The following is a 56597-nucleotide window of genomic DNA, read 5'->3' on the forward strand; positions in this document are numbered from 1 at the left end:
CTCGGCCTCAACGACGAAGGACTCTGCATCCCGCCCTCTCGGGCCGGAGGCAGAGTCCTTCGTCGTTGAGGAGTCAGCTGGTGGGCGGTCCGACGACGAGGGCGGCGCCGGTCAGCACCGCCACCGCGACGAGCCCGACGGCCACGCCCTGCACCGGCTTGCGGACGAGCCACGCGACGAGTCGGTCCAAGGGGCTGACGGGATCGGAGGTCGCCAGGCGCCACCGCTCGGGGAGGGCGCCCTGGCGCTCGCTGGCCAGGTCGAACCAGATCGTGAAGAACGGCGGGACGGCGGCGAGCAGGCCGAGCGCGGTGCGCCTGAGGCTCCACCGGGCGTCGATCGCGACGACGACCGTGGTGACGACGTACGCCACGAAGACGACGCCGTGCAGCATCCCGCCGATGCGGACGCCGAGCTCCGTGGTGTCGGTGACGTACTTGAGGAACATGCCCGTCAGCAACAGCGCCCAGGTGATGGCCTCGGCGACGGCGACGGTGCGGAACAGGCGACGGGGGGACATGCGTCCATTGTCCCCGGCCGCCTCAAGCAGCCGTGGAGCGGCGTCGGTTCAGCGCTCGGCGGGACCGAAGACGAGGTGGAACCGCCGGATCACCACGTGCGCCAGGGGGCGCAGGTGCCGCAGGTGAGCCAGCGGCCCGTCGGTGTCGAACGTCCAGGTGACACGTGCGGGCGACACCGATGCCGCGCCGCGGACCGGCGTGACGAGCGTGCGCTCGTCCCGCTCCTGGGCGACCCGGAACCGAGCGGGTGCCTTCAGGGTGCCGCGGATGCGCCGCAGGGACGCGGCGGCGATGCCGACGGCGGTGAGTCCCTGGTCCTCGAACTCGGCCAGTTCCTTCGGGATGGCCCACAGCGAGCGGCCGCCGGCGCGCGACGCCGGGCTGTCGACCCAGATGTCGGGGATGTGCACGAAGAACCGCAGGCCGCGCCGGACCACGACGGCCGCCATGATCTCGTGGTACGTCAGAGGGCTGGGCGCGGTGTACCGCAGCAGGACGGCGCCGACGACGGCTCGACCCCGCAGGGTCACCAGTCGGGTGCCGGGCGGAGCGGTCAGGCCGGCCGCCGGCAGCAGGCCGACGGTGACGAGGCCGTGGCCGTGGAGGTCCCACGGCTCGCTGGGGAAGCTGCTCAGGTCCACAGGAACTCCTCGTCGTGGACGTCCGCCACGACCTGCTCGTAGGCCCAGGTCCCGCCGGGCCAGTTCGACGTGATGCGACCCGTCTCCGGGTGGCGGTACCAGCTGGTGCACGAGGCCCACGCCGAGTGCGCGAGCTCGTGCTGCACCCGGTCGTCCCAGCGCTGCTCGGCCGCCGGCGTGGCCTCGACGCGGCGTAGGCGGCGGTGACGCATCCGGTCGAGGGTGGCGCGGATGTGCCGGGCCTGCGCCTCGAGCATCGTGATGATCGAGCCGCCACCGAGATTGGTGTTGGGCCCGTAGGCCAGGAACAGGTTGGGGAAGCCGGGCACGTGGATGCCCAGGTGCGCCCGAGCCCCGGCGCTCCAGGTGTCGTGGAGGTCGCCGCCGGGCCCGACGATCTCGATGCCGTGCAGGAAGTCCTGGGTGTCGAAGCCGGTGGCGAAGCAGATCGCGTCGACCGCGTGCCAGACGCCGTCGGTGGTGCGGATCGCGTCGGAGCGCACCTCGGTCAGCGCGTGCGGCACGAGGTGGACGTCGTCGCGGGTCAGGGTGGGGTAGTAGTCGTTCGAGAACAGGATGCGCTTGCAGCCCACCTGGTGCCGAGGTCGGAGGTGTCGGCGGAGGTCGGCGTCGCGGACGCGCACCCGCAGGTGGGTCGCGGCCAGCCTCTCGATCGTGGTCGCGACGGCGGAGTCGGGATCCAGCCCGCGGGAGAACTGTTGCGTGATCCAGTCGATGGGACGCCGCTCGCCCGGCGCGAAGTCCCGGTACCAGTGCGCGTAGCCCCCATCGGGCTTCGGCAGGATGTGGTTCGCGGAGCGCTGCAGCACCACGAGCTCGGCGGCGACGTCGGCCAGTCGCGGCACGATCTGCACGGCCGAGGCGCCGGTGCCCACGACGGCGACGCGTCGGCCGGCGAGGTCGGCCGAGTCGTCCCACGCACCCGCGTGCAGCACGGTGCCGTCGAAGGTCTCCCAGCCGTCGACGTCGGGCGCGCTCGGCTCGGACAGCTGGCCCACCGCGCTGATGAGGACGTCGACCGTCTCGACCGTGCCGTCGTCGAAGGTCACCCGCCAGGTCTCGTCGACCCAGCGGGCGGACACGACGCGGGCCCCGAAGCGGGTGCGACGCGTGACGCCGTACTGGTCGGCGACCCGGCGCAGGTACCCGAGGATCTCGGCCTGGCCGGGGTAGCGGCGCGACCAGTCGTCGTTCGGCGCGAACGAGAACGAGTACAGGGGAGCGGGGACGTCGCACGCGGCCCCGGGGTAGGTGTTGTCGCGCCAGACGCCGCCGACGGTGTCGGCCCGCTCCCAGAGCCGGACGTCGTCGTAGCCGTGCGTCAGCAGTTCGGCCGCGGTGCCGATGCCGCCGAAGCCGGTGCCGATGATCCCGATCGACGTCATGGCGTCTCCTGTCCGGTGACCGTGAGGACCGCGGCGCAGACGTCGGCGTGCACCGTCTCGCGATCGAGGGTGCCCTGCACCAGCCATTCGCGGCACAGCGCCTTGACGTACGCGGCGACCGGCCGCAGGCGGGCCCGCAGCCGGGCGTCGTCGGGGAGCGCGAGGGCGTCGAGCACGAGGCGGGCGGCCCGGTCGTCGGCCTCGTCGACCACGACCTGCACGTCGGAGTCGCCGTGCAGGTTGGCCGCCCCGGAGGCGGCGACCCACGCCTGGCCGTACGTGGTGGCGGCGTCGAGGATCCAGTCGATCGTGCGGCTCACCCGCTCGGGCAGGGGCAGGGCCGAGAGGTCGGGGAGGGCGGCATCGGGCATCATCACCGACTCGCGCATGACCGCCAGGAACAGCTCGCGCTTGCTGCCGAAGTAGTGGTGGATCAGCCCGCGGGTGACCCCGGCGGCCCCGGCCAGCTCGGCGGTCGACACCTGGTCGTACGGCCGGGTCGCGTAGAGCACCCCCGCGGCGTCGAGGATCGACCGCCGACGGGAGTCGGGGGCGAGTCGCGTGCGGGCCGGAGGCATGGGGTCAGTCTCTTGACCCTATTGGCAGATTGTCAATAGAGCCCTACTGTGAGGTCGCGTGAGGGACTTCGACTACGACGTGGCCATCGTGGGCTCTGGGTTCGGCGGCAGCGTCACGGCGCTGCGCCTGGTCGAGAAGGGCTACCGGGTGGTGGTGCTGGAGGCCGGGCGCAGGTTCGCCGACGAGGACTTCGCGAAGACTTCCTGGGACGTGCGGAACTACCTCTGGGCCCCGTGGGCACGCTGCTTCGGCCTCCTGAGGATCACCCCCTTGCGCGACGTCCTGATCGCCAGCGGCGCGGGAGTCGGTGGCGGATCCCTCGTCTACGCCAACACGCTCTACCAGCCCGGCGACGAGTACTTCGACGACCCGCGCTGGTCGCACATCACCGACTGGCGCGACGAGCTGGCACCGCACTACGACCAGGCGCGCCGGATGCTCGGCGTGGTCACGTACCCCGGCTCGACGGATCCCGACCGCTGGATGGCCGAGATGGCCGAGGAGCTCGGCGTCGCCGACACCGTGCGCAAGGCCGACGTCGGCGTGCTGTTCGGCGACCGTCCCGGCCTGCCGCTGGCCGACCCGTTCTTCGGCGGCCGCGGGCCCGACCGCACGACCTGCACCGAGTGCGGGGCGTGCATGACGGGCTGCCGGGTGGGCGCGAAGAACACCCTTGTGAAGAACTACCTGTACCTGGCCGAGCAGGCCGGCGTCGAGGTGCGCCCCCTGACGACGGTGGTGGACGTCAGGCCGCACCGGGGCGGGTACCGCGTGTCCACGCGGGGATCGGGGGCGGCGTGGAAGCGCGGGCGCCTGACCGCCGGGCAGGTGGTCTTCGCGGGCAACTCGCTCAACACCCAGAACCTGCTGCACCGGCTCAGGCGGCGCTCGCTGCCGCGCATCTCGCCGATGCTCGGGAAGCTGGCGCGCACGAACTCCGAGTCCGTCCTCACGGCCAGGGACAGTGACCGTGCGGCCGACCACACCCGCGGCCTGGCCATCACGTCGTCGTTCCATCCCGACCCGCACACGCACGTGGAGCCGGTCCGGTACGGGCCGGGGTCGGGCGTCATCGGCCTGCTCAACGCGCACCTCGTGGACCCCGTCGAGGGGCTGCCGCGCTGGCGGGCCGCCGTGCGGACCTACCGCAAGCTCGGGTGGCGGGCGGCCTGGCGGTTGCACGACCCGCGGCGCTGGTCGGAGCAGTCGCTGGTCATCCTCACGATGCAGACGCTCGACAACTCCGTCACGACGTTCCTCAAGCGGCGTCCGTGGGGGCTGCGGATGACCACGCGCCAGGGCGAGGGCGAGCCCAACCCCGAATGGATCCCCGTGTCGCACCGGATCGCGCGACGCCTCGCCGACCGATTCGGTGGCGTGGCCGGAGGATCGGTCGCCGACCTCGTCGGCGTGCCGCTGACGGCCCACTTCATCGGCGGCTGCGTCATCGGCGACTCCCCGGAGCGTGGGGTGATCGACCCGTACCACCGGATGTTCGGCCACCCGGGACTGCACGTGATCGACGGGTCGACCATCAGCGCCAACCTCGGCGTGAACCCCTCACTGACGATCACCGCCCAGGCCGAGCGGGCCCTGTCGTTCTGGCCCAACCGCGGCGAGGTCGACGAGCGACCTGCCCTCGGCGAGCCCTACCGGCGCCTCGCTCCCGTGCCGCCGATGAACCCGCAGGTTCCCGGCGGCGCCCCGGCCGAGCTGCGCTGGGCCCGCTGAGGAAGCGCTGGGCGTGACGTTTCGGGGGTCGCCCACGGCGTGTCGACCCCCGAAACGTCACTGCCAGCGCTCCCGTCAGTCGAGCGTGAGGCCCGCCGCGGGCATGATGCGGGCGGCGCGACGGGCGGGCAGGACGCAGGAGGCCAGGCCGGCGAGCGCGGCGACCACCAGCACGGCGGCCAGTTGGGCCCACGGCACCACGAGGGCCGCGGCCGGGAACGCCGACTGGACCACCGTGACCACGCCGAACCACGCGTAGAGGGTGCCCAGGGCGGTGCCCAGCACGGCCGCGACCAGCGCCAGCAGCATCCCCTCCGCCGCCAGCGTGTGCCGCAGGCCCTTCCGTGTCAGGCCGAGCGCCCGCAGCAGCGCGTGCTCCCGCGACCGTTCGAGGATCGACAGGCCGACCGTGTTGGCGATGCCGACCAGCGCGATCGCCACGCCGACGCCCAGGAGGCCCAGGACCGACCACACCAGGACGTCCAGCTGGAGCGACACCCACTGCTGGTCCTCGAGGTTGTCGGTGACCTCGAGATCCGCACCGCCGGCGACCGCTCCGAGCGTGCCGGCGAGGTCCTGGGCGTCGGCACCGTCGTCGGCCATCACCCACAGCACTCGCGTCGTGCCGGCCGGCGTGAGCCGGTCGAGGGTCTCCGGCGAGACGACCGCGGCCGATCCCCAGGACGCGAAGACGGTGCGCACGGTGAGGGTCAGCGGACCGGCGGCGGTGCGGACGGTGACGCGGTCGGGGACCCCCTCCTCCTCGAAGCTCGCCACGTACGAGGCGGGAAAGACGATCTCGTCGTCGCCCACGCGGGTGACGCTCGCGTCGAGGGTGCGCTCGCGCTCGGCGTCGCTCGGGGCCACGACCGTCAGCGTGGGGCCGTCGGTCTCCACCCGGGTGCCGGGAGGCGTCAGCACCGCGGCCACCCCGTCGAGCCCGCGCACCTTCGCGACGGTCGTCGGGCTGACCTGGCTCGTGCCGCTGAGGGCCAGGTCGACGGGGTACTCGGCGTTCATCTCGGCCTCGACCGACTGGCGGCCGCTGGCCATGCCCGTGAGCACCGCGGTGGCCAGGGTGACGCCGACGAGGAGCGAGGCCGTCGTGGCGGCGCTGCGCCGCGGATTGCGGACGGCGTTCGCCGAGGCGACGCGGACCGGTCCGGAGAACCGGCCCGCCGTGGCTCCGACGAGGCGCAGCAGGGCCGGCACGATCACCGGACCGAGCAGCAGCACCCCGACGAACGACACCATGCCGCCGGCGAGCATCAGCGGGACCGTCTCGGTCCGGTGGGCCAGGACGAGCGCGGCCAGCCCGGCGGCCGCGCCGAGGAGTCCGAGGGCGAGGCGCACGCGTCCCGCCGTCGTGCGGGCGCTGGGCTCCTGCGCAGGACGCAGGGCGGCGAGCGGGCTGACCCTGACCACGGCCCGGGTCGGGAGCCACGCCGCGACGACGGTGGTCACCACGCCGCCGACGAAGGCCGCACCCAGCCACCCGGGGGAGTGGTCGATGTCGCCGAAGCTGTCCGAGCCGGCGAGCGCCCGGGCGAGCACCCCGAGTGCCCGGCTGGCGAGCAGTCCGCCGACGACGCCCGTCGTCGCGGCCACGAGCGCCAACGCCACGGACTCGACGCGCACCGAGCGCAGCACCTGGCGCCTGGTCGCTCCGACGCAGCGCAGCAGTGCGAAGTCGCGAGTGCGCTGGGCGAACAGGATGGTGAAGGTGTTGGCGATGACCAGGACGGCGACGAAGCCGGCGATCGCGGCGAACAGCAGCAGCAGGTAGCCCAGGACGTCGACCCCCTTGTTCATGCTCACGATGCGGGCGCTCACGTAGTCGTCCCGCAGCTGGACCTGCGACTCCACGACCTCCGTCAGCGCTTCCCGGGCCTCCGCCACGCTGCCCTCGCGGACGGCGTAGGCGACGGAGTCCACGATCTCGGAGTCGAGGGCCGAGAGGGCCGGCCACGTCAGGTGGACGTCCGGTGAGAGGTAGGAGGAGCGCTCGGTCAACCCGACCACGGTGACGGTCCGGGTGGCCTGTCCGGTCCCGACGGTCAGGCGGTCCCCGAGCTCGATGCCGGCGCTGGCCGCGGTCTCGCGGGACACCAGCGCCTGGTCGTCCGCGATCGGGCCGCGACCGGTCACGACGTTCGTCGACCTCAGGCCCGGGTCGGTGGCGACCGTGCCGACCTCGACGTCGTCGCCGAGGGTGCCGTCGGGTCCGTCGACGCGGGTCCACGCCGTGGCGATGACGCTCGCCTCGTCCCCGCGCTGCGCGGCCACCTCCAGCACGCGCACCGGGTCGGACTCGGCCAGGCCGAACTCCTCGCCGACGATGAGGTCGGCCTCGGGGTACGCGGACTCGACGCTGGCCGCGATGGCGTTGCGCGCTCCGGAGCCCAGGGCGTCAATCACGACGACGAAGGCCACGGCGATCGTCACCGCCACGAGGGCCGCGACGTAGCGGCGGGTGTGCGTCCGCAGGGAGGCGAACAGGACGGTCCTCATCGGGCACCGCCTTCGAGGGCCTGGGCGACCCGGGCGCGCGACGGCGCGACGAGGTGCTCGCGGATGCCACCGTCGGCCAGCACCACGACGTCGTCGGCGTAGGCGGCGGCGTCCATCTCGTGGGTGACCATGACGACGGTGTGGCCGAACTCCGCGACGCTGCGTCGCAGGAAGGCGAGCACCTCGGCGGAGGCGGTGCTGTCGAGGTTGCCGGTCGGCTCGTCGGCGAAGACGACGTCCGCGTCGGCGGCGAGCGCCCGCGCGATCGCGACGCGCTGCTGCTGGCCGCCCGAGAGCTCGCCCGGACGGTGGTCGAGGCGGTCGCGCAGCCCGAGCACGTCGATGACCTGCTCGATCCGCTCGGCCGTGCCGTCCTCCATCCGGCGTCCGGTGAGCTCGAACGGCAGCAGGATGTTCTGCCGCGCCGTGAGCATCGGCAGCAGGTTGAAGGCCTGGAACACGAAGCCCAGGTGGTCGCGCCGGAAGTGGGTGAGGCGGTCGTCGTCGAGCGTCGTCAGGTCGACGCCGGCGATCGTCACGGAGCCCTCGGTCGGGCGGTCGAGGCCGGCCATGCAGTGCATCAGCGTGGACTTGCCCGAGCCGGACGGACCCATGACGGCCGTGAACCGCCCGGGGGCCAGGTCGAGGTCAACCGATCGCAGCGCGTGCACGGCGGTGTCGCCGTCGCCGTACGTCTTGGACAGTCCGCGCACGCTGGCGGCGAGGGTCCGGGAGGTGCCCGGGAGGAGGCTCGGGGTCGAGGTCGAAGTCATGCCTCGACGCTAGGTTCGCGGCCGGGTCCGTCACATCGCCGCAGGGGCGGATCCTCGGGTCAGACCACGGTATGACGACGGGTGATCGGCCCGGGCGGGAAGACCCGCACGGTCAGCCGGCGATCCCGGCCTCGAAGGCCAGCAGCACGAGGTGCACGCGGTCGCGGGAGTCGGTCTTGGCCAGCAGTCGGCCGACGTGCGTCTTGACGGTGGCCTCCGAGAGGAACAGCTCCGCGGCGATCTCGGGGTTGCTGCGCCCGCGCGCGATGAGCGTCAGCACCTCGCGCTCGCGATCGGTCACCGTCGCCAGGCGCCGCTCGGCCCCGCCGTCGAGGGAGCGTCCGCGCGACGGCTCGGCCAGGAAGTGGTCGAGCAGCCGGCGCGTCGTCGACGGCGCCACCACCGCGTCGCCGGCATGCACCGCGCGGATGGCGGCCAGCAGGTCGGGCGGGGTGGCGTCCTTGAGCAGGAAGGCCGAGGCGCCCGCGCGCAGGGCCGCGAACGCGTACTCGTCGAGGTCGAACGTGGTCAGCACGATGACCTTCGGGCCGCCTGCGCCGGGCGCGAGCCGCCGAGTGGTCTCGACGCCGTCGAGGTGGGGCATGCGCACGTCCATGAGCACGACGTCGGCCGCCACGTCGGCGAGCAGCCGCAGGGCCTCCTCGCCGTCGCCGGCCTCGCCGACCACCACGAGGTCGTCCTGGCTCTCGACCAGCATGCGGAAGCCGGCGCGCACCATCTGCTGGTCGTCGACGAGGACGACCCGGATCAGATCGGTCACGTGGGAATCCTCGCGCGCACGGCCCAGCCGCCTCCGGGCGCGGGTCCGACGTCGAGCGTCCCGTCGTGCACCTCGACCCGCTCGCGCATGCCGAGCAGGCCCAGGCCGGACGTGCCCGCCGCGGCCGCGCCGTGGCCGTCGTCGACGACCTCGACCTCGAGCGCACCGGCCGCCGAGCGCAGGCCCACGGTCGCGCGGGCGCTCGGCCCGGCGTGCTTGCGGACGTTGGTCAGGGACTCCTGCACGAGCCGGAAGACGGTGAGCGCGACGCCGTCGGGCACCTCGGGCAGGGGGTCGGGCAGGTCGAGCTCGACCCGGTCGTGCTCGGTGACCAGGGACGGCAGGTCGGTGAGCCCGGGCTGGGGCGCCAGGGCGGGGTCGTCGCTGCCGCGCAGCAGTCCCAGCAGGCGCCGCATCTCCGTGAGGGCGTCCCGGCCGACCGCCGCCACGGTCTCGAGCGTGCGGACGGCGACGGCGGGGTCCTTCTCGGCGGCATAGCGCGCGCCGTCGGCCTGCACGATCACGACCGACAGGCCATGGGCCACGACGTCGTGCATCTCGCGGGCGATCCGGGTGCGCTCCTGCGCGGCCGCCAGGACCGCGCGCTGCTCGGCCTCGACCGCGAGCCGCCGGCCGCGCTCGACCAGGCTCGCCTCGTACGCGCGCCGGATCCGGCCCTGGGTGCCCAGCGCCCAGGCGGCCAGGACGATGGCTGCGATGCTGAAGAAGTAGGGCGACAGGTCGTCCAGACCCAGGTCGTAGTCGATGTACTCCAGGCCGGGCGGGTACTGCGCGAACTGCGCCGACGTCCACACCCACGAGGCGGTGGCCGCGCCGCAGAGGCCGACGAACAGCCCCACCCAGCCGGCGCGCGCCGAGCCGAAGCGGGCCAGGGCGTAGAGCGCGGCCGGGAAGCCGACCTGGCCCCACGTGGGCATGTCGTACGTGGCGGCCTGCAGCACGCTCGCACCGGCCACGAACGCGAACACCGCCACCGGGTGCCCGCGGCGCCAGAACAGCGGCACCGTCTGCAGGAGGCTGAAGGCCAGCGGCTCGACGGTGGTCCCGATGAGCACGACCAGCGGGAACGCCGGGAGGACGAGCGCGGCGGCGAACACGAGGTCGAACACGCGGGTCGCGCGCGGACCCAGTCGCCACGGGCGCCCGGGCACGACCGCCTCGGCGTCCTCCATAGCAACGAGCCTAGGGGGCGGTCGGAGCCGCGTCGTCAGACCGTGGTCGGAGATCGGGGGCCCGGGGGAATGAAATCGGCTTGATCGAAGTTGATAACGTATGACTCAAGTCTTCTGACCCACAGTTTTCAAGGCAACACAGCCGCCAGCGAAGCACCACAGGAGGAACCCATGGCCCGTGCAGTCGGCATCGACCTCGGCACGACGAACTCCGTCGTCGCCGTACTCGAAGGTGGAGAGCCCACCGTCATCGCGAACGCCGAAGGCGCTCGCACCACCCCGTCCGTCGTCGCGTTCGCGAAGGACGGTGAGGTCCTGACCGGCGAGGTCGCCAAGCGTCAGGGCGTCACCAACGTCGACCGCACGATCCGTTCGGTCAAGCGCCACATGGGCACCGACTGGTCGACGAAGATCGACGACAAGTCGTTCAACCCCCAGCAGATCAGCGCCTTCGTGCTGCAGAAGCTCAAGCGCGACGCCGAGGCCTACCTGGGCGAGCCGGTCACCGACGCGGTCATCACCGTGCCGGCGTACTTCAACGACCACCAGCGCCAGGCCACCAAGGAGGCCGGTGAGATCGCGGGCCTGAACGTCAGCCGCATCATCAACGAGCCCACCGCGGCCGCGCTGGCCTACGGCCTCGACAAGGGCGACGACCAGACGATCCTGGTGTTCGACCTCGGCGGCGGCACGTTCGACGTGTCCCTGCTCGAGATCGGCGACGGCGTCATCGAGGTCAAGGCCACCAGCGGTGACAACCACCTCGGCGGCGACGACTGGGACAACGCGGTCGTCGACTGGCTGGTCAACAAGTTCAAGGCGTCGACCGGCGTCGACCTGACCAAGGACAAGATGGCGATGCCGCGCATCCGCGAGGCCGCCGAGCGCGCCAAGATCGAGCTCTCCAGCTCGTCCTCGACGTCGATCAACCTGCCCTACATCACGGTCGTCGACGGCAACCCCGTCTTCCTCGACGAGACGCTGACGCGCGCCGAGTTCGAGAAGATCACGGCCGACCTGCTCGAGCGCACCAAGAAGCCGTTCCAGAACGTCATCAAGGACGCGGGCGTCACGGTCAAGGACATCGACCACGTGGTCATGGTCGGCGGCTCGACCCGCATGCCCGCGGTGTCGGAGCTGGTCAAGAGCCTCACCGGCGGCCAGGAGCCCAACAAGGGTGTCAACCCCGACGAGGTCGTCGCGATCGGCGCCAGCCTGCAGGCCGGCGTGCTCAAGGGCGAGGTCAAGGACGTCCTGCTGCTCGACGTCACGCCGCTGTCGCTGGGCATCGAGACCAAGGGCGGCGTCATGACGAAGCTCATCGAGCGGAACACGACGATCCCGACCAAGCGGTCCGAGGTCTTCACCACCGCCGACGACAACCAGCCGTCCGTGGCGATCCAGGTCTACCAGGGCGAGCGCGAGATGGCCGCCGGCAACCAGCTGCTGGCCACCTTCGAGCTCACCGGCCTGCCGCCGGCGCCGCGTGGCGTGCCGCAGATCGAGGTCACCTTCGACATCGACGCCAACGGCATCGTCAACGTCTCCGCCAAGGACCGGGGCACCGGCAAGGAGCAGTCGATGACGATCACCGGCGGGTCCGCCCTGTCGAAGGACGACATCGACAAGATGGTCAAGGACGCCGAGGAGTACGCCGAGGAGGACCGCAAGCGCCGCGAGGCCGTCGAGGTCCGCAACCAGGCCGAGACCCTGGTCCACTCGACCGAGAAGTTCCTGGCCGAGAACGGCGACAAGGTCGGCGACGACGTCAAGACCGAGGTCCAGGGCGACGTCGACGCGCTGAAGTCGGCCCTCGAGGGCGACGACACCGACGCCGTCCAGGAGGCCGTCACCAAGCTGGGCGCCTCCAGCTCGAAGATGGGCGAGGCGATGTACGCCGCAGCGGCGGCCGAGGCGGGCGCCGAGGGCGAGGCCCCGACCGGTGACGCGCCGTCGGACGACGAGGACGTCGTCGAGGCCGAGATCGTCGATGACGAGGGTGAGCAGAAGTGACCGAGCAGCCGTTCGACGAGGCGACCTCCCCCCAGGGGGAGGCGCCCGCCGGCGGCGTCGAGGCCGAGGCTCCCGCAGCGGAGGTCGTCCCTGGTCCCGTCGCCGAGCTCGAGGCCAAGGTCGCCGAGCTGACGAACGACCTCCAGCGCAAGCAGGCGGAGTTCATCAACTACAAGCGCCGGGTCGAGGACGACCGTCCTCGGGCGGTCGAGACCGGCAAGCAGAAGGTCCTGACCGAGCTGCTCACCGTGCTCGACGACCTGCGTCGCGCCGAGGAGCACGGCGAGCTGACCGGTGGCTTCAAGGCCGTCGCCGACCAACTGCGCACGACGCTGGGCAAGTTCGACCTCGTGTCGTTCGGGGAGGTCGGCGAGCCGTTCGACCCGAACCTGCACGAGGCCGTGTTCCACGCCGGTGAGGACCCGAACGTCGAGGTCCAGAGCATCGCCCAGGTGATGCGCACCGGCTACCGCGTCGGTGACCGCGTCCTGCGGCCCGCCGTCGTCGGCGTGGTCGACCCCGGCGTGGCTGCCGGCGCCACCGAGCAGCCGACCACCGCGGACGAATGACGCCATGATCTCGCGGTGTCGCCCGCTTCCGGGCGGGCGGCACCGCGAGAATCAGCAGGGAACGAACGAGAGGAGGGGTGAAGCGTGAGCGCACCGACCGACTGGGCGACCAAGGACTTCTACAAGGTCCTGGGCGTCAAGAAGGACGCATCCGCCGACGAGATCAAGAAGGCCTATCGCAAGCTGGCGCGTGAGAACCACCCCGACTCCAACCCCGGCAACCAGCAGGCCGAGGAGCGGTTCAAGGCGATCTCCGAGGCCTACGGAGTCGTCGGCAACGCCGACAAGCGCAAGCAGTACGACGAGCAGCGCTCGCTCTTCGGCCAGTTCAAGGGCGGCTTCCCGCCGCCCGGTGGCGGGGGCGGGACGTACGGCGGGGGCAACGTCGACTTCGACCTGAGCGACCTGCTGGGCGGCATCTTCGGCGGCGGAGGTGCGCGCGGCGGCGCCGGTCGCCGTCGCCAGGCCCAGCCGCGCCGCGGCGACGACCTCGAGACCGAGACGTCGATCAGCTTCCGCCAGGCGGTCGAGGGTGCCACGATCCCGCTGCGCCTGACCAGCGACGAGCCCTGCACGATGTGCCACGGCACGGGCGCCAAGCCCGGCTCTGTCCCAAAGGTCTGCGGCAACTGCCAGGGCAGCGGCATGCAGACCAGCGCGTCGGGCGGCGTGTTCGCGATGACCGAGCCGTGCTCGCAGTGCCGCGGTCGCGGCCTCATCGTCGAGCACCCGTGCGAAGTCTGCACCGGCTCCGGCCGCGCCCCGTCCGCCCGCACGATCAACGTCAAGATCCCGGCCGGCGTCAAGGACGGCCAGCGGATCAAGCTGCGAGGCAAGGGCGCCAAGGGCGATGCCGGCGCTCCGGCGGGCGACCTCTTCCTCGTGATCCACGTCGAGGGCGACGACCGCTTCGGCCGCAAGGGCGACGACCTCACCGTCACCGTCCCGCTGCCGTTCGACGACGCGGTGCTCGGGGGCGAGGTGAAGGCCCCGACCATCGACGGTCCCACGGTCACGATCAAGGTCCCGCCGGGCACGCCCAACGGCCGGACGTTCCGCGCCCGGGGCAAGGGCGGCACGCGGCGTGACGGAGGCCGGGGCGACCTGCTGGTCACCGTCGAGGTGAAGGTGCCCGCGGCCCCGTCCGAGGGCGAGCGAGCGGCGGTGGAGGCCTACCGCGCGGCCCGGCAGGGGGCTGCGTCATGAGCAACTTCGTGCCGCCGGGCCCGGAGGCCAAGGTCTTCGTCATCAGCATCGCGGCCGAGCTGTCGGGCCTGCACCCGCAGACCCTGCGCACGTACGACCGCATCGGGCTGGTCGAGGCGGGCCGCACGTCCGGTGGTGGCCGGCGCTACTCGCTGCGCGACATCGAGCTGTTGCGCATGGTGGCCCAACTGACGGCCGAGGGTCTCGGCCTCGAGGGCGTCAAGCGCGTGATCGCGCTCGAGAACCAGGTGGCGGCCCTGCAGGCCAAGGTGGCTGAGCTGCAGGCCCAGCTGGCCCAGAGCCGCACCCCGCAGAACCTGCCGGCGCTCTACGGCGGCCGCCAGGTCACCGTCTGGCACCGCCAGCGCTGACCTCGCCCGCCCCACTCCCACCGAGTGGCGCAGAACCGCCCGCCCCACTCCCGCCGAGTGGCGCAGAACCGCCCGCCACTCGCCGAGTGGCGGGCATTTCTGCGCCACTCGCGAGAAGAAGGTGGTGGGTCTCAGTCGGACGCCTGGCGGTCCGGAGTCTTCCGTTCGCCGTACGCCGCCGCCACGGTGCCGACCGCCGGGACGGCCAGGGCGAGCGCGGGGACCCAGGTCCCCGGCACGAGCGAACCCCAGAGCTCGGAGACGAAGAGACCTGCGATCAGCAGGACTGTCGCCACGCCGACGGCGAGGCCTCCCGCGGCCGCCAGTCGACCGGCGTCCGCGGCGGCTTGCGCCGCCCTGATCCGACGGACCAGTCCCACCGCGACCGCCAGCGTCACGAGGCCCGCGCCTGCGGCGAGCGTGCCGACGACTGCCGCGACCCCGTCCCAGCGTTCGGCGTGGTCATGCGCGTCCTTCCAGATGAGCGCGGCGCCGAACACCACGAGCCCGAGAGCTCCGATCCCCACCAGCACGAGCACGGTCAGCAGGGCCCGGGACCAGGCGGTCAGCGACGGTGACATGACGGGAGCCTTGCACGCCCGACGGCGGGCGGGAAGCACTCGCCTAGGGTCGCCCCATGAGCCGCGATCCCGGACCCGAGTTCCTGAGGGGCGACTTCGCCTTCCGCACGGTCGGCGAGCGGCGTGAGCCCGCACCGTGGCGCCGGCTGTTCTTCCCGGTCCTGCCGTGGGTCCTCGTGCCGGTGATGATCGCGGTGCAGTACGCGCTCGTCGACGACGTGGCTGCCGACGGGGGAGGGGACACCCCCTGGGGGCTGGTGCTGATGTTCGCCGCCTGCGTGCCGGTGTCGTTCGCCATCCTCGAGACGATCTGGGGAAGGTTCGAGAGCCCGGGGATCATCGTCGCGTTCGCGCGCACGATCGCGCTGCCGCTGATGATGGGGCTGGTGCTCGGCGTGACGGCGAGCCTGGTGCGGCTGCGGCCCGGCGTGGAGGACACGATCCGGGGCAACCGGCGGCCCGACGGCTGGCACTACTGGTACGACGCCTCCCGCGGGGGCGGCGACATCGCCTCCGAGCTGCCGCTGACGGTGCTGGCGAACATGTTCATGCCGATGCTGGTCGCGCTCGGACTGGTCGTGCTCGTGGTCCTGCCGTGGTTCGCCTTCTTCCGCCCGGAGCAGTTCATCCGGGCGAACATGATGGACACGAGTCCCGAGGCGGCGGCGGGCAACGCCGCCGGTGCGCGCGCCCTGTCGATCCTGATCATCCTGATCTTCGCCGTGCCGACGGCCACGGTCTGGTTGAGCAACGAGGGCGAGACCGGGTGGGCCTGGGTGGTCGGCGTCGCGATGACGGTGGTCGGACTCGGGCTGACCGCCTACGTCCTGGTGTGCCAGACCCCCGACCACGCCGCGCGAGCCTCCCTGCCGCCCGCGTTCCGCGGCGTCCAGACGCGGCGGCACGAGCTGGATCAGGAGTCGGGCGACGGCGGGCGCTGAGCCTCGCGTCGCGCCTTCTGCTTCTTGCGGCGCTCGATCTCGCTGGCGGTCAGGCTGATCGCCAGCAGCACGCCCAGGACGATCTTGAGCCAGCCCAGGTCCCAGTCGGGCCACCAGGCGAAGAGGTCGGGCACCCAGGCGAAGAGGTCGGGCACCCAGCCGAACAGGTTCCAGTCCGGCAGGTCGATGTCGGGATTCGGCAGCCACGACCAGTCGATGTCGGGCGCGAACCGGGCGAGGAACGCCGAGACCAGGGCGCCGAGGCCCAGCAGGCCCGCGCCGGACGTGGCGATGTGCCGTGCGGCGTAGGCGTAGGGGTGGGCCTCACGCAGGTCGTACAGGCGGCGAGCGCGCGAGCCCGCCGGAGGGACGAAGGGGACGGCGAGGGGCAGCTCGCCGTGGCCGGACTCGACGAGCTCGACCTTCGCCAGCCGCCCGCGAGCCGACATCGAGACCTTCACCTTCTGGTGACGGCCGCCGACGCGGTCGAGCTCGAACGTGTGGTCGCCGAGGCGGCCCAGCGTCGTCTGGTCGACATCGACACCGTCGAGGCTCAGGCGCACGGAACCGCCGTCCTGGAGCACCGCGAGATCGCGGCCCTGGTCACGCAACGTCCATTCGAGCACCTCGCCACGCTAGTCGTCCGCCCCGACGTCCCGCGTCGGCCGTTCGGCTACTGTCGCCCGACCTTCGGTCGCCCCTCGAGGACCGCTGAGCGGGACGCCGACGCCACGGGGCTCACATTGTCGGCGGTGGCCTCTACGGTCAGGACATGGAAACGATTCGGGGGATCGTCCCGCCCTACCTGTTGCGCCACATCGCCGGGCTCGAGGAGGACCGCTTCGCCACCGCGGCGGAGGCGGCCCGGCGCGCGCTGTCCGAGCGGCCCGTCCACGGAGGGCACGCCCACCCGTCGGTCCGCCCACCCGTGGTCGACGCCGAGCTCCGGCGCAAGGTGCACGACGCCGAGAACGGCACCGACCTGCCCGGTCGCCTGGTGCGCGGCGAGGGCGACCCGGCCACCGGCGACGTCGCCGCCGACGAGGCGTACGACGGCTTCGGCGCTACCGACGCCCTGTTCCGCCAGCAGTACGGCCGCACCTCGATGGACGACGCCGGCCTCACCCTGCTCGGCACCGTGCACTACGGCGTGGCCTACGACAACGCCTTCTGGGACGGCACCCAGATGGTGTTCGGCGACGGCGACGGCGAGATCTTCGGGCGGTTCACGGCCTCGCTCTCGGTGATCGGCCACGAGCTCACGCACGGCCTCATCGAGTACACGGCCGGCCTGGTCTACCGCGACCAGTCCGGCGCCCTCAACGAGTCGATCGCCGACGTCTTCGGCGCCCTCGTCGAGCAGCACGCCGCCGGCCAGACCGCCGACGAGGCGTCCTGGCTGATCGGGGTCGGGCTGTTCACCGACGAGGTCGAGGGCGAGGCGCTGCGCTCGATGGCGGCTCCGGGCACCGCGTACGACGACGACGTCCTGGGCAAGGACCCGCAGCCGGGTCACATGGACGACTTCGTCGAGACCACCCAGGACAACGGGGGAGTGCACCTCAACTCCGGCATCCCGAACAAGGCGTTCCACCTCGTGGCCACCGAGCTGGGCGGTCACGCCTGGGAGGTGGCCGGGCGGATCTGGTACGAGACGCTGCTGGGCGACCTGTCGCCCCGGGCCACGTTCGAGCAGTTCGCGCAGGCCACCGTCGCCGTCGCCGAGAACCACGACGCGGCTGACGTGGTGCGCGGGGCGTGGCAGGCTGTGGGGGTATGGACGAACTCCACCAGCCCCTCCTCGTCGTCCGGGTGATCCGCACCGGCGGCTTCGCCGGGCTGCGCCGCCAGTGGGAGGTCGAGGCCACCTCCGAGGACGAGGCGCAGGCCTGGTGGCCGCTGGTGGAGGCCTGCCCGTGGGACGCCACGCCCGCCGACAACCATCCCGACGGCTTCGTCTACGAGGTGCAGGCCAACGATCGCGAGGCCACGCTGCCCGAGCGCCAGGTCGACGGTCCGTGGCGCGAGCTGGTCGACGCGGTCGTCGACAGCGCCTCCTGAGACGGTGTCGCTCCGCACGGTGCGACCCGCTGCGATCTGACTAGGCTGGTCCCGGGCAACGGCGCCTGACGACTTCGCCAGCCGAGGGGGGCCCCATGACCGACTCCGAGTTCGACGCAATCGCCCGGTCCAAGGACGAGGCCCTGCGCCTCGACGTGCGCCGCGTCGGCGACCTGCTGGGCCAGACCCTGCGCCGCCTGGAGGGTGAGCACCTCTACGAACAGGTCGAGCTGGTTCGCGCCCAGGGCAAGGTCATCGAGGAGTCCGACGATCCCGACGAGCGACACGAGGCCGCGGCGCGCATCCGGGCGCTGCTGGCCGAGCTCGACGCCGCCACGGTCGGCAAGCTGGTCCGCGCGTTCAGCGTCTACTTCAACCTCGCCAACGTGGCCGAGCAGGTGGCGCGCGTGCGCGGCATCGAGTCGCGGCCCGACGGCGAGGGCTGGCTGGCCCGCGCGATCGAGGACATCGTGGCCGAGCAGGGCACCGAGGGCCTGCGCCGGGGGATCGAGCGGATCGACGTGCGGGCGATCTTCACCGCCCACCCCACCGAGGTCAGCCGCCGCACGATCCTCACCAAGCTGCGCCGGATCGCCGACCTCCTGATCGACTCCGCCCCGCCCGGCACCCGTCGGCGCACGGCGCAGGACCGCGACCTCGCCCAGCTCATCGACCTGATCTGGCAGACCGACGCGGTGCGCCGCACGCGGCCCACGCCGCTCGACGAGGCCCGGCACCTGGTCTTCTTCCTGCAGCAGATCCTCGAGGAGGCGCTGCCCGACATCGGCACCGACCTGGCCGACCAGCTGGCCGAGCACGGCATCGCCCTCGACCCCGCGGTGCGGCCGCTGTCGTTCGGCACGTGGATCGGCGGCGACCGCGACGGCAACCCCAACGTCACTCCCGAGGTCACGCTCAGCATCCTGCAGCTCCAGAACCGGATCGCCACGCGGATCGTCGATGCCAACCTCGACCTGCTGATCCGCGAGCTGTCGTCCTCCAGCGAGCTGGTCGAGGTCAGCGCCGAGCTGACGACGTCGCTGCAGGCCGACCTCACCGCCCTGCCCGACCTCGACCCGCGGCTGCTCACCGTCAACGCCCTCGAGCCGTACCGGCTCAAGCTGTCGTGCGCGAAGCTCAAGGTCGCGAACTCGGCGGCCCGCGTCGCGGCCGGCACGCCCCACGTGCCCGGACGCGACTACGCCAACCGGGCCGAGCTCCTCGCCGACCTGGCCGTCGTCGACCGGTCGCTGCGCGAGCACGGTGGCGAGCTCATCGCCGACCGGATGCTGGCCCGGGCGATCCGCGGCATCTCGTCGGTGGGCCTGCACCTGGCCACGATGGACATCCGCGAGCACGCCGAGGCCCACCATCACGCGCTCGCGATCCTCTACGACCGGCTGGACGAGTCCGACGCGGCCTACGCCGACCTGAGTCGCGAGGACCGCTTCGCCCTGCTGTCGACGGAGCTGTCGCGGCTGAGGCCCCTGTCCGCCGACCCGCCGTCGCTCGACGAGTGGGGCGAGCGCACCTACGGGGTCTTCACGGCCGTGCGCGAGCTGAAGGAGACGTTCGGCGAGGACGTCATCGAGTCGTACATCGTGTCGATGACCCTCGGCGGCGACGACCTGCTGGCGCCGGTCGTGCTGGCCCGGCAGGCCGGGCTGGTCGACCTCGTCGGCAGCGAGGGCACGCCGCCGTTCGCCCGACTGGACTTCGTGCCGCTGCTCGAGACGGTCGACGAGATCCGCCGCGCCGGAGACGTCCTCGACGAGCTGTTGTCCGACGACCACTACCGGACGCTCGTGCGGCTGCGCGGCGACCGGCAGGAGGTCATGCTCGGCTACTCCGACTCCAACAAGGCCGGGGGCATCACCACGTCGCAGTGGGAGCTGCATCGCGCCCAGCGGGCGCTGCGCGACGTCGCCCAGAAGCACGGGGTCACGCTGCGGCTCTTCCACGGTCGAGGCGGCACCGTCGGCCGCGGCGGCGGCCCCACGTACGACGCGATCCTGGCCCAGCCCTACGGCGTGCTGACCGGCGACATCAAGTTCACCGAGCAGGGCGAGGTCATCAGCGACAAGTACTCCCTGCCGCGCCTCGGTCACGAGAACCTCGAGCTCTCGCTGGCGGCGGTCCTCGAGGCCTCGACGCTGCACCTGGAGGCGCGCACGCCTGCCGACGCGATGCAGCAGTGGGACGACACGATGACGCAGGTCAGCGACGCGGCGTACGCGGCGTACCGCCGGCTGGTCGACGACCCGGGCCTGTTCGAGTACTTCCTGGCCTCGACCCCCGTCGACCAGCTCGGCGACCTCAACATCGGCTCGCGGCCGTCGCGTCGTCCCGAGACCGGGGGCGGGATCGACGGGCTGCGGGCGATCCCGTGGGTGTTCGGCTGGACCCAGAGCCGTCAGATCGTGCCGGGCTGGTTCGGTGTCGGCAGCGGCCTGCGGGCCGCGCGCCTCGCCGGTCAGGAGAAGGTGCTGGCCGAGATGCTCGACCAGTGGCACTTCTTCCGCACGTTCATCTCCAACGTCGAGATGACGCTGGCCAAGACCGACCTCGACGTCGCGGGCCACTACGTCGACACGCTCGTGCCGCCCGGGCTGCGCCCGATCTTCGACATCATCCGGGCCGAGCACTCCGTCACCGTCGAGGAGGTCCTGCGGATCACCGGTGAGCGGCACGTGCTCGACGACCAGCCGGCCCTGCGCCGCACGCTCGAGGTGCGCGACGCCTACCTGCAGCCGATCTCGTTCGCCCAGGTCGACCTGCTGGCTCGTTACCGCGAGGACCCCGACGCGGTCGACGAGGACATGCGGGCCGCGCTGCTGCAGACGGTCAACGGCATCGCCAACGGGCTGCGGAACACCGGATGAGCCGCCCGGACGCCCGGCGGCCCGAAGCTCTTTTGCCCTACGATGGTGGCCGTTCGTCCGGAATGCGAGGGGGCACCATGTCGGATCGACCCGTGCGGTGGAGGAGCGTCGTGCCGACGCTGCTCCTCGCGGTGACGCTCGCCGCATGTGGCGGTGGAGACGACCCCGAGCTGCCCGAGGGCGCCGCGTCCGCCGCGCCGTCCGTCGACGCGGACGGCTACACGGCCGAGCAGCGTGAGGCGATCGACCGGGTCGACGCGTTCCTGGCCGCGGCGTACGGTCGCGGCACCCAGTCGATCGCAGAGACGTCGAAGGGCCTGGTCACCGACGAGTACCGCGCCGAGCTGATCAAGAGCAACAAGGCGCAGATCGAGGATCCCGGCCTGAAGTGGCTGGGTCCGTACAGCTTCACGGCGTCCGAGGTCGAGGTCGGCGACGACCGGGCATCGGTCACCGGCTGCCTCGACCTGACATCGATGTTCCTGGTGCCGCGCGGCGACAAGGCGGCCGGTCCGGGCTCGACCAACGTCGGCCAGGTCCTCCCGGCCACCTACCTGTTCGAGAGGTCCGGCGACGCCTGGCTGCTGAGCGGTTACGACGACGGGGAGACATCATGCTGAACCGGGTGCGGCGCGTGATGATCGCGCTGGTGGTGTCGGTGCTCACCTGCGCCGGCACCCTCATCGCGTTGTCGCTGGCCGCGAGTCCGGCGTCGGCGGCGCCGTCGTGCGTCCCGCCGGCCGTCATCAAGTGGATCGGCGTCAGCGAGTACGAGTGCGTCATCCCGGCCCCTGAGCCCTCGCCGGGCACGACGAACCCCGGCGGTGAGAACCCGGGCTCGCCGCAGCCGACCTGCGATCTCCCGGCCGCCCCGGCCCCCACCAGCCTCGGCGACCATGTCCTGGAGGGTCCGTACTGCCAGGGCACGCGCTTCTGTGTCACCACCGATCTGGTCGTGCCCCTCGCCCTGCCCGACGGCGAGCCGCCGAACGAGGACTCCGAGGCCCGGTACCGCTGGTGCTCCAGCGGTGGCACCTACCAGCTGGAGGAGAGCTGGTGGACCGGCGAGGAGGAGCCGCCCTCCCTGCTCGAGCGGGCGCTCTCGGCGATCGGTCAGATCAACCTGGCCACACCGACCCTGAACACGAGCCCCACGGGCCGGACGCTGGTCAGCCTCGACACGTGGTTCTGGGCGGCGGGCGCGTCGCCGTCGGCCACCGGGTCGGCGTTCGACCTCGTCGCCACCGCCACCTTCAGCTCGATGACCGTCGATCCGGGCGACGGCTCGGGCACGATCTCGTGCCCGCTGACCACGACCCGCGCGGCGGCCGAGAGCGACTGCAGTCACGCCTACCGCCGGATGTCGTCCGGGGGCACCGCCACGGTGGGTGGGCGCCCGGCCTACAGCGCCTCGGTCCGGCTCGTGTACGACCTGAGCTTCACGGTCGGCGGCAACGCGATCGTGGTGCCCGGCGCCCCCGCCACCCTGGAGGCGCCCCTCGACTCCGCGGCCATCCGCGTCGACGAGGTGCAGTCGATCGTCACCGACGTCGACTGACCGCCGCGTCAGTTGACCTGGCGGTCGCGACCCTCCCAGTACTCGGCGCGCAGCTTGAACTTCTGCAGCTTGCCGGTGGCCGTGCGCGCCAACTCCTCGCGGAACTCGACGCGCTTGGGCACCTTGTAGCCGGCGAGGCGCTCGCGGACGTGGCCGCGCAGGTCCTCCTCCGTGACGTCGCCGTCCACGACCACGAGGGCCATGACGAGCTCGCCCCACTTGTCGTCAGGGACGCCGATCACCGCGACCTCGCGCACCGCCGGGTGCGAGGCCAGCACGTCCTCGACCTCGATCGACGACACGTTCTCGCCGCCGGAGACGATGACGTCCTTCTTGCGGTCGGCGATCGTGACGTAGCCGTCCTCGTACGTGCCGCCGTCGCCGGTGTGGAACCAGCCGTCGGCCAGCGCCTCCTGCGTGGCCTCGGGGTTCTCCCAGTACGACTCGAGGACGGTGTTGCTGCGGGCCAGGATCTCGCCCTTGTCGTCGACCATGATCCGCGTGCCGATCGTGGGCGCGCCGGCGCGCGAGAGCAGGCGGGCCTGCTCCTGCGGCTCGTACTCCTCCCACTCCTCGCGCATGCGGCTCATCGTCAGCAGCGGCGAGGTCTCGGTGAGGCCGTAGATCTGGATGAACTCCCAGCCGAGCTCCTCGCGGACGCGCTGGATGGTGCGCGTGGGCGGCGGGGCGCCCGCGACGATGCAGCGCACGCGGTCGCGCCCGGTGTCGCCGGTCCAGTCGGCGAGTGCGTCGAGGGTGGCGGTGAGCACCGCCGGCGCGCAGGCCAGCACGGTGACGCCGTGCTCCTCGATGCGCCGCAGGATCTCGGTACCGTCGATCTGGCGGATCACGACCTGCTTGGCGCCCACGCCGGTGGTCGCGTAGATCAGGCCCCAGCCGTCGCAGTGGAACATCGGCAGCGTGTGCAGGTAGACGTCGCGGTCGGTCAGCGTGGCGTGCCAGCCGAACGTCGTGGCGTTGACCCAGCGGGCGCGGTGCGTCTGCTGGACGCCCTTGGGACGGGCCGTGGTGCCGGACGTGTAGTTGATCGTCGCGGTCGCGTTCTCGTCGGGCTCCCACGCGGCCGGCTCGCCCCGCGACGCCCAGATCCTGTCGTCGTCGCGGCCGAGGACGAAGACGTGCTTCGCGGCCGAGCAGGCCTCGGCGAGGTGCTCCAGCTCCGGGTCGAGCATGACGACCTCGGCCCCACAGTGCTCGACGATGTACTGGATCTCGGCGGGGGCGAGCCGGAAGTTCACCGGCACGAAGATGCGGCCCCAGTTGGCGACGCCGTAGAACGAGGCGAGCAGCCGGGCCGCGTTGTGCGACACCATCGCCACGCGAGCGCCCTGCGGCACGCCGAGCTCGTCGAGCGTGGCCGCCTGGCTGCGTGCCTTCGCGTACAGCTGGGCGTACGTGACCTCGCCCCACGAGTCCGCCACCTGGTTCGGCTCGTCGACCACGGCGACGCGGTCGGGGTAGACGGTGCGGGCGCGGTCGAGGAAGTCGCGCAGGGTCAGCGGGACGATCATGGGGCCTCCGGCGTGCGGTGTCGCGGTGAGCGTGTGGGTCACGTCACGGTGCCATTGTCGCGACTCGGCGGTGCCGCGCGCACCTCGGGGCGTCGTGGATCGGTGAGCGGTCGGCGCCTCCCGGCGAACGGCATACTGGCCTCGTGCACACCCTCGACGGCGGACTCTCGAACGTGCTCGAGGCGCGCGGCAACGACCTGTCCGGCGGCGAGTGGACCGCCCGGGTGCTGCGTACCTCGCCGGACGAGATCGTGGCGGTGCACCGCGAGTACTTCGCCGCCGGCGCCGACGTGGCCACCACCGCCAGCTACCAGACCCGCGACGCCGGGCTGATCCGTCTGAGCGTCGAGCTCGCCCGTGAGGCCACCGACCGGGTCGAGGGCCGCCTCGTCGCCGGATCGATCGGTCCGTTCGGGGCGCTCCTGGCGGACGGGTCGGAGTACCGCGGCCGCTACGGGCTGACTGCAGCCGAGCTCGAGCGCGTCCACCGCCCGCGGATCGAGGCCCTCGTGGCGGCGGGTGCCGACCTGCTCGCGGTCGAGACGGTGCCCGACACCGACGAGGCGGAGGTGCTCGTGCGGCTGCTGGCCGAGTACGGGCACCCGGCCTGGCTGTCGTACTCGATCGACGGCGACCGTACGTGTGCGGGCCAGCGACTGGAGGACGCCTTCGCGATCCCCGCCGAGGTCGACTGCATCGTCGGGGTCGGCGTCAACTGCTGCGCGCCGGCCGACGTCCTGCCCGCGCTGCGGAAGGTCGCGGCCACCGGCAAGCCCGGCGTCGCCTACCCGAACGCCGGCGAGGTGTGGGACGCCGAGGCCCAGCAGTGGCTGGGCACCGGCACGTACGACGTGGGGCTCGTGCCGCGCTGGGTCGAGGCCGGCGCCGCGTGGGTGGGCGGCTGCTGCCGGGTGGGCCCGGACGCGATCGCCCGGGTGGCCGCCGTCAGTGGTGGGCGCTCATGACGTGCTTGACGCGGGTGTAGTCCTCGTACCCGTAGACCGAGAGGTCCTTGCCGTACCCGGAGCTCTTGAACCCGCCGTGCGGCATCTCGGAGATGAACGGGATGTGCGCGTTGATCCACACGCAGCCGAAGTCGAGCCCGCGGCTGAACCGCTCGGCGGTGCCGTGGTCGCGGGTCCAGACGCTCGCGGCCAGGGCGTAGTCGACGCCGTTGGCCCAGTGCAGCGCCTGCTCGGCGTCGCCGAACGCCTGCACGGTCAGGACCGGGCCGAAGATCTCCTCCTGGACGACCGCGTCGTCCTGCCGGACGCCGGTGATGATCGTGGGAGCGACGAAGAAGCCGCGGTCGCCGACCTGCGTGCCGCCCGTCACGACCTCCGCGTGCGACGGCACCCGCTCGAGGTGGCTCATCACCTTCGCGAAGTGGGCGGCGTTGTTGAGCGGCCCGTACTCGGCCTCCTCGTCCGACGGAGGCCCGGGCCGGGCGTCGGCGCACTTCTCGACCAGGAGGGCGACGAACGCGTCGTGGACGCTCTCGTGCACGATCACGCGGGTGGCCGCGGTGCAGTCCTGGCCGGCGTTGAACGTCGCCGCCTCGACGATCCCCGCGGCGGCCGCTGCCAGGTCGGCATCGGGGAACACGACCGCGGGGGCCTTGCCGCCCAGCTCGAGGTGGACGCGGGTGAGCCGCTTCGCCGCGGACGCGGCGACCGACTTCCCGGCGCGCACCGAGCCGGTGATGGCGACCAGTCCGGGGGTCGGGTGCTCGACGAGGTACTGGCCGGTGGTGGCGTCGCCGTTGACGACGTTCACGACACCTCGCGGGAGGATCTCGTTGACGATCTCGGCCAGCAGGACGGTCGAGCGGGGCGTCGTGTCGCTCGGCTTGAGCACGAGGGTGTTGCCGGCCGCGATGGCCGGTGCGATCTTCCACCCGGCCATCGCCAGCGGATAGTTCCACGGCGTCACCTGGCCGACGACGCCGATCGGCTCACGGCGGATCGTGGAGGAGAAGCCCTCGAGGAACTCGCCCTGGGCCAGGCCCTGCGGTGCGCGGGCGATCCCGGCGAAGTAGCGGATCTGGTCGGCGGCCTGCTCGACCTCCTCGCTGCGGACGTAGCGGCGAGGCTGGCCGGTGTCGCGGCACTGGGCCGCGACCAGGTCGTCACCGCGCTCGAGGATCGCGTCCGCGACCGCGAGCATCAGCTCCTGCCGCCCGCGCGGCGTGGTCGCCGCCCACCCCGGGAAGGCCCGCTCGGCCGCCGCGTACGCCGCGTCGACCTCCGAGGTCGGCGAGATGGGCGAGGTGCCGTCGGGCTCGCCGGTGGTGGGGTCGACCAGGTCGATGAAGCGGTCGGCCGACGAGGCGAACGACTCGCCGTCGATGACGTTGTGCACGGGCTCGGTCACGGTGGCTCCTGGGACGGGGGCGGGGGAGGGGCTCATGAGTCGAAGCCGAGCCCGACGGCGTCGAGCGCGCGGATCACGGGTCCGCGACGTCCCTGGCGGTGGTCGGCGCGGTCGAGTCCGCGACGCATCACCTGGACGCCGGCGGACAGGACGGGCTCGGGTGGGAACGGGATCGGCTTCCTGCGGACCATCGTCAGCTGCGTGCGCTCGGTCTGCAGCCCGGCGAGCCGGTCGAGCATGACCTCGGCCGCGAACCGGGTGGCACCGACGCCGAGGCCCGTGAACCCGGCGGCGTAGGCGATCCGACCGCGGCGGGCCAGGCCGTGGAAGGCGACGAACTGGGTGCACGTGTCGATCGCCCCGGCCCAGGCGTGGCTGAACCGGACGTCCTCCAGCTGGGGGAACGTCGCGAGGAAGTGCGACGCCAGCGTGCGGAACGACGCCGGCCGGTCCTCGTACTCCGGGCGGACGCGTCGGCCGAAGTGGTAGATCGCGTCGTACCCGCCGTAGAGGATCCGACCGTCCCGGGTCGGGCGCGAGTAGTGGAACTGGTTCGCCAGGTCGCCGAGACCCTGACGGTGCGTCCACCCGATCGAGGCCCGCTGCTCCGCGGTCAGCGGCTCGGTCATCAGCACGTAGTCGTACACCGGGATGGTCAGGTGCCGCGCCCGGGCGAGCAGGGCGGGGAAGACGTTGGTCGCGAGCGCGACCTGGCGGGCCGTGATCGTGCCGCGCGCGGTACGCAGCGTCACGGGACCGGTGCGGGGGACGTCGAGGTCCTCGACCCGGGTGTGCTCGACGATCCGGACGCCGGCCTCGGCGGCGGCGCGGGCCAGCTCGCGGGCGAGCTTCGCCGGGTGGACGAGCGCGGAGCTGTGCTCCTCCCACACCCCGCCGAGGAAGAGCGGACTGTCGATCTCGGCGCGCACCTCGTCGGCGGAGAGCCGCCGGCCGTCCATCTCGTCGAGCCACGCCAGCTGGTGCTCGTCGACGGCGACGGACAGTTCGCCGGTGCGCTCGAACTCGACGTCGAGGTCGCGGACGTCGGCCTCGAACGCGTCGAGGTTCTCGCGGCCCAGCCGGTCGAGGAGGTCGTACTCGTCGGGCCACCGGTCGCGGCCGTTGGTCTCGCCGTGCGTGAGGCTGGCCTCGCAGAACCCGCCGTTGCGGCCCGAGGCCGCCCAGCCGATCGTCTCGGCCTCGACCAGCAGCACGTCGCGGTCCGGGTCGCGGCGCTTCGCCAGCAGGGCGGTCCAGAGGCCGCAGTAGCCGCCGCCGACCACGACCAGGTCGGCCGAGGCCGAGGCGGTCAGGGCGGGCCAGGCGGCGCCGGGGGCGTCCTCGAGCCAGAACACGGCCTTGCGGGTGTCGCGCAGCGCCGCGTCGACGAGGGAGGCGGCCGGGGCGCTCCTCTCGTAGGCGGTGCTGCGGGTCGGGGACGTCACGGGTACCAGTGTGCTGGGCCGGACCGGCCACGTCCACAGCAATCGCGCGGTTCCACCACCGAAAACGTCAATGTTACGAGTCCGTAACACTGAATCAGTGATCTCCCGTGCTCTGGACGACTGAATCAATGGTGAGCGATACTGAAGGCATGACCGACTCCTTCGATGTGCAGCACGCCGCCAAGAATCACCTGTGGATGCACTTCACCCAGCACGCGAACTTCGAGCACGCGGACGTCCCCGTGATCACGCGCGGTGAGGGCGTGCACATCTACGACAGTGCCGGCCGCCAGTACCTCGACGGACTGTCGGGCCTGTTCGTGGTGCAGGTCGGGCACGGTCGCGCCGAGCTGGCCGAGGCCGGCGCCAAGCAGGCCAAGGAGCTCGAGTTCTTCCCGTTGTGGACGTTCGCGACCGAGCCGGCCGCCCGGCTGGCCGAGCGGCTCGCCCACGAGGCCCCGGGCGACCTCAACCGCGTGTTCTTCACGACCGGCGGCGGCGAGGCGGTCGAGACGGCCTGGAAGGCGGCGAAGCAGTACTTCAAGCTGACCGGCAAGCCTGAGAAGACCAAGGCGATCAGCCGCCAGATTGCGTACCACGGCACCACGCACGGGGCGCTGTCCATCACCGGCCTGCCCGACATCAAGGCCCCGTTCGAGCCGCTCGTCCCGTCGGGTCGGCACGTGGCCAACACGAACTTCTACCGCGCGCCCGAGCACGGCGACGACCCCCTGGCGTTCGGTCGCTGGGCCGCCGACCAGATCGAGCAGGCCATCCTGGCCGAGGGGCCCGAGACGGTCGCCGCGCTCTTCCTCGAGCCCGTGCAGAACTCCGGCGGCTGCTTCCCGCCGCCGCCGGGGTACTTCGAGCGCGTGCGCGAGATCTGCGACACCTACGACGTGCTGTGGGTCAGCGACGAGGTCATCTGCGCCTTCGGCCGCCTGGGCGAGACGTTCGGCGCCACCCGCTTCGGCTACCAGCCGGACATGATCACCTGCGCCAAGGGCATGACGTCGGGCTACGCCCCGATCGGCGCGATGATCGCGACCGACCGGATCATGGAGCCCTTCCTCCAGCCCGGGGTCAGCTTCTCCCACGGCTACACCTTCGGCGGCCACCCGGTCTCGGCCGCCGTCGCGCTGGCCAACCTCGACGTGTTCGACCGCGAGAAGCTCAACCTGCACGTGCGCGAGAACGAGGGCGCGTTCCGCAGCACGCTCGAGAAGCTGCTGGACCTGGACTTCGTCGGCGACGTCCGCGGCGAGGGCTACTTCTACGGGATCGAGCTGGTCAAGGACAAGGCCACCAAGGAGAGCTTCACCGACGAGGAGTCCGAGCGCCTGCTGCGCGGCATCCTCACGCCCGAGCTGTTCGGCCACGGCCTGTACTGCCGCGCCGACGACCGCGGCGACCCGGTGATCCAGCTGGCGCCACCGCTGATCTGCGGTCAGGCCGAGTTCGACCAGATGGAGCAGATCATCCGGGCCGCGGTCACCACGGCGCAGTCCGCGCTCTGACGCGGGCCGCGGTCAGGCCAGGGTGTTCTGGCGGCGGCGGCTCTGCACCTCGCCGACGATCACGATCGCCAGCGCGATCACGAACATCAGCGTGCCGACGACGTTGACCTGCATCGGCACGCCGCGCTGCGCGGAGCCCCACACGAACATCGGGAACGTCACCGTCTGGCCGGCGTTCAGGTTCGTGATGATGAAGTCGTCGAACGACAGCGAGAAGCTCAGCAGGGCGGCGCCCAGGATGCCGGGGAAGACCAGCGGGAACGTGATCTTCCAGAACGTCTGCGCCTCGTTGGCGTAGAGGTCCATCGCCGCCTGCTCGAGATTCTCGCTGAGCCCGCCCAGGCGCGCCTTGACCGTGACCACGACGAAGGACAGGCAGAACATCACGTGGGCCACGAAGATCGTCCAGAAGCCGAGACGACCGCCGAGGCCGACCGCGACGAACAGCGACAGCAGCGACGAGCCCAGCACGATCTCGGGTGCGGCCATCGGCAGGAAGATCAGGACGTTCGCGGCCTTGCGCCCGGTGAACCGGTGGCGCACCAGCGCGAAGGCGACCATCGTGCCGATGATCGTCGCGACCACGGTGGCGAGCAGGCTGATCTGGATGCTGGTCCCCAGCGCCGAGCACAGGCCCGAGGGCTTGCAGGGGTTCAGCCAGTTGTCGAGGGTGAACGACTGGAACGCGTAGACGTTGCGCGCCTCGCTGTTGTCGTTGAAGCTCATCAGCACGACGATCGCGTTCGGCACCAGCAGGTAGACCAGCACCAGCAGGCCGCCGGCGAGGACGAGGTGGTCGCCGATCCAGCGACCGACGCGACTCACGGGATTCATACGAGGTCCTCCGCTCCGGCCTTGCGGACCCAGGTCATGATCAACACCAGGATCAGCGCCATCAGGATCACCGACAGGGCTCCGGCCGCGGCGTAGTCGCCCGTCGTCGTGAACAGGTTCTGGATGATGTTGCCGATCATCCGCTCGTTCGGGCTGCCGAGCAGCTGGGCGTTGATGTAGTCGCCCGCCGCCGGGATGAACGTCAGCATCGTGCCCGCGGCCACGCCCGGGAGGCTCAGCGGCCACGTCACCTTGAAGAACGCCACGAACGGGTTGGCGTGGAGGTCCTGGGCCGCCTCGATCAGTCGCAGGTCGATCTTCTCGAGGCTCGCGTAGAGCGGCAGCACCATGAACGGCAGGAAGTTATAGGTCAGGCCGGCGATCACGGCGACCGGCGTGGCCAGCAGCCGGTCCTCGGGGCCGAGGACGTGCACGGCCTGCAGGGCGTCCACGACCCAGCCGTTGTCGGCCAGGATCAGCTTCCACGACAGGGTGCGGACCAGGAAGCTGGTGAAGAACGGCGCGATCACCATGACCAGCAGGAGGGTCTTCCACCGGCCCGCCTTGAAGGCGATCGCGTAGGCCAGCAGGTAGCCCAGGACGAGGCAGAAGGACGTCGCGATGCCGGCGTAGACCAGCGACCGCACGAGCGGGCGCCAGTGGTCGCGCAGCGCGTCCGAGAAGTTCGCGAAATGCCACGTCACCTCGTAGCCCGACAGCACCGACCCGTTCGGGTCGAAGAGGCTGGTCGCGACCAGCGAGTAGAACGGGACGACGAAGAACAGCGCCAGCCAGATTGCGCCGGGCAGCAGGAGCCACGCCGCGACCGAGGGTCCGCGGCGGCGGGGCGCCACCACGTCGCTCACGCCTGCTCCTCCTTGCCCGCGTTCGGGTCCTCGTCCGAGTCGAGCAGGAAGGCGAACTCGGGGCGCCACGACAGGTCGACCTGCGACCCCACGGGGAGGATGTCCTGGTGGCCGGTGTTCTGGGCGAAGGCGCCGATCTCCTGGCCCCAGGGCATCCGCACGAGGTACTCGGTGCTGACGCCGACGTAGTTGACGTCGGTGACGATGCCGCCCTCGATGTGGTTGCCGGGCGCGTCGATCGGGGTGCCCGCCGCCGCGATCAACACCTTCTCGGGGCGGATGCCGACCCACGCCGATCCCTCGCGCACGTGCGCCCGCTCGATCGGGATCGAGACGACCGTGCCGTGCATGTTGGCCTTGACGTACTCGGAGGTGACCTCCTTGACCGTCGCCGCCATGAGGCTGGAACGACCGAGGAAGTTCGCCACGAACGCCGTCCTCGGATTGTCGTACAGCTCGACGGGGCTGCCCATCTGCTCGATGACGCCGGCGTTCATGACCGCGATCGTGTCGGCCATGCCCATGGCCTCCTCCTGGTCGTGCGTGACGTGCACGAAGGTGAGTCCGACCTCGGACTGGATGCGCTTGAGCTCGGTCTGCATCGCGCGACGGAGCTTGAGGTCGAGGGCGCCGAGCGGCTCGTCGAGCAGCAGCACCTCGGGCTGGTTGATCAGGGCCCGCGCCAGCGCGACGCGCTGCTGCTGGCCGCCGGAGAGCTGGGTGGGCTTCTTGCGCGCCTGGCTGGTGAGCTCAACCAGCTCGAGCATGGCCTCGACCGGCTGGGCGACGTTCTTGACGCCCTTGCGGCGCAGGCCGAAGGCGACGTTCTCGAAGATCGTCAGGTGCGGGAACAGGGCGTAGTTCTGGAAGACCGTGTTGACCGGCCGCTGATACGGCTTGGCGTAGGTGATGTCCAGGTCGCCGAGGGTGATCGAGCCCGTGGTCGGGGTGTCCAGTCCGGCCACCATCCGCAGGGTGGTCGTCTTGCCGCAGCCCGAGGGGCCGAGGAGGGCGAAGAACTCGCCCTGCGGCACGGTGAGGTCGAGCGACTTCACCGCCGTGAAGTCGGCGTACTCCTTGGTGACGCCGGTGAGGGTCAGGTCCCGGGACCCGTCAGCTGCCTGCGACATCGGCGAACTCTCCTTCGTAGGTGCGCATCACGCTCTCCGAGAGCGCCATGAACCCGTGGGTCTGCGACAGCGTCTCGTCGGTGGGGAAGATCAGCTGGCTCTCGGCCAGCTCGGGGTCGATCTCGAGCATCGCGTCCTGCGCGCCCTTGACCGGACAGATGTAGTTCACGTACGCGGCCAGCTGGGCGGCGATCTCGGGCTGGTAGTAGAAGTCGACGAACTTCTCGGCGTTCGCCTGGTGGGTCGCGAGGTTGGGGATGATCATGTTGTCCGACCAGATCATCAGGCCCTCCTCGGGCGTGACGAAGACGAGGTCCTCGTTGCCGGTGGCGATGACGTCGCCCGACCAGGCGACGCAGGCCGCGATGTTGCCGGCCTCGAGGTCCTGGACGTAGTCGTTGCCGGTGAAGGCGCGGATCTGGCCGGCGCGACGGGCCTTCTTGACCTTCTCGAGCGCCGTGTCCCAGTCGTCCTTGGCGAAGTCGGCCGGGTCGGCGCCGTCGGACAGCAGGGTCAGGCCCATGGTGTCGCGCATCTCGGTCAGCAGGGTGACGCGGCCCCTGAGGTCGCTGCGGGTCAGCAGCTCGTCCATCGTGCGGACCTCGGGCACGAGTCGCTTGTTGTAGCAGATGCCGGTCAGGCCGGACTGCCACGGCGCGGAGTAGTCGCGCTCGGCGTCCCAGCCCACGCCGCGCAGCGAGTCGATCAGGTTGGCGTGCAGGTTCGGCACGTTCGCGCGGTCCATCGGCTGGATCCAACCCATCTGGATCATCCGCGCGGCCATCCAGTCGGTGAGCGCGAACATGTCGCGCTTGGTCGACTGGCACGCCCCGAGCTGGTTGACCACCTTCGCGAAGAACTCGGTGTTGTCGTTGACGTCGGGGACGTACGAGACGGAGATCCCCGTCAGCTTCTCGAACTGCTGCAGGGTCGAGGGCTCGCCGTTCTCGCCCTCCTCGTCGATGTACTCGGGCCAGTTGGAGAAGACGAGGCGCGGGTCGGAGGCCGAGAGGTCCTGCGCCGCGCAGCTCGCCGGGTCCTGCCGGCGGTCGGGGGTGCCGAAGGCGGGCAGCACGGCGGCGCTGGCTCCGGCGAGGCCCAGCGCTCCCAGTGCCTTGAGCATCGTCCTGCGATCGAGATCTGCCACGCGTCCGCCTTTCCCTTGTCACACAGAATCACACGTCATGCAGGCTTCGCCCCGAAGAAAGCGAAGTAAATTTCTTGTTTCACCACGGAAAGCGCAAATTCGACCCTCGAAGAGGGCGTGTCATCATGGGGGCATGGCGGACCGCGTCGCGCTCGACGACATCTCCAAGCACCTCGTCTCCCTGCTGCAGAAGGACGGGCGGATGTCCTATGCGGCCATGGCCGCCGAGGTCGGCCTGTCCGAGGCGGCCGTGCGCCACCGGGTCGCGAAGCTGCTCGACGGCGGGGTGGTGCAGGTCGTCGCGGTGACCGATCCGCTCCAGCTCGGGTTCCCGCGCCAGGCGATGATCGGCGTCACCGTCTCGTCCGACGTGCGCAAGGTCGCCGCCGAGATCGCCGAGGTCGCCGAGGTCGACTACGTCGTCATCACCGCCGGCCGGTTCGACATCCTCGCCGAGATCGTCGCCGAGAGCGACGACAACCTGCTCGACATCGTCGCCTCCCGGATCATCGACCTGCCCGGCGTCGCGTCGACCGAGACCTTCATGTACCTGAAGCTGGAGAAGCAGACCTACGCCTGGGGCGTGCGGTGATCAATGGCCGCGTCTCGCACTGGTGGGAGTCGCGGGGGCGGCCGGAGGCACGTCCTGCCCTCGACGGTTCGGCGGAGGTCGACGTGGTGGTCGTCGGCGCGGGCTACACGGGGCTGTGGACCGCGCTCCACCTCGCCGATCTCGACCCGGGCCTGCGGATCCTCGTCCTCGAGCAGCGTCACGTGGGCTACGGAGCCTCGGGCCGCAACGGGGGCTGGCTGACGAACTCGATCACCGGCGGTCGCGGCGTCTGGGAGCACTCGCACGGTCGGGCGGCGACGCAGCGGTTCCAGGACGCGATGAACGCCACGGTCGCCGAGGTGGTCTCGGTGACCGAGGCCGAGGGCATCGACGCCGACGTCGTGGTCGGCGGTGAGCTGAACGTCGCCCGCAACGCCGCCCAGCTCGAGCGGCTCGAGCAGAACCACGCCGACGACGCCTCGTGGCAGCGGACGGGCGCGGTGCGCCTCGACGCGGCCGCGACCGCGCAGCGCGTGCGCGTCGCGGGAGCGCTGGGCGGGGTGTGGCACCCGCACTGCGCGCGGGTCCACCCCGCGAAGCTGGTCGCCGGACTGGCCGCCGCCGTGGAGCGCCGCGGCGTCACGATCGCGGAGGACACGCGCGTGGCCGCGATCGACCCCGGGGTCGTCACGACGGCCTCGGGCGCGCGCGTGCGGGCGGCGTACGTGGTGCGCGCGACCGAGGGCTTCACCAGTGAGCTCGCGGGACAGCGGCGCACGTGGCTGCCGATGAACTCCTCCATGGTGGTCACCGAGCCGCTGCCGGACGCGGCGTGGGACGAGATCGGCTGGGAGGGGTGCGCCACCCTCGGCGACTTCGCCCACGCGTACATGTACGCCCAGCGCACCGCCGACGGCCGGATCGCCCTGGGCGGGCGCGGCGACCCCTACCGCTACGGCTCGCGCACGGACCTCGACGGGCAGACCCCGGCCTCCACCGTGGCGGCACTCGACGCGATCCTGCGCGACTTCTTCCCCGTGACCCGCGGCGTTCCCCTGGCCCACGCGTGGTCCGGGGTGCTGGCGGTGCCGCGCGACTGGCGGGCGACCGTCGGTCTCGACCGGTCCACGGGACTCGCCTGGGCCGGCGGCTACGTGGGCACGGGCGTCGCCACCGCCCACCTGGCCGGTCGGACGCTGGCCGACCTGGTCACCGGACGCGAGACCGATCTGACGTCGTTGCCGTGGGTCGGCCACCGCGTGCGCCGCTGGGAGCCGGAGCCCCTGCGCTGGCTCGGCGTGCAGGCGATGTACGGCGCGTACCGCCACGCGGACCGGGCCGAAGCCCGTGGCCTGGGCCGCACGTCGCGGGTGGCGCGGCTCGCCGACCGGGTCAGCGGCCGGCACTGAGGCCCGCGGCGGAGGCGGATAGCCTCGGCCCGTGAGCTGGGAAGAGATGTTCAAGGGCGACTTCGCCGCCGAGGACGTCCGTGCCTACGGCACGCTCGTCGAGAACCTGCACGCGGTCCAGAACGCCCTCGCGGCGATGCCGATGGACCGTGAGGCGATCGACGGCCTCGCCGCCGACCTGGCGTCGTGGCGCGACCGGCTCGAGCCCGCCGTCACCGACGAGCAGCACCAGGTGAACGGTCGCGTCGCCGAGCTGCCGGTGCGCGGCCACGCGATGCTGCCCGAGCTGCGGGTCAGCTCCCGCACGAAGGACCGCGTCGAGGGCACCGTGCGCTTCGGCCGCTGGTTCATGGGCGGCGGCATGGCCGTGCACGGCGGCGCCGTGAGCCTGCTGTTCGACGAGGTCCTGGGCATCCTGGCCTCGCTCGCGGCCGGCGGGATCACCCGCACCGCCTACCTGCACACCGACTACCGGGCGCTCACGCCGATCGACACCGATCTCGAGGCCGTCGCCTGGATCGACCGGGTCGAGGGCCGCAAGTGGTTCGTCCGCGGCGAGATCCGCCACGGCGACGTCGTGTGCGCCGAGGGCGAGGGCCTGTTCCTGCGGCTGCTGCCCGAGCAGGGCCTGGGCAGGCGCACCGAGGACTGAGGACTCAGGGGTAGGGGTAGAAGCCCTGTCCCGACTTCTTGCCCATCAGCCCCGCGTCGACCATGCGGTCGAGCAGCGGCGGCGGCGAGTAGAGGGGCTCCTTGAACTCCTCGTACATCGACTCGCCGATGGCCTTGATCGTGTCGAGGCCGATGAGGTCGCTCAGCGCGAGCGGACCCATCGGGTGGCCGCAGCCGAGCACCATGCCGTTGTCGATGTCCTTCGCCGAGGCGTAGCCCGCCTCGTACATCCGGATCGCCGACAGCAGGTACGGCACCAGCAGCGAGTTGACGATGAAGCCCGCGCGGTCGGTGGCGTCGATCGGCTGCTTGCCCAGCGTGTCCGAGACGTAGGCGCGCATGCGCTCGAGCGTCTTGTCCGACGTGGTCAGCGACGGGATGAGCTCGACGAGCTTCATGACCGGCGCGGGGTTGAAGAAGTGGACCCCCACGACGCGGTCGGCCCGGCCCGAGGCCGCACCGAGCTTCACGATCGGGATCGACGAGGTGTTCGACGCCAGGATCGCGTCAGGGTCCTGCAGGATCTTCCCGATGCGCGTGAAGAGGTCGAGCTTGATCGACTCCTTCTCGCTCGCGGCCTCGACGACGAGCTGGCGGTCGGCCAGCGCGTCGAGGTCGGTCGAGATGACGATGGAGGCGAGGGTGGCGTCACGGTCCTGCTCGGTCAGCTTGCCGCGGTCGACGGCGCGCTGCAGCGACGCGGTGATGCGCCCGCGCGCGGCCTCGGCGGACTCCTCGGTCACCTCGATCACGACGACCGAGAGGCCGGCCCGGGCATTGACCTCGGCGATGCCGGAGCCCATGAGCCCGCCCCCGACGACTCCGATGCGTTCGATGGTCACACGGCCTCCCAGAAAAGATGATGGATTCCTCATCTTCGATGATAACGGCGGACGGGTGAGCCTCCGCGGCCGGGACGGGGGGCCGTGATGGGATGGCGGCATGCGTGCGTGGATCTCGGTGCTGTTCGTCCTGCCCCTGGCGGCCTGTGGCGGCGGGGACGACGAGCCGACCCCGCAGGCCGACGCGTCGTCGGCCGTGGCGCCCGGCGTGCCCGCCCAGACCGCGGGCACGGTCGACCCGCTGGCGATCACGTCCTTCTCCTGCCGTCAGGACGACTCCGGGCGGTGGAAGGTGAAGGGGACCCTCGAGAACTCCGGGCCGAAGTCCCGCGACTACCGGCTCACGGTCTTCATCGGCCAGCAGACCGGACCCGCCCGCACGCTCGACCTCGACCGGGTGGGTGCCGGCTCCAGCGTCCCGTTCACGGTCGACCCGATCGTGGCCGCGCCCGACGGGCCGTGCCGCCTGCAGGCCTCCGTCGTCCACTGACCGTCGTGGGCTCTTCATCGAACTGTCACTCGCCAGCCATTCCTCTTGGGTGATTCTCAGGGTTACCGTGTGGCAACCGGTTCCCCTGCGACATAAGGACAGATGATCTTGAAGTCCCGACGATCCCTCTCGGTCGTCGCGATCGGCGCGCTGATCAGCGCTCCCCTCGCGGTGACACCGTCGGCCCACGCCGCCGACCCCGTCGACATCACCCTCGTCGACATCAACGACTTCCACGGCCGCATCGACGCGAACACCACCAAGTTCGCCACGACCGTGGAGCAGATCAGGCAGTCCGCCGGCGAGGCGAACACCCTGTTCCTGTCCGTGGGCGACAACATCGGCGCCTCGCCGTTCGCGTCGGCCACCCAGCAGGACGCGCCCACGATCGACGTGCTCAACGCGCTCGACCTGGCCGTGTCCGCGGTGGGCAACCACGAGTTCGACCGCGGCTTCGCCGACCTGACCGGCCGCGTGGCCGACCGGGCCGACTTCCCGTACCTGGGCGCCAACGTGCGACTCAAGGCGGACGGCTCGGCCGCGCTGCCCGCGTCCGAGACGTACACGGTGAACGGCCTGGAGGTGGCCGTCATCGGCGCCGTCACCCAGGAGACACCGACCCTCGTGACGCCGACGGGCATCGCGAACCTGGACTTCACCGACCCCGTCGACGCCGTCAACGACGAGGTCGAGCGGCTCGAGGCGCTGCCCGCGGCCGACCAGCCCGACGTCATCGTCGCGGCGTACCACGAGGGTGCCGGCGCCGGCACGCCCGACGGCTCGTCGCTGGCGCAGGAGGTCGCCGCCGGCGGCGCCTTCGCCGACATCGTCAACGGCACCGACCCCTCGGTCGACGCGATCTTCACCGGCCACACCCACAAGGCCTACGCCTGGGACGCCCCGGTGCCCGGCCAGTCCGGCGTGACGCGCCCGGTCATCCAGACCGGCAGCTACGGCGAGAACATCGGCAAGGTCACGCTGTCGGTCGATCCCGACACCGGGGCCGTCGCGGCGAACACGGTCACCAACGTGCCCCGCGTCGCGACCGCCGACCTCGCCCTGCCCCGGGTCGCCGCGGTCAAGACGATCGTCGACGAGGCCCTCGCCCACGCCACCGAGATCGGCAACGAGAAGGTCGGCGAGATCACCGCCGACATCACGCGCGCCTTCAGCGGCGGCAGCTACGTCGACGGCAGGTACACCGGCGGCAACACCGACGACCGCGCCAGCGAGTCGACGCTGGGCAACCTCGTGCCCGACGCGATGCTGGCCCAGTCCCAGGGCACCCCGGCGCCGGCCGACCTGGCGATCAACAACCCCGGCGGCCTGCGCAACTCCGAGCTGTTCTACGCCGGCAACACGGCCACGGGCGGCCCGAACAACACCGACGGCGTCGTGACGTTCGCCGAGGCGAACACGATCCTGCCGTTCACGAACAACCTCTACACGGTCACGCTCACGGGCGCGTCGCTGAAGAAGGTCCTCGAGCAGCAGTGGCAGCGCGACAAGGACGGCGCGGTGCCGAGCCGCCCGTACCTGCAGCTGGGCGTCTCGGACAACGTCCGCTACACCTACGACGCCACGCGGCCGGAGGGCCAGCGCATCACGAGCGTCTGGATCGACGACCGGCTGATCGACCCGGCGACGTCCTACAAGGTCATCGCGCCGTCCTTCCTGGCCACCGGTGGCGACAACTTCCGCGCGTTCACCGAGGGCACGTGGGTGGACACCGGCGTCGTCGACTACGAGGGCTGGATCGAATACCTCGGCGACCGGTCGCCCGTCTCGCCCGACTTCGGTCGCCGCGCGGTGGCCGTGACCGGCCTCGCCGCGTCCTACGAGGTCGGCGACTCGGTCAGCTTCTCGCTGCCGAAGCTCAACCTCACGTCGCTTGGCAGCCCGGCCAACACCACGGTCGCGGCCACGCTCGAGTACGGCGACGGTCAGACGCTCGACCTCGGCAGCCAGCCCGTCACCGACGGCGCCTCCGGCACGTTCACCTTCACGGTGCCTGCCGGTGCCGCCGCCGGAGCCACGATCCGGGCCACCGCCGCCCCCAGTGGCACGGTCGCCACGATCCCGCTGACGGTCGAGAAGGCCGCCTCGACGACGACCGCCACCGCGCCGGCACAGGTCGTCAAGGGCGAGACCTTCGACGTCGCGGTCAAGGTGGCCGCGGCCGCCGGTGTCGACGTCGCCGGCCCGGTCCGGGTGCTCGACGGCGACCAGGTCGTGGGCACCGGCGAGCTGGTCGACGGCGCCGCCACGGTCGAGGTGAACGCCTCCGACCTGCGACTCGGGCAGCGCACGCTGACCGTGGTCTACGGCGGCTCCGCGTCGGTGGCCTCCTCCGAGGCCACCGTGTCGGTCGAGGTCATCAAGGGCGAGACGCCCTTCACGGCCACCGGCTCGACGACCCCGTACGGCACGGGAGCGACGATTACGATGTCGGCCGCCCCCGGCACCACCGGGATCGTCTACGTGGCCAACCAGCTCGGCATCACGGTCGGCACCGCCTTCCTGACCGACGGCGCGGGCACGTTCCGCTTCGGCGGCACGGCGCTCCGGCCGGGCTCGCACACGTTCGGCCTGTTCTTCAACGGCAGCGCCTCGTACGAGCCGGCCGACGCCACGGTGACCGTCAAGGTCACGAAGGCCGCCACCTCGATCCGGGCCGCGGTGGCCCAGAAGATCAAGGTCGGGCAGCGCAAGGTGCTGAAGGCCCGCGTCACCGCGAAGGGCTTCACCCCCACCGGCGGCACGGTCGTCGTCAAGCGCGGGTCCAAGGTCGTCGGCAAGGCCAAGGTCAAGAACGGCCGGGCCACGGTCAAGCTCGCCAAGCTCGCGAAGGGCAAGGCGAAGCTGACGGTCACCTACTCGGGCAGCGCGGTCGCGAACGGCTCGAAGACCACCGTGAGGACCACGGTCGTCAAGATGAAGTAGCAGTACCCGGAGCCGGGGCGGCCTGCCACGCAGGCCGCCCCGGTCCCACACCCAGCCTGACTTCTCGAGGGGAATCCTGATGTCTCGTCTCTTCCTGCGCGGCCTGACCGCGCTCGCGCTCGCGGCCGGCGCGGCCGTGGCGGTACCGCCCGCCGCGTTCGCCGCCCCCGGCGGCACCGGCCTCGTCATCGACGAGGTCTACGTCGACGGCGGCTCCGCCGGCGCGGCGTACAAGCTCAAGTACGTCGAGTTGCGCAACCCGACCAACGCCCCGATCGACGTCTCCGGCTGGTCCGTCCAGTACCGCTCGTCCGGCGGCACCGGTGCCTTCTCCGGCGTCACGCCGCTCGGTGCCCACGAGGTGCAGCCGGGCGCCACGTTCCTGGTCGCGGGACAGGGCAACACCACGGCCGCCGGGGCCGATCTCCCCGCACCCGACGTGACCGGATCGATCAACCCCTCCGGGGCGTCGGGCACCATCGCGCTGGTGAAGTCGCAGACGGCGCTCACCGGCCTGCCGGCCGCCGTCCTGGCCGACGGCAACCTCGTCGACCTGGTCGGTTACGGCAGCTCCACCACCTTCGAGGGCACCGCCGCCGCGCCGCAGGACCCCGCGGTCACCGAGTCGCTCGCCCGCACGAACGCGGCCGACACCGACCAGAACGGCGCCGACTTCACGAAGCAGGCGCCGAGTCCCGCGGCGTGCGGCACCGCGTGCGACGTCGCGCCGCCGCCGGTGCTGGACGCCACGATCGCCGAGATCCAGGGCACCGACGACGTCAGCCCGCTCGACGGCGACACCGTCACCACGACGGGCGTCGTCACGGCGGTGTACGCCTCCGGCGGCTTCAATGGTGCGTACCTCCAGACGCCCGGCACCGGTGGCACCGCGGGCGAGGCCTCGCACGGCCTCTTCGTCTACGGCGGCTCGACGGCGTTCGCCGGCTCCGTCGACCTCGGCGACACGATCGAGGTCACGGGTCCCGTGTCCGAGTTCCGGGGTCTGACACAGGTGACGGCCACGTCGTGGGAGGACGCACCCGTCGCGGGCACGGTCACGCCGACGCCGGTCTCCTTCCCGCTGGCCGAGGACCGGCGCGAGGCGCTCGAGGGCATGCTCGTCGACGCCACGGCGGGCACCTGGACGATCACGGACAACTACGACACGAACACGTTCGGCACCCTCGGTCTCGCCGCCGGTGACACGGTGCTGCCGCAGCCCACCAACGAGGTTCGTCCCCGCACGAGCGCCTACCGGGCGCTGGTCGCGGAGAACGCCGCGCGGTTCATCACGCTCGACGACGGCAAGAGCGTCAACTTCACGCGGCGCCCCGACAGCGACGTCCCGGTCCCGTGGCTCACGGCGGGCAACGAGGTGCGCACCGGGGCCTCGGTCACGATCGACGACGTGCTCGTCCTCGACTACCGCAACAACGGCTGGAACCTGCAGCCCACCGTGCCGTTCGCGGCGGGCGACGAGTCCGCCACCGTCTCGACCACCAGCACGCGTGAGGCCGCGCCGCAGGACGTCGGCGGCGCGGTCACGCTGGCGTCGTTCAACGTCCTGAACTACTTCACGACGACCGGCGAGGACTGGGTGGCCGCAGGCGGCGAGTGCGACTACTACACCGACCGCGCCGGCGAGCCGGTCACGGTAGACGACTGCGGCGAGGGCCCGCGCGGTGCCGCCGACGACGCCGACCTGGCCCGTCAGCAGGCCAAGATCGTCACGGCGATCAACACCCTGGACGCCGACGTGCTCTCGCTCGAGGAGATCGAGGACACCGGCACCCTCGGTGGCGCGGACCGCGACGAGGCGCTGAAGACCCTCGTGGCGGCGCTGAATGCCGACGCCGGTTCGCAGCGCTGGGCGGCGGTGCTGTCGCCCACGACGGTGCCGGCGAACGGCCGCGACGTCATCCGCACCGCGTTCATCCACCAGCGCGACTCCGTCGAGCCGGTCGGGCCGTCCGTCATCCTCGACTCGCCCGCGTTCGAGAGCGCCCGCGCCCCGCTGGCGCAGGAGTTCCGTCCCGTCGACGGCGACGCGGGCCAGGACTTCCTGGCGGTCGTCAACCACTTCAAGTCCAAGGGATCCGGCTCGGGTGAGAACGCCGACCAGGGCGACGGTCAGGGGGCGTCCAACCCGGCCCGCATCGCGCAGGCCGAGGCGCTCGTCGACTTCGTGGCCTCGCTGGAGGAGCAGGCCGACACCGACCGCGTCTTCCTGCTGGGCGACTTCAACTCCTACGCCAAGGAGGACCCGCTGGCGATCATCGAGGACGCCGGGTTCATCAACGTCGAGCAGCGCCTGACGGACGAGGAGACGTACCAGTTCGACGGCCTGCACGGCTCGCTCGACCACGTCTTCGCGTCGCCGACGGCCTTCGCCGGGGTCACGGGGGCCGACGTCTGGACGATCAACGCGCCCGAGTCGATCGGCCGCGAGTACAGCCGGTTCAACAACAACGTGACGAACCTGTTCGACGCGTCGTCGCCGTTCCGTGCCAGCGACCACGATCCCGTGATCGTCGGCTACGACCCGGGCGAAGCGGCTGAGGTGGCCACCACCGTCACCGGCCGGGCGCCGTCGCCGGTGTGGACCGACGAGGCCTTCGAGGTCGACGTCACCGTCAGCGCGCGGACGGGCTCGCCTCGCGGCACGGTGACGCTCTCCTCGGACGGCAAGGTCCTGGGCTCGGCCGAGGTCTCCGACGGCACGGCGACCGTCACGGTGCCGGCGAACTCGCTCGAGGCGGGACGTCAGGCGCTCGACCTGGCCTTCGCCGGTGCCGGTCGCTACGCCGACTCGACCGGCACGGTCGAGGTCGACGTCCGGGCCGAGTCGACGCTGGTCGCCACGGCGTCGCGCGGCACGTACGGCAAGCCGACCACGATCACCGTGACGGGCGCGCCGGGAGCGAACGGACTGACCTACGCCACGGTCGAGGGCCGTGTGCTCGCCTCGGCGCTGATGGTCGACGGTCGTGCGGTCCTGCGGGTGCCCGGCACGGCGCTGCGGCCGGGCAGCACGCCCGTCACCGTCTTCTACGCCGGCGGTCAGGGCGTCGAGCCGGGTCAGACGACGGTCACGGTGACGGTCGCGAAGGCCCGGGCGACCCTCTCCGCCAAGGTCCTGAGCAAGAAGGTCACCACGAAGACCCGCGCGAAGGTGCGCGTCGTGGTCAGGACGCCCGGGTTCACCGAGCAGTCCGGTCGGGTCCGGATCTACCGGGGCACGAAGCTGCTGGGCTCGGCCGCGGTGAGGGACGGGAAGGCGACGGTCACGCTGAAGCGCGTGACATCGAAGGGCAGGGTGCGGCTGACCGCGAGGTACGGCGGCAGCTCGCTGACCGCGCCCGCGTCGCGCGCCTTCGTCCTGCGGGTGCGCTGACCGCACGAGGGGGAAGGCCGGACGGCTCCAGGACCGAGGGAGGTCCTGGGGCCGTCCTCCCACTCAGACGACCTCGGCAGTCACCAGCAGGTACTCCCACTGCATCGTGAAGCCGTCGTCGGTGTGCTCGCCCTCGCGCTCGCCCAGGGCGGCAAGGTCACGATCGATCGCCGCGATCTTCTCGGGGTCGCCGCCCTGGGCGGTGTAGGCCGTGATCGTCGGGCCGTAGTGGGCCGCGAAGAAGTCGCGGAACTCCGCGCCGTCCCGGAACCGGGTGACCGGCAGGGTGAGGCGGCGGAACCGCAGGTCGCGCACCCGGTCGCCGAACAGGGCGCGGACGTGGTCCTCGGTGCCCCACAGCGGAGGCGGTGACGCTCCGGCCGGCGGCGGCGGCACGTAGGGCTTCATGGTGGCGAACAGATGGCCGATCGTGCCCTCCGGTGTCCAGGACACGAGGCCGATCCGGCCGCCCGGCCGGCACGTGCGGACCAGCTCGTCGGCCGCCGCTTGATGGTGGGGCGCGAACATCACGCCGATGCACGACATGACGACGTCGAACGCCGCGTCCTCGTACGGCAGGTCCTCGGCGTCGGCCACCTCCCACGCCATCGTGTCGTCGGGGTGGCACTCCCGGCCCGCGTCGAGCAGCTCCGGGGTCAGGTCCGACGCGACGACGTCCGCGCCGCGCCGGGCTGCGCGCACGGCGGCGCTGCCGGTGCCGGCTGCCACGTCGAGGACGCGCTCGCCCTCGACGACGGCGAGCGCGTCGACCAGGACGCCTCCCAAGGCGGAGACGACCTCGCGGCAGACGCGCGGGTAGTCGCCCGAGGCCCACATCCTCGCGTGGCGGGCCTTCAGGTCGTGGTCCTGCTGGGCCGCGGAGGCGGCCGTGGTCTCGGTGGTGCTCATGGTGTCTCTTCCTGTGAGGTGCTTCCCCCACAGAGTCCGTCCGCGCCCGGCGGTGATACCAGTTCTGTTTCTGTACCGCCGCCCACCGGGGACTGGTGTGCGGTGCCGTCGCGGGCGCACGATGAGCAGGACGAAGGAGCTTCACATGGCGACGTCCTACGGCCAGTTCTGTCCGCTCGCGAAGGCGATGGAGATCCTCGACGAGCGCTGGACGATCCTGATCGTCCGCGAGCTCCTGCTGGGCAGCACGCGCTTCAACGAGCTGCGCCGGGGCGTGCCACGGATGTCGCCCGCCCTGTTGTCGAAGCGACTGCAGTCGCTCGAGCGGAACGGGATCGTCGACCACGTCGACGGTGGCTACCGGCTGACCGCGTGCGGCCGCGACCTGCACACGGCGGTCATGAGCCTGGGCGTCTGGGGCCTGCGCTGGGTGGAGGACTTCGGCGACGAGGACCTCGACCCGCACCTGCTGATGTGGGACATCCGGCGCACGATCCCGGTCGCCGCGTGGCCGGCCGGCCGCACCTGCGTCGCCCTGGAGTTCACCGACCTGGCCCGCGCCGGGCGCTGGTGGCTCGTGGTCGCCGACGGTTCCGTCGACACGTGCGACCACGACCCCGGGTACGAGGTGGCCGCGACGGTGCGGTCGAGTCTGCGCACGATGACGCGCGTCTGGCGCGGCGACGTCTCGTGGGACCGCGCGGTGCGGGCCGAGCAGGTGCAGGTCGAGGCGCCGCGGGACGTGCGCGCCGAGGTGCCGGTCTGGCTCGGACGGTCGATGCTCGCCGACGCCCTCGCCGCGCAGGAGGGTGCTCGGGTCAGCGCGGGATGACGACGTCGACCAGGGTCGCGGACTCGGCGTCGAGTTCGGCCCACGGCAGGTCGGCGTCCAGCACGGCGATCGCCGACGTCGGGAAGCCGGCACGGATCTGGTTCACGAGGTCGGGGTCGGAGGCGCCGTCGGCGAGCCGGGCGGCCAGGCCGGGGGTTCCGGGCGCGTGGCCGACGAGCAGCACGGTCTGCACCAGCGGATCCACCTGGTTGACCGCGGCGAGCAGGTCACCGGTCCACGCCTCGTAGAGCTGGTCGAGGTACGCCACGGGCGCGTCGATCCCGGTGGCCGCGAACGTCTCGCGCGTGCGCCGGGCCGACGAGCACAGCACGGCGTCGACGGTGCCGACGTGCTCGCGGATCCAGTCGCCGGCCAGCGCGGCCTCGCGGCGACCCCGGTCGGCCAGCGGTCGCTCGACGTCCTCGATCCCGTCCGGCCACGCGGCCTTGCCGTGGCGCATCAGCAGCAGTCGACCCATGCCGCGAGTCTAGATCGGGACGTCGTCCCGCGAGATGTGTAGCGGTGTCCGCCCGAATCTGGCCGCGAGGGCCGAAACCGGGTGGACACCGCTACACATCTGGCGCGCGGAGGCGCGAGGTCAGCCGCGAGCGATCGAGACCATGTCCTCGCGCGGGACGACCTTCTTGCGCTCGCGCGGGTGGGCGTCGTTGGCGCCGAGGGACTCCTCGTGGGCGTCGAGCTTCTCCCAGCCCTCCCACGTCGTGTACTCCACGCCACGGCTGTCGAGGTGACGGTCGAACGCCTCACGCTCGGCGAACTCCGGCGCGGGCAGGCTCGGAAGGTCCTCGACGAGCATCTTGATCGTCTGGGCCGCGTCGGACTTCGTGTGGCCGATCAGGCCGACCGGACCGCGCTTGATCCAGCCAGTGGCGTAGACCCCCGGCAGCGGGGTGCCGTCGATGTCGAGCACGTGCCCGCCGTCGTTGGGCAGCACGCCCGCGGTGGCGTCGAAGGGCAGCCCCGGCAGGTTGTCGGAGTAGTAGCCGATGGCGCGGTAGACGGCCTGGATCGGCCAGTCCTTGAACTGGCCGGTGCCGCGGACGTTGCCGGTCCCGTCGAGCTCGGTGATCTCGGTGCGCAGGCCGACGACCTTGCCGTCCTCACCGAGGATCTCGACCGGGCTCTGGCAGAAGTGGATGTGGATGCGGTGCGGCGCGCCCGAGGGCTCCTTCGCCAGGTAGTCGCCCAGGACCTTGACGACGAGCTTCTGGCTCTTGGCGGCGGCGAGCGCCTCCATCGAGCCGTGGTCGAACTCGTAGCCCTCGGGGTGCACGACGACGTCGATCGTGGGGGAGTGGCTCAGCTCGCGCAGCTCCATCGGCGTGAACTTGACCTGCGCCGGACCGCGGCGGGCGAACACGTGCACGTCGGTGGTGGCGTTGTTCTTGAGGCCCTCGTACACGTTGTCGGGGATCTCGGTGACGAGCAGCTCGTCGGCCGTCTTGGCCAGGATGCGGGCGACGTCGAGGCCCACGTTGCCGACGCCGAGGACGGCGATCTCCTTGGCGTGCGGCTGGAAGTCCCACTCGCGCGGGGCGTCGGGGTGACCGTCGTACCAGTAGACGAAGTCGGCGGCGCCGTACGAGCCGTCGAGGTCGACGCCCGGGATCTCGAGCTCACGGTCGCGGCGGGCTCCGGTGGCGAACACGACGGCGTCGTAGAACCCCTTGAGGTCCTCGAGCTTGATGTCGGTGCCGAAGTTGACGTTGCCGAAGAAGCGGATGTCCTCGTTGGCCATCACGCGCTTGAGCGCCTTGATGATCTCCTTGATCCGCGGGTGGTCGGGGGCCACGCCGTAGCGGATCAGGCCGAACGGGGTCGGGTCGCGATCGAGGATGTCGACGGTGACGTCGAGGTCCTCGGTCTTGGTGAGGATGTCGGCGGCGTACACGCCCGCGGGGCCGGCGCCGACGACGGCGACGCGCACCTTCCTGTCCACAGTCATGAGGCAAGCCTAAGACTCGCGGCCCAACCGATCCGCACCCGACCGCCATCTGGACGTGGCCACGACGTAGTGCCGGGGGAGGGCGCGGTGGTAGTGCGGGAAGTCGTCGGTGCCGCGGGGGCCCTCGGCCGGCTCCCACCGCAGGTGCGGGTCGTCGGTGGGGACCTCGACGTGCAGGACCAGCAGGTCGTCGACGTCGGCGAAGAACCGCCCGGCCGTGCCGGCGACCTGGGCGGCGGTCGACAGGTGGACGAATCCCTCGGTGCGGAGCGAGTCCGGCGCGTAGGCCTCACCCGTCCCGCGCCACCCGGCCTCGGGCACGAGGTGGAACAGCCGGTGCGGTGACATGGGTCGATTCTGTCCCCCTTCCGGGTGCACGATGGGTGACGTGGCCCCGCGCGGTCGGTGAAGGAGCACTCATGAGCCTCGACGTCCAGATCACCTTCGACGCCCACGACCCACCGGCCCTGGCCGACTTCTGGGCCGCCGTGCTCGGCTATCACGTCCCTCCGCCACCGGGTGTCACGCTGCCTCCCGAGGCCGACCCGTGGCAGGCCTGGGACGAGTTCCTCGAGGCGATCCAGGTCCCCGAGGAGCTGCGGCGCGCCAAGGCCGCGATCGAGGACCCGCAGGGGAGCGGCCCGCGGCTGTTCTTCCAGCGGGTGCCCGAGGACAAGGTGGCCAAGAACCGGGTCCACCTCGACGTCCGTGTCGCGCCGGCGCTGGACGGCGAGGCACGGATGACCGCGCTGGAGTCGGCGTGCGAGCGGCTGGTCCCGCTCGGCGCGACCCGGGTGCGACGGGTCGAGCCCGATCCGCCGCTCGAGAGCGGGTTCATCGTGATGCAGGACCCCGAGGGCAACGAGTTCTGCCTCGACTGAGCGCGCCCGCCCGAGTCTGAGAAGTCGCTGTGCGTCCGCCCGCAGGGCGGTCACGGAGTCGATATCGGCGCGCGGGTCGCCTAGGTTGGAGGCACGACGGTTGAACGAGAAACCATCCCGCCGCCCGATCAGGAGCCCGATGAACCCGACGAAGCGTCGCAGCTACGCCGCCCTGGCCGCCTCGACCGCCCTGCTCACACTCGCCGCCTGCGGCAGTGACGCCGCGGAGGACGACGCGGACGCGACGAGCAAGACCCCCGCCGCGACCTCCCCCGCCGCGTCCGAGCCGGCCGCCTCGGCGCCCGCCGGTGCCGCCGGCGAGTTCACGCCCGGTGACTACGAGGCCACCGGCACGTACACCTCGCCCGACGGCCAGACGCAGTCGATCGAGGTCGAGGTCGAGCTGGCCGCCGACGGCACGATCACCGACCTCGATGCCGACGGCCAGGCCGAGAGCGGCAACTCCGAGCAGTACCAGGGCAAGTTCGAGAGCGGCATCGACGCGAAGGTCGAGGGTCGCAAGATCACCGAGCTCGACATCGACAAGGTGTCCGGCTCGTCGCTGACCAGTGGTGGCTTCAACGACGCCATCGAGCAGATCATCGGCCAGGCCCGGGCCTGAGCCGCCCATGACCTCCGAGTGGCGTTTCGACGCACTCGGAACTCCGTGGTCGATCGGGACCCCCGACCCGATCGGCCCCGGACCGCGAGCCGCGATCACGTCCCGGATCGAGCAGTTCGACCGGACGTGGTCGCGGTTCCGCGACGACGCCACCGTCCACGCGCTGCGCCACGACGCCGCCGTCGACCTGGGCCCGGACGCACCGTCGATCCTGGCCGTCTACGACCGCCTCTTCGCCCTGACCGGGGGAGCGGTGAGCCCCCTGGTCGGGGGTGCGCTGGAGCAGCTGGGCTACGGCGGCGGCTACTCGCTGTCCCCCTCCGGCGAGCCCGTGCGGATCCCGTCGTGGGCCGACTGCGAGCTCGACGGCACGGTCCTGCGGGTGCCCGGCCCCGTCGTGCTCGACATCGGCGCGGTCGGCAAGGGTTGGCTCGCCGGCCAGGTGGCGGCGATGGTCGACCAGCCGTGCGTCGTCGACGCCAGCGGCGACCTCGTCAACCGCTCCGGCCACGTCCTGCGGGTGGCGCTGGAGGACCCGCAGGACCCCGAGCTGGCCGTCGGCGTCGTGGAGGTGCCCGACGGCGAGGCCCTGTGCGGCTCGGCCAGCAACCGGCGGCGCTGGTCGGCTGACCTCCACCACGTCCTCGACGCCCGGTCCGGCCGCCCCACGCGCGAGGTCGTCGCGGCGTGGGCCGGCGGGCCCGACGCGGGGTGGGCCGACGGCCTGGCGACGGCGGCCTTCTTCACGGCCGAGCTGCCGGTCGCGGGACACTGGTGGGCGGCGCTCGGCCGCGACCGGCGGATCGTCGCGCACGGAGTTCCCGGAGAGGTGTTCGCATGAGTTTGCTCGACCGCCTGCTCGGCCGGTTCACGATGTACCGGCTCGTCACCGTCGTGCTGCTGGCGCTGGCCGCGGTGGCGGTCGTGCAGTCCGCCCTGGGGGTGCTCGACTCGTCGGTGTTCGGCGTGCGCGCGCTGCTGACGACCCTCGTGGTCCTGGTCGCGACGTCCCTGCTGGTGAACCTGGCGGTGGGCCGACTGGTGGGCGCGCGGCCGCACCTGGAGTCGTCGGCGGTGACGGCGCTGATCCTGTGGTTCCTGTACTGGCCCTCGGCCGATGCCGAGCAGCTGGCGTGGCTCGCCCTCGTGGCCGCGCTGGCGCAGGTCTCGAAGTACGCCATCGCCTGGCGGGGGCGCCACCTCGTGAACCCCGCCGCCGCGGGCGTGGTGCTGGCGGTGCTGGTCGGCTGGATCACGGACTGGCCCGTGCCCTTCACCGGCTGGTGGGTGGCCAGCGAGTCGTTGTTCTGGTTCGTCCTCGTGGGCGCCGTGCTCGTGCTGCACCGCACTCGCCGGCTCGCGGTGGGCGCCCTCTTCGCGGTCGTCGCGGTCGCCGTCACGGTGGGCTGGCAGGTCGGCACCGGCGTCGGGCTCGCCGACGCGGCGCGGTTCACGGCGTACTCCACGCCCATCGTCTTCTTCGGCGGCTTCATGCTGAGCGAGCCGCTGACGCTGCCGCCGCGGCGGGCGCAGCAGCTGGGCGTCGCGGTGCTCGCGGGGCTGCTCTTCACGTGGCCGCTGCTGACCTCGCGCCTGTTCGGGGAGCCGTGGACGTCCGAGCCGTTCACGAGCACCTACGAGCTGACGCTCGTCGTGACCGGACTCGTCGCGTTCGCGCTGCGCCAGGGGTCCCGCACCCTCGTCCTGCGCGAGCAGCGCAGCCGGGGCGGCGACGTCGTGGAGTACGTCTTCGACGCCGACCGGCCGCTGCGGTTCGCGCCCGGGCAGTACGTCGAGGTCGACGTGCCGCACCGCGGCACGGACACCCGAGGACAGCGGCGGATGTTCAGCGCCGTGTCCGCGCCCGGGTCGGAGGTCGTGCTGGCCACCCGCCACCCCGAGCCCGGGTCCTCGTACAAGCGGGCGCTGGCCGCCCTCACGCCCGGCGACCGGGTGCGCGTGACGTCGGTGCACGGCGACTTCGTCTGGCCGGCCTCCGGCCCGGTGATCCTGGTCGGCGCCGGGATCGGCGTGACTCCGTTCCTGAGCCAGCTGGCCGCCCACCGCGACCGCGACGTCGTGGTCGTCGTCGGCGAGCGCGACGACCAACCCTACGTGGCCGAGCTCGAGTCCTCGGGGGCGCGCGTGGTCCGGCTGCCCGTCGAGCAGGTGCGGGGCGACGTCCTCGCCGAGCTCGTGCCCGACCTCGACCGCCGCACGGCCCTCGTCTCGGGACGGCCCGTCTTCGTCGACACCGTCGCACGCAGCCTGCGCGGCCGGGTCCGCCGCACCAGGCGCGACCACTTCCTCGGCTACTGACCGGGTTGCCGTGGCGGGGGCGGCGGAGGACTCTCGGAGGATGAGGATCACCGCGACCGTCCGACAGGAGTCCACCCGCCGCGACGTCGCGGTCGAGACCGACGGGCGCCGGACCGACCTCGCGCTGCCGGCCGTCAACGGCGGCGAGCTGCTGGCGTCGGCCCTGGCCACGTGCTTCGTCAACGACCTGTTCCGCGAGGCGCCGGCCCACGACGTGACGGTGGACGCGGTCCGCGTGACGGTCGAGGCGCAGTTCGGTGGCCGGGGCGAGCCGGCGCGTGCGCTGTCGTACTCCGTCCACGTGGAGTCCGGAGATGATCCGGTTCGCGTCGCCGCTCTGGTCCGCGCGACCGACGCGGTCGCCGAGGTCCACAACACGCTGCGGCCAGCCCTGCCCGTCACGCTGACCGACGTGCGGATCGGCTCCGCCTGAGCCGATCGCGGTGCCACCGGGCACAATGGTTACCCACGAGTACCGAGGAGGCCGCGTGCGGATCGCACTGTTGTCGTACCGCAGCAAGCAGCACAGCGGCGGACAGGGCGTCTACGTGCGCAACCTCAGCGCCGGGCTCGCCGACCTCGGGCACGAGGTCACGATCTTCTCGGGCCAGCCGTACCCCGAGGACCTTCACCCGGGCGTGCGCCTCGAGAAGGTGCCGAGCCTCGACCTCTACCGCGACGACGACCCGTTCCGCACGCCGAGGCTGCGCGAGTTCCGCGACTGGATCGACGTGCTCGAGTACCTGCAGATGGTCACCGCGGCCTTCCCCGAGCCCCTCACGTTCAGCCTGCGCGCCCGCCGCCTCGACCTCTCGGGCTTCGACGTCGTGCACGACAACCAGTCGCTCGGGTTCGGCCTGCTGTCGATCAATGCGCGGCAGCCGTTCCTGGCCACGATCCACCACCCGATCAGTCGCGACCGCGCCCTCGACATCGCCGCCGCCCCGCTGCGCAAGCAGTTCACGACCCGCCGCTGGTACGCCTTCGTCCGGATGCAGGCGTTCGTCGCCCGCCGGATCCGCACGATCCTGGGCGTCTCCTCGGCCTCGGCGGCCGACACCGTCGCGGACTTCCGGCTCGAGCCGGAGCAGATGACCGTCGTGCCGCTCGGCGTCGACACCGACCTGTTCAGCCCCTCCGACGCGCGGGTGCCCGGGCGGCTCGTCGTGGTCGCCAGCGCCGACTCGCCGCTCAAGGGCCTGTCCCACTTCCTCGACGCCGCGGCCAAGCTCAGCACCGACCGCGACATCGACGTCCAGCTCGTGTCCAACCTCGACCCCGACGGCCCGGCGCACCAGCGCATCCACCACGGCGACCTCGCCGGCATCGTCACGGTGCACAGCGGGATCTCCGACGAGGAGCTGGCCGCGCTGATCTCGTCCGCCCAGGTGATGGTCGTGCCGTCGCTGTACGAGGGCTTCAGCCTTCCGGCGGTCGAGGCGATGTCGTGCGGCACGCCGCTGGTGGCCAGCGCCGCCGGTGCCCTGCCCGAGGTCGTCGGCGACGCGGGCGTGCTGGTCGAGCCCGGCGACGTCGAGCAGCTCGTCACCGAGGTCGGCCGGCTGCTCGACGACCCCGACGAGCGCGACCGGCTGTCGGCGGTCGCCCGCGAGCGCGCCCTCACCCGCTTCAGTTGGATCGCCGTGGCCCGAGCCACCGCGCAGACGTATGAGAAGGTGATCGGCGATCACCGTGCTCGCCCGTCACGGGACGGAAGGAACCCCCATGCTGACCGTTGATTTCGACCGCCTCCGGGTGGGGCGCGGCACCCGATTCATCGACGTGGGCGCCGGCGCCGGCCGCCACTCGTACGAGGCGCTGCGCCGCGGAGCCCACGTCACCGCGTTCGACCTCGACGAGGTCGAGCTCAAGGGCGTCGAGGACATGTTCGGCGCGATGGCCCTCGAGGGTGAGGTCCCGCCGGGCGGCAGCGGCCAGGTCAAGGTGGGCAACATCCTCGAGATGCCGTACGAGGACGGGTCGTTCGACGTCGTCCTGGCCTCGGAGATCCTCGAGCACGTGCCCGAGGACGTCCAGGCGATCAGCGAGCTCGAGCGCATCCTGGCGCCCGGTGGCGTCCTGGCCGTCACGGTGCCGCGCTGGATGCCCGAGGCCGTCTGCTGGAAGCTCTCGGACGAGTACCACGCCAACGAGGGCGGCCACATCCGGATCTACAAAGCCGACGAGCTGCGCGCCAAGCTCGAGGCGACGGGCCTGCGGTTCACGCACCAGCACCACGCCCACGCCCTGCACGCGCCGTACTGGTGGATCAAGTGCGCCGTCGGCGTCGACCGCGACCAGCACCCGCTCGTGCGCGGCTACCACCAGCTGCTGGTCTGGGACATGATGAAGGCGCCCCGCACCACCCGCTGGGCCGAGAAGGCGCTGAACCCGGTGCTCGGCAAGAGCGTCGCGCTGTACTTCCAGAAGCCGTTCTGATGCGGCGCGCCCCGGCCCTCCCTTCCCACTTTTGGAACTCGATTCACCTCGCTGAGCGCTTTCGACGTGGATCCCGTTCCAAAAGTCGCGTGAGGGACGCCGCGTGACCCCCACCGAGGCGCAGCAGACCGGCAAGTGGATCGCGTCCGTCCAGCTCTCGACGGGCGCGATCCCGTGGTTCGAGGGCGGTCACCTCGACCCGTGGGACCACGTGCAGGCGGCGATGGGCCTGGCCACGGCCGGTTTCGTCGACGAGGCCGTGGCCGCGTACGACTGGCTGCGGCACGCGCAGCGGCCTGACGGCTCCTGGGGGCGCAAGTACTGGCCCGGCACCGACGACGACGGCGTCGAGGAGCCCGAGACCGACGCCAACTACTGCGCGTACCTGGCCACCGGCCTGTGGCACCTCGAGCTGCTCGGGGTCGACACGCGGCCGTTCTTCGAGACCCTCGAGCGGGCGATCGACGTCGTGCTCGAGCTGCAGGTCGGCGACGGCCCGATCGCCTGGGCCCGCGGCGTCGACGGCAAGGTCGCGGGCGAGTGCCTCGTCACCGGCAACTCCAGCATTGCGTTCAGCCTGCGCTGCGCCGCGCGGCTGGCCGAGCGGTGGGGTCACCCGCGCCCGCACTGGGAGCACGCCGCCGATGCGATCGCCGCAGCGCTCGCGCAGCGGCCCGAGCTCTTCACGCCCAAGCCGCGCTTCTCGATGGACTGGTACTACCCGGTGATGACCGGCGTCCTCGACGGCGACGCCGCCGCCGCGCGCCTGGACGAGCGCTGGGACGAGTTCGTCGTGCCCGGGTTCGGCACGCGCTGCGTCACGGTCAACCCCTGGGTCACCGGCGGCGAGACGCTCGAGCTCGTCCTGGCGTTGGTGCGGGCCGGCCGCACCGAGGCCGCCGCCGCGCTCTACGCCGACATCCAGCACCTGCGCGACCCGGACGGCGCCTGGTGGACCGGTCTGGTCTACAACGACGACAAGCGCTGGCCGGTCGAGCAGTCCACCTGGACCGCCGGCACGGCCCTGCTCGCGCACGACGCCCTCACCGGCACCACCCCGGCCGCCGGGTTCATGGGGCGCTGACGGAACCTCACCGCGACGGATCGATGAGGATCTTCGCGTGGCGCTCGGGGTCGGCGAGGTCGTCGAAGGCCTGGGCGACGCCGTCGAGGCCGACGGTGCCGGTGTGCAAGGGGCTGGGGTCGACGCGGCCGTCGGCGATCATCTCGAGGGTCTCGTGGAACTCGTACGGCTGGTAGCAGAACACGAAGCGCAGATCGAGCTCCTTGTTGACCGCCATCGTGGGCCGGAAGGTGTCCGGCTCCATGCAGACGCCGACGACGATGATCCGCGAGCGGATGGGTGCGTGGGTGACGAGGTCCTCGATGACGCCGGGCACGCCGACGCACTCGAACACGACCGGGCCGCGCGGCGTCTGGCCCGCGCGCTCGGCCGCCTTCATCACGCGCTTCCACGGCACGCCGCGCACGCGCCGCAGCATCCGCATCGCGTCGATCCCCTGACCGAAGTAGTCGGGCGCGGAGCTCACGTGGGTCGCCGGGAGCGGGTAGGCCTCCCACGGCGACTGGACGGCCGGATCGACCACGACGTCGGCGCCGCACCGCTGGGCCAGGGCGCGCCGGCCGGGCGAGTAGTCGCTCGCCACGACGGTCCGCACCCCGGCGGCCTTGAGCATCAGGATCACGGCGAGGCCGATCGGTCCGCAGCCGATCACGAGCGCGACCTCGCGCCGGCGGATCTCGCTGCGGTTCACCGCGTGATGGGCCACGGCCAGCGGCTCGGTCAGCGCGACCTGGTCGGGATCGGCGCCGTGCGGCACCTCGAAGGTCATCGCCTCCTGGACGATCACGTACTCGGCGTACCCGCCGGGCGCCTGCTCGGACAGTCCGGTCATGTCGACCTGGCCGTCGCGCTGGAGGACGGGCAGCGCCACCACCGGCGTGCCGACGGGCCACCGCTTGCGGCACTTCGGCCCGTAGGCCACCACCGTGCCGGTGAACTCGTGCCCCATCACGACGTGGTGGGCGCGCCGCATGAAGCGGTCGTAGTCGACCTCGGCCGCGACGTCGGCGCTCGCGTCGGCGTGCACGCGGGCGTGGAGGTCCGACCCGCAGATCCCCGACCGCGTCACCGCCACGAGCAGCTGGCCGGGACCGGGCTCGGGGGTGGGCAGGTCGACGACCGTCAGCTCGCCCTCGTGGACGCTGACCGCCCTCATGCGCCGACCTCCGTACGCGCGGACGCGGTGGTCCACTCCAGCCCCTCGTCGAGGTCGGCCCGGTTGGTCGACCACGAGTCGACGAGGAAGTTCTGCTGGAACGACCAGGGGTACGAGCTCGTGGCCCGCGGCATGAGGTGCGCGCCGCGCTGCAGGTAGCCCGACTGCATGTCCATGAGCGGCGTCGACTCCGACGAGCCCGGGAACACCGGCACGACCGAGGTGGCGCCGGAGTCGGCGAGGCGCCGCAGGACCCGCGCGACGAGGCGGGAGGTCAGGTCCGAGCGCATCGTCCACGACAGGTTGATGTAGCCGACGCAGAACGCGAGGTTCGGCAGCCCGGTCAGCATCGCGCCGTGGAACGCGAACGACTCGGCCGGGTCACGGGGCTCGCCGTCGACGGTCAGGCGCGCGCCGCCGAGGATCTTGATGGACAGGCCCGTCGCGGTCACGACGACGTCGGCCGGCACGACGGTGCCGTCCTCGAGCCGGATGCCGTCCTCGACGAAGCGCTCGATGCGGCCCGTCACCACCGAGGCGTCGCCGGCCTTGATCGACGCGAAGATGTCGCCCTTCGGCGTGACGCACAGCCGCTGGTCCCACGGGTCGTACGGCGGGTTGAAGTGCTGCTCGGCGATCTCGGCGGAGCCGGTGCCGTGGGCGACGCCCTTCAGCAGCACCTTGCGCATGGTGCGCGGCGCGCGCTGGCAGGCCTGGAACAGCGCCCACTGCAGCAGCATGTTCTTGCTGCGGATCACCTGGTGCGCCACCTTCGGGGGAGCGACCTTGCGCACCACGTCGGCGATCGGGTCGCCCTTGGGCTGCGCCAGCAGGTAGCTCGGCGTGCGCTGCAGCATCGTGACGTGACTCGCCGTGCTGGCCATCGCGGGGACGATCGTCACGGCCGTCGCTCCGCTGCCGATG

General features: G+C 71.8%; 52 protein-coding genes (1 of these 52 running past the window's edge). 28 read left to right on the plus strand and 24 right to left on the minus strand.

Annotated features, from left to right (window positions below):
• Nucleotides 1-73 precede the first annotated feature (73 nt).
• Genes AFL01nite_RS12480 through AFL01nite_RS12495 form a run of 4 tightly spaced genes read right to left on the minus strand, consistent with a single transcriptional unit; the run spans nt 74 to nt 3146 of the window.
• Nucleotides 74-520 carry a DUF3817 domain-containing protein gene (locus tag AFL01nite_RS12480; protein ID WP_146828023.1) on the minus strand — a complete coding sequence of 149 codons (447 nt, stop codon included), beginning with the start codon at nt 518-520 and terminating at the stop codon, nt 74-76.
• Between the two features lie 48 nt (nt 521-568).
• On the minus strand, nt 569-1162 hold the full coding sequence (locus AFL01nite_RS12485) for an acetoacetate decarboxylase family protein (protein ID WP_186813941.1): 594 nt from the start codon (nt 1160-1162) through the stop codon (nt 569-571).
• The gene (locus AFL01nite_RS12490; protein ID WP_146828024.1) at nt 1153-2568 is read right to left on the minus strand and encodes a flavin-containing monooxygenase; all 1416 of its coding nucleotides are present in this window, start codon (nt 2566-2568) and stop codon (nt 1153-1155) included. Before AFL01nite_RS12490 ends, AFL01nite_RS12485 begins: the two co-directional genes overlap by 10 nt.
• Nucleotides 2565-3146: a TetR/AcrR family transcriptional regulator gene (locus AFL01nite_RS12495; RefSeq protein WP_146828025.1), complete on the minus strand. Its 582-nt coding sequence runs from the start codon at nt 3144-3146 to the stop codon at nt 2565-2567. The genes AFL01nite_RS12490 and AFL01nite_RS12495 overlap by 4 nt, the downstream gene beginning before the upstream one ends.
• Nucleotides 3147-3204: 58 nt before the next feature.
• Here AFL01nite_RS12495 and AFL01nite_RS12500 point away from each other — a divergent pair, with 58 nt between their 5' ends.
• Nucleotides 3205-4878, plus strand: coding sequence for an FAD-dependent oxidoreductase (locus tag AFL01nite_RS12500; RefSeq protein ID WP_146828026.1), 1674 nt, complete (start codon nt 3205-3207; stop codon nt 4876-4878).
• A gap of 75 nt (nt 4879-4953) precedes the next feature.
• Here AFL01nite_RS12500 and AFL01nite_RS12505 read toward each other — a convergent pair whose 3' ends face one another.
• The 4 genes from AFL01nite_RS12505 to AFL01nite_RS12520 form a co-directional block, all read right to left on the minus strand.
• Entirely contained in the window at nt 4954-7389 is a 2436-nt protein-coding gene (locus AFL01nite_RS12505) for an ABC transporter permease (protein WP_146828027.1), read from the minus strand.
• Nucleotides 7386-8162, minus strand: a complete 777-nt coding sequence (locus AFL01nite_RS12510) for an ABC transporter ATP-binding protein (RefSeq protein ID WP_146828028.1) — start codon at nt 8160-8162, stop codon at nt 7386-7388. The genes AFL01nite_RS12505 and AFL01nite_RS12510 overlap by 4 nt, the downstream gene beginning before the upstream one ends.
• Before the next feature lie 112 nt (nt 8163-8274).
• The gene (locus AFL01nite_RS12515; protein WP_222593520.1) at nt 8275-8943 is read right to left on the minus strand and encodes a response regulator; all 669 of its coding nucleotides are present in this window, start codon (nt 8941-8943) and stop codon (nt 8275-8277) included.
• Entirely contained in the window at nt 8940-10136 is a 1197-nt protein-coding gene (locus tag AFL01nite_RS12520) for a sensor histidine kinase (protein ID WP_146828029.1), read from the minus strand. Before AFL01nite_RS12520 ends, AFL01nite_RS12515 begins: the two co-directional genes overlap by 4 nt.
• A 171-nt stretch (nt 10137-10307) precedes the next feature.
• Between AFL01nite_RS12520 and dnaK the strand changes: the two genes are divergently transcribed.
• The 4 genes from dnaK to AFL01nite_RS12540 all read left to right on the plus strand — a co-directional run bounded on the left by dnaK (nt 10308) and on the right by AFL01nite_RS12540 (nt 14295).
• On the plus strand, nt 10308-12149 hold the full coding sequence (dnaK, locus tag AFL01nite_RS12525; protein WP_146828030.1) for a molecular chaperone DnaK: 1842 nt from the start codon (nt 10308-10310) through the stop codon (nt 12147-12149).
• Nucleotides 12146-12718, plus strand: a complete 573-nt coding sequence (locus AFL01nite_RS12530) for a nucleotide exchange factor GrpE (RefSeq protein ID WP_146828031.1) — start codon at nt 12146-12148, stop codon at nt 12716-12718. The genes dnaK and AFL01nite_RS12530 overlap by 4 nt, the downstream gene beginning before the upstream one ends.
• Before the next feature lie 84 nt (nt 12719-12802).
• Nucleotides 12803-13924 (plus strand): molecular chaperone DnaJ, encoded by a 1122-nt coding sequence (dnaJ, locus tag AFL01nite_RS12535; RefSeq protein WP_146828032.1) that lies wholly within the window; start codon nt 12803-12805, stop codon nt 13922-13924.
• On the plus strand, nt 13921-14295 hold the full coding sequence (locus tag AFL01nite_RS12540; protein ID WP_146828033.1) for a heat shock protein transcriptional repressor HspR: 375 nt from the start codon (nt 13921-13923) through the stop codon (nt 14293-14295). Before dnaJ ends, AFL01nite_RS12540 begins: the two co-directional genes overlap by 4 nt.
• 131 nt (nt 14296-14426) lie before the next feature.
• Here AFL01nite_RS12540 and AFL01nite_RS12545 read toward each other — a convergent pair whose 3' ends face one another.
• Nucleotides 14427-14876, minus strand: a complete 450-nt coding sequence (locus tag AFL01nite_RS12545; RefSeq protein WP_146828034.1) for a hypothetical protein — start codon at nt 14874-14876, stop codon at nt 14427-14429.
• 56 nt (nt 14877-14932) lie between these two features.
• Here AFL01nite_RS12545 and AFL01nite_RS12550 point away from each other — a divergent pair, with 56 nt between their 5' ends.
• Nucleotides 14933-15817 (plus strand): hypothetical protein, encoded by an 885-nt coding sequence (locus AFL01nite_RS12550; RefSeq protein WP_146828035.1) that lies wholly within the window; start codon nt 14933-14935, stop codon nt 15815-15817.
• On the opposite strand, the gene AFL01nite_RS12555 is transcribed toward AFL01nite_RS12550, so the two are convergent.
• Complete coding sequence (locus tag AFL01nite_RS12555; RefSeq protein ID WP_146828036.1) at nt 15790-16443, minus strand: hypothetical protein; 654 nt, start codon at nt 16441-16443, stop codon at nt 15790-15792. The two genes, AFL01nite_RS12550 and AFL01nite_RS12555, sit on opposite strands and share 28 nt — an antisense overlap.
• Before the next feature lie 146 nt (nt 16444-16589).
• On the opposite strand from AFL01nite_RS12555, the gene AFL01nite_RS12560 reads away from it, so the two are divergent.
• The 5 genes from AFL01nite_RS12560 (at nt 16590) to AFL01nite_RS12580 (ending at nt 22318) form a co-directional block, all read left to right on the plus strand.
• Nucleotides 16590-17633, plus strand: coding sequence for a M4 family metallopeptidase (locus tag AFL01nite_RS12560; protein ID WP_146828037.1), 1044 nt, complete (start codon nt 16590-16592; stop codon nt 17631-17633).
• A complete protein-coding gene (locus AFL01nite_RS12565) occupies nt 17594-17878 on the plus strand; it encodes a protealysin inhibitor emfourin (RefSeq protein WP_146828038.1) in 285 nt (94 codons plus the stop codon). Before AFL01nite_RS12560 ends, AFL01nite_RS12565 begins: the two co-directional genes overlap by 40 nt.
• Nucleotides 17879-17973: 95 nt before the next feature.
• Nucleotides 17974-20760: a phosphoenolpyruvate carboxylase gene (gene ppc / locus AFL01nite_RS12570; protein ID WP_146828039.1), complete on the plus strand. Its 2787-nt coding sequence runs from the start codon at nt 17974-17976 to the stop codon at nt 20758-20760.
• A 77-nt stretch (nt 20761-20837) separates the two neighbouring features.
• Nucleotides 20838-21380 (plus strand): hypothetical protein, encoded by a 543-nt coding sequence (locus AFL01nite_RS12575; protein ID WP_146828040.1) that lies wholly within the window; start codon nt 20838-20840, stop codon nt 21378-21380.
• On the plus strand, nt 21374-22318 hold the full coding sequence (locus AFL01nite_RS12580) for a hypothetical protein (RefSeq protein ID WP_146828041.1): 945 nt from the start codon (nt 21374-21376) through the stop codon (nt 22316-22318). Before AFL01nite_RS12575 ends, AFL01nite_RS12580 begins: the two co-directional genes overlap by 7 nt.
• Before the next feature lie 8 nt (nt 22319-22326).
• On the opposite strand, the gene AFL01nite_RS12585 is transcribed toward AFL01nite_RS12580, so the two are convergent.
• A complete protein-coding gene (locus AFL01nite_RS12585; RefSeq protein ID WP_246119710.1) occupies nt 22327-23892 on the minus strand; it encodes an AMP-binding protein in 1566 nt (521 codons plus the stop codon).
• A 101-nt stretch (nt 23893-23993) separates the two neighbouring features.
• On the opposite strand from AFL01nite_RS12585, the gene mmuM reads away from it, so the two are divergent.
• Nucleotides 23994-24815, plus strand: coding sequence for a homocysteine S-methyltransferase (gene mmuM, locus AFL01nite_RS12590; protein WP_146828042.1), 822 nt, complete (start codon nt 23994-23996; stop codon nt 24813-24815).
• Here the strand turns inward: mmuM and AFL01nite_RS12595 are convergent.
• Nucleotides 24796-26223, minus strand: coding sequence for an aminobutyraldehyde dehydrogenase (locus AFL01nite_RS12595; RefSeq protein ID WP_246119711.1), 1428 nt, complete (start codon nt 26221-26223; stop codon nt 24796-24798). The two genes, mmuM and AFL01nite_RS12595, sit on opposite strands and share 20 nt — an antisense overlap.
• Nucleotides 26224-26255: 32 nt before the next feature.
• Entirely contained in the window at nt 26256-27668 is a 1413-nt protein-coding gene (locus AFL01nite_RS12600) for an NAD(P)/FAD-dependent oxidoreductase (protein ID WP_146828044.1), read from the minus strand.
• A gap of 149 nt (nt 27669-27817) precedes the next feature.
• Between AFL01nite_RS12600 and AFL01nite_RS12605 the strand changes: the two genes are divergently transcribed.
• Entirely contained in the window at nt 27818-29185 is a 1368-nt protein-coding gene (locus AFL01nite_RS12605; protein WP_146828045.1) for an aspartate aminotransferase family protein, read from the plus strand.
• A 12-nt stretch (nt 29186-29197) separates the two neighbouring features.
• Here AFL01nite_RS12605 and AFL01nite_RS12610 read toward each other — a convergent pair whose 3' ends face one another.
• From AFL01nite_RS12610 to AFL01nite_RS12625, 4 genes are read right to left on the minus strand one after another with little or no spacing between them, the layout of a single operon-like run.
• Complete coding sequence (locus tag AFL01nite_RS12610) at nt 29198-30010, minus strand: ABC transporter permease (RefSeq protein ID WP_146828046.1); 813 nt, start codon at nt 30008-30010, stop codon at nt 29198-29200.
• A 5-nt stretch (nt 30011-30015) separates the two neighbouring features.
• Nucleotides 30016-30885 carry an ABC transporter permease gene (locus AFL01nite_RS12615; RefSeq protein ID WP_146828047.1) on the minus strand — a complete coding sequence of 290 codons (870 nt, stop codon included), beginning with the start codon at nt 30883-30885 and terminating at the stop codon, nt 30016-30018.
• Nucleotides 30882-32015: an ABC transporter ATP-binding protein gene (locus tag AFL01nite_RS12620; protein ID WP_146828048.1), complete on the minus strand. Its 1134-nt coding sequence runs from the start codon at nt 32013-32015 to the stop codon at nt 30882-30884. Before AFL01nite_RS12620 ends, AFL01nite_RS12615 begins: the two co-directional genes overlap by 4 nt.
• Nucleotides 31999-33162 carry a polyamine ABC transporter substrate-binding protein gene (locus tag AFL01nite_RS12625; protein WP_146828049.1) on the minus strand — a complete coding sequence of 388 codons (1164 nt, stop codon included), beginning with the start codon at nt 33160-33162 and terminating at the stop codon, nt 31999-32001. The genes AFL01nite_RS12620 and AFL01nite_RS12625 overlap by 17 nt, the downstream gene beginning before the upstream one ends.
• Nucleotides 33163-33295: 133 nt before the next feature.
• On the opposite strand from AFL01nite_RS12625, the gene AFL01nite_RS12630 reads away from it, so the two are divergent.
• The 3 genes from AFL01nite_RS12630 to AFL01nite_RS12640 are packed head-to-tail and all read left to right on the plus strand — an operon-like array spanning nt 33296 to nt 35776.
• Entirely contained in the window at nt 33296-33754 is a 459-nt protein-coding gene (locus tag AFL01nite_RS12630) for an Lrp/AsnC family transcriptional regulator (protein WP_146828050.1), read from the plus strand.
• Nucleotides 33751-35124, plus strand: coding sequence for an NAD(P)/FAD-dependent oxidoreductase (locus AFL01nite_RS12635; protein WP_146828051.1), 1374 nt, complete (start codon nt 33751-33753; stop codon nt 35122-35124). The genes AFL01nite_RS12630 and AFL01nite_RS12635 overlap by 4 nt, the downstream gene beginning before the upstream one ends.
• A 31-nt stretch (nt 35125-35155) precedes the next feature.
• Nucleotides 35156-35776 carry a PaaI family thioesterase gene (locus AFL01nite_RS12640; RefSeq protein WP_146828052.1) on the plus strand — a complete coding sequence of 207 codons (621 nt, stop codon included), beginning with the start codon at nt 35156-35158 and terminating at the stop codon, nt 35774-35776.
• A gap of 4 nt (nt 35777-35780) precedes the next feature.
• On the opposite strand, the gene AFL01nite_RS12645 is transcribed toward AFL01nite_RS12640, so the two are convergent.
• A complete protein-coding gene (locus AFL01nite_RS12645) occupies nt 35781-36632 on the minus strand; it encodes a 3-hydroxybutyryl-CoA dehydrogenase (protein WP_281285739.1) in 852 nt (283 codons plus the stop codon).
• 106 nt (nt 36633-36738) lie between these two features.
• On the opposite strand from AFL01nite_RS12645, the gene AFL01nite_RS12650 reads away from it, so the two are divergent.
• The 3 genes from AFL01nite_RS12650 to AFL01nite_RS12660 all read left to right on the plus strand — a co-directional run bounded on the left by AFL01nite_RS12650 (nt 36739) and on the right by AFL01nite_RS12660 (nt 43465).
• Nucleotides 36739-37128 (plus strand): hypothetical protein, encoded by a 390-nt coding sequence (locus AFL01nite_RS12650; protein WP_146828054.1) that lies wholly within the window; start codon nt 36739-36741, stop codon nt 37126-37128.
• A 108-nt stretch (nt 37129-37236) separates the two neighbouring features.
• Nucleotides 37237-40071, plus strand: coding sequence for a 5'-nucleotidase C-terminal domain-containing protein (locus AFL01nite_RS12655; protein WP_222593521.1), 2835 nt, complete (start codon nt 37237-37239; stop codon nt 40069-40071).
• Between the two features lie 79 nt (nt 40072-40150).
• Complete coding sequence (locus AFL01nite_RS12660) at nt 40151-43465, plus strand: ExeM/NucH family extracellular endonuclease (RefSeq protein WP_146828056.1); 3315 nt, start codon at nt 40151-40153, stop codon at nt 43463-43465.
• Nucleotides 43466-43528: 63 nt separating this feature from the next.
• On the opposite strand, the gene AFL01nite_RS12665 is transcribed toward AFL01nite_RS12660, so the two are convergent.
• Entirely contained in the window at nt 43529-44374 is an 846-nt protein-coding gene (locus AFL01nite_RS12665; protein WP_146828057.1) for a class I SAM-dependent methyltransferase, read from the minus strand.
• Between the two features lie 145 nt (nt 44375-44519).
• Between AFL01nite_RS12665 and AFL01nite_RS12670 the strand changes: the two genes are divergently transcribed.
• A complete protein-coding gene (locus tag AFL01nite_RS12670) occupies nt 44520-45206 on the plus strand; it encodes a winged helix-turn-helix transcriptional regulator (protein WP_146828058.1) in 687 nt (228 codons plus the stop codon).
• Here AFL01nite_RS12670 and AFL01nite_RS12675 read toward each other — a convergent pair.
• The 3 genes from AFL01nite_RS12675 to AFL01nite_RS12685 form a co-directional block, all read right to left on the minus strand.
• Entirely contained in the window at nt 45193-45684 is a 492-nt protein-coding gene (locus tag AFL01nite_RS12675; RefSeq protein ID WP_146828059.1) for a SixA phosphatase family protein, read from the minus strand. The two genes, AFL01nite_RS12670 and AFL01nite_RS12675, sit on opposite strands and share 14 nt — an antisense overlap.
• A 120-nt stretch (nt 45685-45804) precedes the next feature.
• The gene (locus AFL01nite_RS12680; protein WP_186813943.1) at nt 45805-47172 is read right to left on the minus strand and encodes an FAD-dependent oxidoreductase; all 1368 of its coding nucleotides are present in this window, start codon (nt 47170-47172) and stop codon (nt 45805-45807) included.
• 9 nt (nt 47173-47181) lie between these two features.
• Nucleotides 47182-47520, minus strand: coding sequence for a DUF952 domain-containing protein (locus AFL01nite_RS12685; protein ID WP_146828060.1), 339 nt, complete (start codon nt 47518-47520; stop codon nt 47182-47184).
• 71 nt (nt 47521-47591) lie between these two features.
• Here AFL01nite_RS12685 and AFL01nite_RS12690 point away from each other — a divergent pair, with 71 nt between their 5' ends.
• The 8 genes from AFL01nite_RS12690 (at nt 47592) to AFL01nite_RS12725 (ending at nt 54517) form a co-directional block, all read left to right on the plus strand.
• Nucleotides 47592-48053 (plus strand): VOC family protein, encoded by a 462-nt coding sequence (locus AFL01nite_RS12690; RefSeq protein WP_146828061.1) that lies wholly within the window; start codon nt 47592-47594, stop codon nt 48051-48053.
• A gap of 139 nt (nt 48054-48192) precedes the next feature.
• The gene (locus tag AFL01nite_RS12695) at nt 48193-48675 is read left to right on the plus strand and encodes an FMN-binding protein (RefSeq protein WP_146828062.1); all 483 of its coding nucleotides are present in this window, start codon (nt 48193-48195) and stop codon (nt 48673-48675) included.
• A 7-nt stretch (nt 48676-48682) separates the two neighbouring features.
• Nucleotides 48683-49516: an FAD:protein FMN transferase gene (locus tag AFL01nite_RS12700; protein WP_146828063.1), complete on the plus strand. Its 834-nt coding sequence runs from the start codon at nt 48683-48685 to the stop codon at nt 49514-49516.
• Entirely contained in the window at nt 49513-50994 is a 1482-nt protein-coding gene (locus AFL01nite_RS12705; protein WP_146828064.1) for an FAD-dependent oxidoreductase, read from the plus strand. The genes AFL01nite_RS12700 and AFL01nite_RS12705 overlap by 4 nt, the downstream gene beginning before the upstream one ends.
• 40 nt (nt 50995-51034) lie before the next feature.
• Complete coding sequence (locus AFL01nite_RS12710) at nt 51035-51427, plus strand: OsmC family protein (protein WP_146828065.1); 393 nt, start codon at nt 51035-51037, stop codon at nt 51425-51427.
• A 55-nt stretch (nt 51428-51482) separates the two neighbouring features.
• A complete protein-coding gene (locus tag AFL01nite_RS12715; protein WP_146828066.1) occupies nt 51483-52733 on the plus strand; it encodes a glycosyltransferase family 4 protein in 1251 nt (416 codons plus the stop codon).
• Nucleotides 52720-53433 (plus strand): class I SAM-dependent methyltransferase, encoded by a 714-nt coding sequence (locus tag AFL01nite_RS12720; RefSeq protein WP_146828067.1) that lies wholly within the window; start codon nt 52720-52722, stop codon nt 53431-53433. The genes AFL01nite_RS12715 and AFL01nite_RS12720 overlap by 14 nt, the downstream gene beginning before the upstream one ends.
• A 103-nt stretch (nt 53434-53536) precedes the next feature.
• Complete coding sequence (locus AFL01nite_RS12725; protein ID WP_222593522.1) at nt 53537-54517, plus strand: prenyltransferase/squalene oxidase repeat-containing protein; 981 nt, start codon at nt 53537-53539, stop codon at nt 54515-54517.
• Between the two features lie 7 nt (nt 54518-54524).
• On the opposite strand, the gene AFL01nite_RS12730 is transcribed toward AFL01nite_RS12725, so the two are convergent.
• Complete coding sequence (locus AFL01nite_RS12730; protein WP_146828069.1) at nt 54525-55673, minus strand: zinc-binding dehydrogenase; 1149 nt, start codon at nt 55671-55673, stop codon at nt 54525-54527.
• A protein-coding gene (locus tag AFL01nite_RS12735) for a flavin-containing monooxygenase (RefSeq protein WP_146828070.1) crosses the window boundary here: on the minus strand, nt 55670-56597 show its 3' portion. Its footprint extends 545 nt past the window's final position; 928 of the gene's 1473 nt are visible here — the last part of the coding sequence; its start codon lies beyond the right edge, outside the window — the gene reads right to left on this strand; it ends in the stop codon at nt 55670-55672. Before AFL01nite_RS12735 ends, AFL01nite_RS12730 begins: the two co-directional genes overlap by 4 nt.

The sequence above is a fragment of the Aeromicrobium flavum genome (assembly GCF_007992115.1).
GTDB lineage: Bacteria > Actinomycetota > Actinomycetes > Propionibacteriales > Nocardioidaceae > Aeromicrobium > Aeromicrobium flavum.

Coding starts and splice junctions, on each gene's coding strand:
- AFL01nite_RS12495 (WP_146828025.1), bottom strand. CDS start 3,146: ATGCCTCCGGCCCGCACGCGACTCGCCCCCGACTCCCGTCGGCGGTCG.
- AFL01nite_RS12510 (WP_146828028.1), bottom strand. CDS start 8,162: ATGACTTCGACCTCGACCCCGAGCCTCCTCCCGGGCACCTCCCGGACC.
- AFL01nite_RS12560 (WP_146828037.1), top strand. CDS start 16,590: ATGGAAACGATTCGGGGGATCGTCCCGCCCTACCTGTTGCGCCACATC.
- dnaK (WP_146828030.1), top strand. CDS start 10,308: ATGGCCCGTGCAGTCGGCATCGACCTCGGCACGACGAACTCCGTCGTC.
- AFL01nite_RS12620 (WP_146828048.1), bottom strand. CDS start 32,015: ATGTCGCAGGCAGCTGACGGGTCCCGGGACCTGACCCTCACCGGCGTC.
- AFL01nite_RS12520 (WP_146828029.1), bottom strand. CDS start 10,136: ATGGAGGACGCCGAGGCGGTCGTGCCCGGGCGCCCGTGGCGACTGGGT.
- AFL01nite_RS12700 (WP_146828063.1), top strand. CDS start 48,683: ATGACCTCCGAGTGGCGTTTCGACGCACTCGGAACTCCGTGGTCGATC.
- AFL01nite_RS12665 (WP_146828057.1), bottom strand. CDS start 44,374: ATGAGCACCACCGAGACCACGGCCGCCTCCGCGGCCCAGCAGGACCAC.
- AFL01nite_RS12605 (WP_146828045.1), top strand. CDS start 27,818: ATGACCGACTCCTTCGATGTGCAGCACGCCGCCAAGAATCACCTGTGG.
- AFL01nite_RS12730 (WP_146828069.1), bottom strand. CDS start 55,673: ATGAGGGCGGTCAGCGTCCACGAGGGCGAGCTGACGGTCGTCGACCTG.
- AFL01nite_RS12580 (WP_146828041.1), top strand. CDS start 21,374: ATGCTGAACCGGGTGCGGCGCGTGATGATCGCGCTGGTGGTGTCGGTG.
- AFL01nite_RS12680 (WP_186813943.1), bottom strand. CDS start 47,172: ATGACTGTGGACAGGAAGGTGCGCGTCGCCGTCGTCGGCGCCGGCCCC.
- AFL01nite_RS12565 (WP_146828038.1), top strand. CDS start 17,594: ATGGACGAACTCCACCAGCCCCTCCTCGTCGTCCGGGTGATCCGCACC.
- AFL01nite_RS12490 (WP_146828024.1), bottom strand. CDS start 2,568: ATGACGTCGATCGGGATCATCGGCACCGGCTTCGGCGGCATCGGCACC.
- AFL01nite_RS12505 (WP_146828027.1), bottom strand. CDS start 7,389: ATGAGGACCGTCCTGTTCGCCTCCCTGCGGACGCACACCCGCCGCTAC.
- AFL01nite_RS12480 (WP_146828023.1), bottom strand. CDS start 520: ATGTCCCCCCGTCGCCTGTTCCGCACCGTCGCCGTCGCCGAGGCCATC.
- AFL01nite_RS12720 (WP_146828067.1), top strand. CDS start 52,720: ATGCTGACCGTTGATTTCGACCGCCTCCGGGTGGGGCGCGGCACCCGA.
- AFL01nite_RS12575 (WP_146828040.1), top strand. CDS start 20,838: ATGTCGGATCGACCCGTGCGGTGGAGGAGCGTCGTGCCGACGCTGCTC.
- AFL01nite_RS12685 (WP_146828060.1), bottom strand. CDS start 47,520: ATGTCACCGCACCGGCTGTTCCACCTCGTGCCCGAGGCCGGGTGGCGC.
- AFL01nite_RS12545 (WP_146828034.1), bottom strand. CDS start 14,876: ATGTCACCGTCGCTGACCGCCTGGTCCCGGGCCCTGCTGACCGTGCTC.
- AFL01nite_RS12710 (WP_146828065.1), top strand. CDS start 51,035: ATGAGGATCACCGCGACCGTCCGACAGGAGTCCACCCGCCGCGACGTC.
- AFL01nite_RS12650 (WP_146828054.1), top strand. CDS start 36,739: ATGCGTGCGTGGATCTCGGTGCTGTTCGTCCTGCCCCTGGCGGCCTGT.
- AFL01nite_RS12670 (WP_146828058.1), top strand. CDS start 44,520: ATGGCGACGTCCTACGGCCAGTTCTGTCCGCTCGCGAAGGCGATGGAG.
- ppc (WP_146828039.1), top strand. CDS start 17,974: ATGACCGACTCCGAGTTCGACGCAATCGCCCGGTCCAAGGACGAGGCC.
- AFL01nite_RS12630 (WP_146828050.1), top strand. CDS start 33,296: ATGGCGGACCGCGTCGCGCTCGACGACATCTCCAAGCACCTCGTCTCC.
- AFL01nite_RS12705 (WP_146828064.1), top strand. CDS start 49,513: ATGAGTTTGCTCGACCGCCTGCTCGGCCGGTTCACGATGTACCGGCTC.
- AFL01nite_RS12540 (WP_146828033.1), top strand. CDS start 13,921: ATGAGCAACTTCGTGCCGCCGGGCCCGGAGGCCAAGGTCTTCGTCATC.
- AFL01nite_RS12675 (WP_146828059.1), bottom strand. CDS start 45,684: ATGGGTCGACTGCTGCTGATGCGCCACGGCAAGGCCGCGTGGCCGGAC.
- AFL01nite_RS12690 (WP_146828061.1), top strand. CDS start 47,592: ATGAGCCTCGACGTCCAGATCACCTTCGACGCCCACGACCCACCGGCC.
- AFL01nite_RS12695 (WP_146828062.1), top strand. CDS start 48,193: ATGAACCCGACGAAGCGTCGCAGCTACGCCGCCCTGGCCGCCTCGACC.
- AFL01nite_RS12660 (WP_146828056.1), top strand. CDS start 40,151: ATGTCTCGTCTCTTCCTGCGCGGCCTGACCGCGCTCGCGCTCGCGGCC.
- AFL01nite_RS12550 (WP_146828035.1), top strand. CDS start 14,933: ATGAGCCGCGATCCCGGACCCGAGTTCCTGAGGGGCGACTTCGCCTTC.